We start from the raw sequence: 57,671 nt of genomic DNA on the forward strand, positions 1-57,671 counted from the left end.
AGATGTGTATAAGAGACAGCCCACAGGAGTGGTTTGACCGGCAACAGAGTATCTACAGGATCAGTAACCGCGGTCGAAATCCACTTCGCCACGCAATGCCTCACCCGCCTGATACGCACGCAAATTGTCGACAAACAGCTGGGCCATCATCGGTGGCGAGGTCGGCGCCGAGCTGTGCCCGGTCAACAGCAAGCCCCAGGCCGTCCAGAACGGATGCTTGGCCGGCAGCGGCTCCTGACGACAGACGTCAATCACCGCGCCCGCCAGATGCCCCACGCGCAAAGCCTCGACCAGATCGGCATCAACCACGGACACACCGCGCCCGGCATTGATGAATACGGCATTGGGATTGAACTGCGCAAACAGCTCGGCATCGTACACATCATGGGTGTCCGGGGTGTTGGGCAACAGGTTGATCACGTAATCCACCTGCCCCACCAGGCGCGGCAAGTCGCTCAGCACACCCACTTCCTTGAACGGTGCCAGCTCGCGGGCGGTTGTGGCGATGGCATGCAACTCAACGCCAAAAGGCAGCAGAAACTGCGCCACGGTCTGGCCAATATCCCCGGCCCCGACGATCAGCACCTTACGCCCGACCAGGCTCTGGCCCATGCGGTTATCCCACTTGCGCTCGACCTGGCTGACCAGCCGGGCCATGACTTCACGCTCGTGGCCGAGCATGTAGGTCAGAACGTATTCAGCCATTACCTGACCAAAAATACCCACGGCGCGGGTCAGTCGATAATCACGCTTTAGGCCTTCGGCCAACAACGGCGTGATGCCCGCCCAGGTCGACTGCAACCACGCAGGCTTGTGGCCCTGGCGCAGCAGGGTCGCCAGCAGGTCCGGCTGGCCCAGCCACACCGGGCATTCACCGGCCATGCGCGACAGTTCCTCGGAATCGCCGCTGGACTGCAGTTGCAGATCCGGGGCGAGGCGCTGCAGCAGTTGGGTGTACAGCGGGTAATCGTGCTCGGCAATCAGGACGCGCATGTTTCTAACCTTTCCAAAACACTGCCAGCGCCCGTCGCCGAGGTTTGCCCCGTCGCGTTCGGCCAGCGCCAATCAAAATGAGTCCGTTTCAGACAGGCGCCCGGAACCGGGCACCTGGCGCCGCACTTACATCGGGTCGTTGCGACGCAACAGCTCTTCAGGCAAGTGCTCGATGTATTCGTCTTCGGCCGGCGGCATTTGCAGGTGATAGCCCTGGCTCTCGAGGTTTTCCAGAACCTTGGTGATGTCTTCGCGCGACAGCTTGCGCTCGGGCGTCAGCACCAGATCAAAGGCGTGGATCGGCTTGCCAAAAGCCAGCATCAGCGGTTCCGGCACGCGCTCCAGGGCATCGGCCTTGAGTACATACAGGTACATTTCGTTGCGTTTGGTGCTGCGGTAGATCGAGCAAATACGTTTCAAGACAGTTCTCCAGCGGTGGCCAGGCAATCGAGCAAGGCCTGGCCCATCAACTCACGGCGCCAGCCGCGCAGTGATTCCGGCAATTGATAAGGGCCATTGGGGAAGCCGCTTTTAAGCAGGGCTTCCAGGGTTTTCTTACGCAGCATCAGTTCCGGCGCAATGTTCAGGCGCTCAGCTTCAGCCTGGCCGATGGCACGCAGACGCTTGATCAGCAACGCGGCTTCAACCGGCAACGGCTCGGGCACGGCGGGCGGCCATTGTTCCGGCGGCAGACTGCCAGCACGCTTGATCAGATCAAGCAAAAACTCACCGTCCTGACGCACGGTGCGCGGGTGCATGTCTTCAATGCGCGCCAGTGCCACCAGGTTATCAGGCTGGGTTTTGGCCAGAGGCCACAATGCATGCTCGCGTATCACGCGGTTGCGCGGCAGGTCCCGGGCACGGGCTTCGTGCTCGCGCCAGGCGCAGATTTCACGCAATACCGCCAGTTGGGCCCGTGACAGCTTCCACGCCAGCTTGGCTTCGCGGTACACCTCGTAAGGATCTGTTTCGCGGCGCAGGTTGGCGACCAGTTCGGCGCCATCTTCCAGCACCCAGCGGTACTTTTCCGCCGACAGGCGCGGATGCAGCAACTTGTAGACTTCAGCCAGGTGCACGGCATCTTCGGCGGCGTAGCTGATCTGGGTTTCCGACAACGGACGCTGCAACCAGTCGGAGCGGGTCTCGCCCTTGGGCAGATCGATATCCAGGACTTCCTTGACCAGGCGCGAATAGCCCATGGAGAAGCCCAGGTTCAGATAGGCGGCTGCCAGTTGGGTGTCGAACAGTGGCACCGGCAGGCTGCCGGTCAGGCGCAGTAAAACCTCAAGGTCTTCACTGCAGGCATGCAGCACTTTGACCACCGTCTGGTTTTCCAGCAGGTCGGCCAGGGGCTGCCAGTTGTCGATGGTCAACGGGTCGATCAGGTACGCCCGCGTGCCGTCGCCAATCTGGATCAGGCCGGCAATCGGGTAAAAGGTGTCGACCCGCATAAATTCGGTGTCGAGGGCTACGAACGGCAATTGTTGCCATTCGGCGCAATGCTGGCCGAGGCTATCGTTGTCGCGAATCCAGTGAATATCGATGGCCACACGGCTCTCCCTTGAAGAATGGCGCGCAGTATATATCGCCGCCAGGGATTACCGGACATTGCCTCGTCATGTTGTGCGCGAAAAAACCTACGAAACTTCCATATAAAACCCGCATCCCTAGAGTGATTTCCTCTATAAATTGCCTGGCTCAACGCCATTGAAGATTTGTTACAACACATTATGTGACAAGCCAGTCGGGCCACTGTGAGCGGGCACGAGTAGATTTGCGCACTAAAAACCGAGGATACCCCATGAAAATGACCTGCAAACTGTCAGCACTGGCACTTTCGCTGATAGGCCTTTGCTCTTTTGCCAGTAGTGCACTGGCAAAGGGTTCTGACCTGGATGCAGTGGTGCAAAACGGCGCCAGGCACGTAATGCAAGAATACGCCGTGCCCGGCCTGGTCATCGCCGTGAGCGCTAACGGCAAGCAACACTTTTACAGCTTCGGTGTCGCGTCCAAGGCCAGTAAAGAGCCAGTGACCCCCGACACGCTGTTCGAGGTTGGCTCGGTCAGCAAACTGTTTACCGCAACCCTGGCCACTTATGCTCAGGCCCAGGGCAAGCTTTGGCTGTCCGATACCGTCGGCAAATACGAGCCGGAACTTGAAGGCACACCCTTTGGCAAGGTAACCCTGGCCCATCTGGCCACCCATACTGCAGGCGGCTTCCCTTTGCAGCTGCCGGACAGCGTGCAGGACGAGCGCCAGTTGATGGATTACCTCAAACGCTGGAAACCCGCCTACCCGATGGGCACCCAGCGCAGCTACGCCAATCCAAGCATCGGCATGCTCGGCGTGATTGCCGCCAAAAGCCTGAACCTGCCGTTCACCCAGGCAATGGAGCAACAACTGTTCCCGGCACTGGGGCTGCACAACACCTACTACACCGTGCCCGCCAGCAAAATGACGTTGTATGCCCAGGGCTACGACAAGCAGGATGCACCGGTCAGGCTTAACTCCGGCGTGCTCGGCAATGAAGCCTATGGCGTGAAAACCAGCGCCCGCGACCTGATCCACTTTACCGAGCTCAACCTGGGCCAGGGCGAAACCAGCCCGCAGATTCGCAAGGCTCTGGCTGACACGCACATCGGTTATTTCCGCGTGGGCCCCATGACGCAGGATCTGATCTGGGAACAGTACCCTTACCCTGTCGAGCTCAAATCGCTGTTGGAAGGCAACTCGAACAACATGGCCTATGAAAACAATGACGCCATCGCCCTGAATCCGCCTCTGGCCCCACAACAGGCGGTATGGGTCAACAAGACCGGCTCAACCGGCGGCTTTGGTGCCTACGCGGTGTTTGTGCCTGCCAAGCAAAAATCGATCGTCATTCTGGCCAACAAGAACTACCCCAACGACGCACGGGTCAAGTTGGCATACGAGGTGCTCAAGGCCCTGGACTAAATGTCCTTGCGCAAGATGTAGATGCTGCCCATGCCACAACCGGGCAGCACTTCGTACTGTTTGAGGATACTGAAGCCTGCCCGCTCAAATTGACCTTCAATTTCGTCCTTGTTCACCACGATACGGAGCGGGTCACAGCCCTGCTCCGCCGCACGACCAAGGGGCACAGAAAGGATCAGGCCGTCACGACTGACCCTGTGCAGCTCGCGCAAAATGGCCTGGCGATGATCGCTGTCGCGCACATGGTGGAACAACTGCATGCAAAAAATGCAGTCCACGGCGTTTTCCGAAATATCGATGGAAAACACCGAGCTTTGAAACAGCTTGATGCGCGCCAGCAGGCCGGCGGGATGGTGGGTTTGTGCGTGATCGAGCATGGCCTGCGACGAGTCGCAGGCCAGGATCACCCGATTGCCATGCTCGGCCAAAATCGGCCAGAAACGCCCGGCTCCGCAAGCCAGATCCAGGATCAGTCCAGGCTCGCCCGCAACCTTGAGCGCCCGGCGCACCAGGCGCCGCTCGCGCCACAACACGAACCTGCGGGCAAGCCCTTGGGGCTGTACTTGCAGGCAAACCTTCGCATGCTCGCGGTCAAACTGCTCGGCGAGCTCATGCTCTATAGGGGTGGAAGGTGGCTGCGATGACATGGGCCCGCGAACTCTTGTGTTTGATGATGATCAACGCAGAGATTATCGGGGCACCAGTGAAAAAATTGTCACAAAACCATGAAAACAGGCGGGTCACGCCTGCTGCAAATACCAGCGCCAGTCCTGCTCGCCCACTTCGCCCATGAATTGACGGTATTCCGCGTTTTTCACGGCCAGGTAGACCTTGAGAAACTCCGGACCGAAGGCTTCTTTTGCCCACTCCGAAGCCTGCAACGCCCGCAAGGTGGTCAGCCAGTCGGTCGGCAACCGCTCGCTGGCCTGGGCATAGCCATTGCCTTCGACCGGCGCACCCGGGTCGAGTTGCTCGCGAATGCCACGATGGATTCCTGCCAGAATAGCTGCCGCGGCCAGGTACGGATTGGCATCGGCACCACATATGCGGTGTTCGATATGCCGTGAAAACGCCGGACCACCGGGCACCCGCAGGCTCACCGTACGGTTGTCCACGCCCCAGGTAGCGGCCAGCGGCGCATAACTGTTGCTCTGGAATCGGCGGTAGGAGTTGGCATTGGGGCAAAACATCAACAGTGAATCGAGCAAAGTGCTGAGCATTCCGCCCACCGCCTGCCTGAGTAACGGCGTACCGTCCGCTGCCTCGCTGGCAAACAGGTTGTTGCCGTCCTTGTCGGCCAGGCTCACATGCATGTGCATGCCGGTACCGGCCAGATCATCGAAAGGCTTGGCCATAAAGCAGGCAACCATCCCGTGCTTGTGCGCCACGCCTTTGACCAGGCGCTTGTAGCGCACCGCTTCGTCCATTGCCTGCAGCGCGTCACTGCGATGCTCCAGGGTAATTTCCACCTGCCCCGGCGCATATTCGGAAATCGCCGTGCGTGCAGGTATCCCCTGGAGCTTGCAAGCGCTGTACAAGTCGGCCAGAAACGGCTCGATCTGTTCCAGCTCGCGCAAGCCGTAAACCTGGGTCGCCCGCGGGCGCTGGCCATCAGCATCACGGGCCGGTTGCGGGCGACCGTTGCTGTCGCGCTGCTGATCGAGCAGATAAAACTCCAGCTCCGCCGCCATCACCGGGTAATAGCCATCGGCCTTGAGGCCATCGATAACCTTGGCCAGCAAGTGCCGGGGGTCGGCCACTGTGGCGGGCATGCCCTGTTGGGGATGCATGCTGACCTGTACTGCCGCCGTGGGAATCAGGCGCCACGGCATGGGCTGCAAACTGCCGCTGACGGGATAGGCACGGCAGTCGATATCGCCCACATCCCACACCAGGCCGGTGTTTTCCACATCATCGCCGTTAATGCTCAAGCCCAGAATCGTGCTCGGCAGCGGCCGACCGCTCTCGTAGACCGCCAGCAACTCGTCGCGGTGCAGCAACTTGCCGCGAGGCACGCCGTTATTGTCGATGATGAACAGTTCGAACATCTCGATGTGGGGATGTAATTCCAGAAAATCCAGGGCTTGTTGCAGCGGGGCAAACGCGGTTGCAGCACTCATGGCAATACTCATCGGTTCGTATCAGACAGGCGCCGGGGCGCACATATTCAGGATTTGACGGCACGATGAAGATCCGGCGGGCGGGCATGACGGCAGTGAAACAGGGCCCAGAAGGCCTGCCAGGGGCACTGAATGCTGCTCATACCTGCAACCGTTGCCAAAAAGGGAACCCAGCCTCACACGCCCGGGTGGGTTGTTTAAATGCAGGGATTTATACCTTTGGTTACATCGGCGCTAAACAATCAAGCCTCTGTGGGAGCGGGCTCTGTGAACGTTTCAATCCCCGGCAAGGTCGCATGCAGTGTCTATCCTGCTTGATCCACCCTACTGCTTCGAGGAGCCCGCACCATGACCAGAACGGTTGCCGATTTCATCACCGAAACCCTGCAGCAAGCCGGCGTAAAGCGTGTATTTGGCGTGGTGGGTGATTCCCTCAATGGCTTTACCGACGCCTTGCGTCGCCAGGAGCAGATTGAGTGGATCCATATGCGCAACGAGGAGTCCGCCGCATTCGCCGCCGGGGCCGAAGCCCATTTGACCGGCGAGCTGGCGGTTTGCGCCGGCAGCTGTGGCCCCGGCAACCTGCACTTGATCAATGGCCTGTTCGACGCCCATCGCAGCGGAGTACCGGTGCTGGCACTGGCCGCTCACATCCCCGGCAGCGAAATCGGTATCGACTATTTTCAGGCCACCCACCCCGAAAGCCTGTTCAAGGAATGCAGCCACTACGTTGAACTGGTGTCCCGCCCTGAGCAGCTGCCGCAGATTTTGCATCGGGCCATGCGCACAGCCATCGCCAAACGCGGAGTGGCGGTGGTAGTGATTCCGGGGGATGTGGCGCTGCAAGCGACCGAGGCCAAGGTGGCGCAATGGCTCAAGCCTGCCCAGCCGCTGGTCTGTCCCGCCCCGCCCGATATCGACCGGCTGGCGTCGTTTCTCAATGACGGCAAGAAAGTCACACTGCTGTGCGGCGCAGGCTGCGCCGGTGCCCATAGCGAAATCCTGGCCCTGGCCGAGCGGTTGAACGCGCCCATCGTGCATGCCCTGCGCGGCAAGGAACATGTCGAATACGACAACCCCTATGACGTCGGCATGACCGGCCTGATCGGCTTCGCCTCGGGTTACAAGGCGATGATGAACTGCGACACCCTGCTGATGCTGGGCACCAACTTTCCTTATCGCCAGTTCTATCCCGAGCACAGTTATATCGCACAGATCGACCTGCGCCCCGAAGCCCTGGGCAATCGCTGCCCGCTGCAACTGGGGCTGCTCGGTGATGTGAAGCTGACACTTGAGGCAGTATTGCCCAAGGTGATGCAAAACCCCGACCGCGACCACCTCGACCAGGCGCTGGACGATTACAAAAAAGCCCGGGAAGACCTCGACGCCCTGGCGGAAAGTGGCCCTGGCAGCTCTATCATCCACCCCCAGTACCTCAACCGGCTGGTCAGTGAGCTGGCGGCAGAGGATGCGATTTTTACCTGCGACGTTGGCACCCCCACTGCGTGGGCAGCCCGCTATTTGAAAATGAACGGCAAACGGCGCCTGATCGGCTCGTTCAACCACGGCTCGATGGCCAATGCCATGCTGCAGGCCATCGGCGCACAGGCGACATACCCGGATCGCCAGGTTATCTCAATGTCCGGCGACGGTGGTTTCACCATGATGATGGGTGACTTCCTCACCCTCAGCCAGGTGGGCTTGCCGGTCAAGGTCATCGTGCTCAACAACGGCACCCTGGGTTTTGTCGAAATGGAAATGAAGGCAGCGGGCTTCCCGGATGTGGGTTGCGACCTGAAAAATCCGGACTTTGCGGCAATGGCCCAGGCCATGGGGGTTAAAGGGATTCGCGTGGAGCATCCATCCGAACTGGAAGCGGCGCTGCGCGAAGCCTTCGCCCATGACGGCCCGGTGCTGGTGGATGTGGTCAGCGCCCGTCAGGAGCTGGTCATGCCGCCGACCAAGACGTTCGAACAGGCCAAGGGCTTCAGCCTGTTTATGCTCAAGACCGTGATGGACGGCCGCGCCCGGGAGCTGATCGACCTGGCCAAAGTCAACTTGTGGCGCTGATTAACTCTCCAATAACCGCAGTACTTTGTGGGAGCGGGCTTGCTCGCGATGAAATTGACGCGGTTTACCTGACAGACCGCGCCGCATGCATCGCGAGCAAGCCCGCTCCCACAGGGAGACCTTGACCGGAAACAGAGTTTCTACACGATTGAAAACCGCTACAGCTTGCGATCACGAGCAGCTCTCGCCTAATATACGTTCCATATACATTTCATATTGGAACGCTGATGGGCATCGTCAAGATATCCGAGCAGATGCACGAAAACCTGCGGGTCGCCAGCAACGCGCTGAGCCGCTCGATCAATGCACAAGCCGAGCACTGGATGCGGATCGGCATGCTGTCCGAACTGCACCCCAACCTTGATCACAACCAGATCTGCCGCCTGCTGGTGCGGGCCGAGCAGGCTGGCGGCCTGGACTTGAATGTGGCACTGCAAGACACCCCCCTCGCAACCGGAGCACATTCATGAAGGCCAGCGTCGTTATCAACACCCCGGCGCAAATCGCCCAGTCCAAGGTCGCGGGCAAGCTGGCCGCCGAAGTGCTGGCCATGATCGGCGAGCACGTCAAGGCCGGGGTCACCACCGACCAGCTCGACCGGATCTGCCACGATTACATCGTCAACGTGCAAAAGGCCATCCCCGGCAACGTGGGCTATCACGGTTTCCCCAAAACCGTATGTGCTTCGGTCAATGAAGTGGTATGTCACGGCATCCCGTCCAACCGCGTGCTGCGCGACGGCGATATCGTCAATATCGATATCGCCGTGGTCAAGGATGGCTGGTTCGGCGATACCAGCCGCATGTACTTTGTCGGCGAGCCAAGCCCCGCAGCCCGGCATCTGGTGAAAACCACCTACGACGCCATGTGTGCCGGGATCCGCATGGTCCGCCCGGGCGCAACCCTGGGCGATATCGGCCACGCCATCCAGACCCTGGCCGAGAAAGAAGGCTTCAGTGTGGTACGCGAGTATTGCGGCCACGGCATCGGCAAGGTCTATCACGACGAACCGCAGGTGCTGCACTACGGTTATCCGGGCCAGGGCATGAAGCTCAAGACCGGCATGATTTTCACCATCGAACCGATGCTTAACGCTGGCAAGCGCCATGTGAAGACGCTGCCTGACCACTGGACTGTCGTGACCAGGGATGGCTCGCTGTCGGCCCAGTGGGAGCATATGGTGGCCGTGACTGACGACGGCTTTGAGGTGCTGAGCCCGTGGCCGGACACCCTGGCCGAGTACCCCGCCATTGTTTGACGGGCACTACACAGGGACGGCGCCATGACTGTTGAAAGCTACGACCAACTGGCGATCTTCGCGGTAGTTGCCCAGGAGCGCAGCTTTACCCGCGCCGCCGCCCGCCTGGGCATGTCGCAACCGGCCCTGAGCCGGGCCATGCGCCAGCTCGAGGAACGCCTGGGGGTGCGCCTGCTGGCGCGCACTACCCGCAGCGTTGCCCCGACCCAGGCGGGCGAGCACCTGCTGCAGGTGATCGCCCCACGCTTCGACGAGATCAACAGCGAGCTGGCGCTGCTCAGCAAGTTCCGTGACCGGCCAGCGGGCAAATTGCGCATCACCGCAGGGGAACATGCGGCGATTGCGGTGCTGCAGCCGGTGCTGGCGCGGCTGCTGCCCGACCACCCGGACTTGAGCATCGAGATTATCGTCGACTACGGCCTGACCGATATCGTCGCCGAGGGCTTCGATGCTGGCGTGCGCCTGGGCGAACAGGTGGCCAAGGACATGATTGCCATGCGCATCGGGCCCGATATGCGCATGGCGGTGATCGGCTCCCCCGCTTACTTCAGCCACTACCCCAAGCCGGTGATCCCGGCCGATCTCATGGCGCACAACTGCATCACCCTGCGCATGCCTACCCACGGCGGCCTGTTTATGTGGGAATTCGAAAAAAACGGCCAGGCACTCAACGTGCGGATCGAAGGCCAACTGGTGTTCAACAACATTGCCATGCGCCTGGAATCAGTCCTGCAGGGGCTGGGCCTGGCCTATATGCCGGAAGACGTGGTACGGCCCTATATCGAGCAGGGCCGCCTGATCCGTGTGCTGGAGGACTGGTGCGAACCCTACTCCGGCTACCACCTCTACTACCCGAGCCGACGCCAGTCCTCCCCGGCCTTCACCCTGCTGCGCGAAGCCTTGCGTTACCCAGGCTGAGGAGGTGCCAGCTCACGGCTTTGCCCGTCCACCCCGCAGCCAGCATGGCAGGGCTCTGAAACTTAACGGCTCTGGTATTGCTCATCCGTCACTTTCTCCATCCAGGTCACGCTCTTACCGTCCACGCTGCCGGTGACGGCCAGATGAGTCATGGCACCGTCCGCTGCGGCGCCGTGCCAGTGTTTGACGCCCGGTGGGCAAACCACCACATCGCCGGGGTGGATTTGCTGCACCGGATTGCCCCACTCCTGGGTCAGTCCCACGCCGGACACCACCACCAGCCGCTGCCCGGCCGGGTGAGTGTGCCAGGCGGAGCGGGAGCCCGGCGCAAAGGTGACGTAGGCACCCGAAGCGTTGATTTCCTCGCTGGCGGCAAACAGCGGATCGACCCGTACCTGCCCGGTAAAGTAGTCCTCGGGACCCGCTGTCGAGGCCTGGTCGGCGCTGCGGGTGATCTGCTGCGCCCGGGCCTTGTCGTCAACGGCTGACGATCCGGCGGCACCCGCCAGGGGGGCCGCAACACACATGGCAAGTGTCCACAGTGTCCGCTTCATGCAAACCTCCCGGAATCAGAGTGTTCTGGCATAGAAATCAGCCAGCTGGTTAATGGCAGTGTCCACATATTCAGGCACCCAGTAGGTCTGGATATGGGTCGCACCATCGATCTTGAACAGTGTCTTGTCCTGGGTGCCCGTGGCCCTGGCGAAGGCCTGCTCGGTCATATACAGGGTGTCGGCCTTGCTGCCGGCAATCATCAGCAACGGTTTGTTGAGCAATTCGAGCTGGTTGGTGGCGTCGAAACTCATCAGGTCCATCAGGCTGCTGAGGGTGTATTTGAAGGTCGAGTTGGGGTGGGAGTGGGTTTTGCCGTAATACTCGAAACCTTCGCGATACAGATCAAAGGGCAGCTTGGCGATCTGCTCGTCGGTGAGTTTGACATCGCCGGTGTAGATTACTTCGCCACCTGCCGCTTCCTGGGCACGGGCAGCGGAGGCCTGCTGCAGACGCTCCTGGAGGGTGTCCAGTTGCGAATCCATAAAGCCATTACGGCGTACCAGACCTGAATTGAACATGCTCACGGTGGCAATCGACTGGAAGCGCTTGTCGCTCTGCCCGGCCTTCAGGGCATAGCCACCGCCGCCGCAGATGCCCAGCAGGCCCATGCGCTCGGGGTCGACCCCAGGGTAACTGGCAATAAAATCGGCCATGCCGTGGATGTCTTCAACACGGTTGGCAGGCTTGTCCACGTTGCGCGGCTGACCGCCGCTGGCGCCCTGGTAGGCGGCGTCGGCGGTGATGGTGATATAGCCCCTGTCCGCCAGGCGCTGGGCATACAGGCCCGCCACCTGTTCCTTGACCCCGCCGTTGGGGTGCGCGACGACAATGGCGGGGTATTTCTTGCCCGCATCGTAATTGGCGGGGGTGTACACATTGGCGGCGATGTCCAGGCCATTGAGCTGGTAGGTGACCGGGTGGATATTGACTTTGCCTGGCTCGTTGCGAGTGATCGCACCCGCGTAGGTCAGGGTGAACAGGTTGGTCTTGTAGTCCCCCGCCTCCGCGGCGGACATGCCGACCATTGCGGCCATAAACGTGGCTTTAAGCACCGTAAACGTCACAGGAATCTCCCTTTCAAGTTAAAACTTCTGTAGGAAACGGCCACCAGAGGTGTGCGCGTATTCAATACAGAAGTAACTTAGCGCGTAGGAATTCATTGATAAACGCGGCTTTATTGATAGCACTTATACCAATTACGCATAAATCCACCGACTGGTGATTGGCACCCGCCGTCGGCCGCAAGCGGGCGATAGCCGCAGCTCAGCAATTATTCTTGTTTACGGGTGTGACAGAGCGCTCACCCCTACCTACTCTGCTAGTGACCTGCGCACCGCCAGGTTCTGGAGTCCAAACCTCTATTCAAGTTTTTTTGCGCTTATCGAACATGCCCATGACCGACAGCTTTAAACCATCACGCCCATTGCCCGTAAACCTGCGCGGCCTGATCCTCTGCATTGTTCTGGCGTCAGTCCTGGCGACCCTGTGCAACAGCCTTGTGGTGGCCTATCGCGTACAACGCGACGCCCTGATCCATTCGACCCTGGAGTCCAATGCTGCCTATGCGGCAAAAGTTGCCTCCAGCATTGGTGAGTTCTTGCGCGCAGCCCACAACAACCTGAACTACAGCGCCAAAATCCTCGGCAAGCACTGGGACGATCCCCAGGTGCTGCATGAAGAAGCCTTGAGGCTGGAGGCACAGGATCAGTATTTCAACTCCGTCGAAATCCTCGATGCCAACGGCAAAGTCCTGGCCTCGAATCCGCCACAGGCGCAGATTGTCGGTTCCAACGTCCCGGCCAGCGGTATCAGGCAAGTACTCCAAGAGCGCCGGGCACTGGTCAGCTCGACCTATGTATCCCGCCAGGGCAACTTGATCGTATTCGTATCAGAACCTGTTTTCAGCAAGGCCGGTGTGTTTCTCGGCGCCGTGGTCGGGTCTATTTACCTGCTTGATCAAAGTGCCTTGCACACCGTCATCAGCAGCCACTTTCATCACGAAGGCACTTTTGCGTTTGTGGCCGACAGCAATCGTCGACTGCTCTACCACCCCAATCCTGCGCGTATCTCTGAAGTGCTTGGTGAAAACCTTGCGGTTGATGCGGCCCTGGGCGGCGAACGCGGTTCGATGGAAATAAGGAATTCCGAAGGCGTCGAAATGCTGGCAGGTTACAGCCAGGTCCCGGACTCAAATTGGGCGGTAGTGGTGCAACAACCCAGGGAGCATAGTCAGGCGACCTTGCGCCGGCTTATGCACGACATGATCATGGGCATGATTCCGGCCGGGCTTCTGGGGATGGTACTGGTATTCGTCGGCACAACGCTGATCGCCCGGCCCCTGCGCCTGCTGTCTGCCGCGGCGCAACAGTTGTCCGCGCCGCAGACTACGGAGTTGCTGCAACGTATCAACGCCTGGTACCACGATGCTTCGGCCATCCGCCAGGCCATGCTGGCGGGCGTGCAACTGCTGCAGCAAAAGCTTGGCCGCCTCAGCCACGAGGCGCAAAGTGACCCTCTCACCGGCCTGGCCAATCGCCGGGCCATGGAAGAACTACTGAGCGTGCTGGAGCAGACCCAGCAGCCCTACACGGTACTGGCACTGGATATTGATCATTTCAAGCGGGTCAATGACACATTCGGGCATGACGCTGGCGACGTTGCACTCAAGCAGGTTGCCGAAATCCTCAAGCAAAACTCACGGGCAAACAACCTGGCATGTCGCAGCGGCGGGGAGGAATTTTCGCTGCTGCTACCGGATACCACGCAAGAAACGGCCAGAGCCATCGCCGAACGCATACGCCAAAGCATCGCAGACGCTCGCATACCGCAAGTCGGCAACCTGACAATCTCCATAGGTGTTGCCAGCAAGGCCGGCGCGCCAATGACACCGCAGCAAGTACTAAAACTGGCCGACGAACGCCTTTACCGTGCCAAGGAAAGCGGGCGCAACCGGGTGGTGTCTGCCTGAGGGGAAATGGGCACCGCATTTATCGACGCCCACGAAAAAGCCCCTGAAATGTTCAACCATTTCAGGGGCTTCGTCTTGTTCAATAATGGCGGAGAGATAGGGATTCGAACCCTAGGTACTGTCGCCAGTACAACGGATTTCGAATCCGTCCCATTCGGCCACTCTGGCATCTCTCCAACGGCGCGAATAATAGCGCGGTTTTTGATTATGGCAAAGCCTTTTTTCAAAAAAACCGCGCTGTATCAGTTGCTTGCGCGCCTTTACTGCTTAAAGTGGGACGCCGAGGCGGTTTGCAACTTCTTCGTAGGCTTCGATTACGTCGCCCAGACCCTGACGGAAGCGGTCCTTGTCCATTTTCTTGCCGGTAGCCTTGTCCCACAGACGGCAGCCGTCCGGGCTGAATTCGTCACCCAGGACGATGGAGCCGTCGTGGAATACGCCGAACTCAAGTTTGAAGTCGACCAGCAGCAAGCCAGCGTCATCGAACAGCTTGTTCAGTACGTCGTTGACCTTGAGCGACAGTTCTTTCATGCGAACCAGTTGCTCGGCAGTGCCCCAACCGAAAGCCACGACGTGGGATTCGTTGATGAACGGGTCGCCCTTGGCGTCGTCCTTGAGGAACAGTTCGAAGGTGTACGGGTTGAGCTTCATGCCCTCTTCCACACCCAGACGCTTGACCAGGCTGCCCGCTGCGTAGTTACGCACAACGCACTCGACCGGGATCATGTCGAGTTTCTTCACCAGGCACTCGTTGTCACCCAGCAGTTTGTCGAATTGGGTCGGCACGCCGGCTTCTTCGAGTTTCTGCATGATGAAGGCGTTGAACTTGTTGTTCACCATGCCCTTGCGATCAAGTTGTTCGATACGCTTGCCGTCGAACGCCGAAGTGTCGTTGCGAAACAGCAGGATCAAGCGGTTTTCGTCGTCGGTCTTGTAAACCGATTTCGCTTTACCGCGATAGAGTTCTTCACGTTTTTCCATGATGGGCTCCGCATGCTAAGTAGGTGGGCTAGGCGATTGTGCGCCAGTCGAGCCCTGAATCTTGATCGGCCAGTTGCAGCCAGTCCGGGTCGCACCCTAGGGTGTCGACAAAACATTGCCGGGCCAGCTGCGGCAGGTTGTTCTTGCTGCTGAGGTGGGCCAGTACCAGGTGTTGCAGGTCTTGCCAGCCCAACTCGGCCACCAGGCTTGCGGCCTGGTGGTTGTTCAAATGTCCTTCCTGGCCCCCTACCCGGCGCTTGAGAAACGCAGGGTAGTGACCACGGGCAAGCAGGTCCCGACAGTGGTTGGCTTCAATCATCAGCGCATCCAGGTCGCGATAGCTGTCCAGCACGCCAGCACAATACGAACCCAGGTCGGTCAGCAAGCCGAACCGCCGCTTGCCGTCACTGAATACATACTGGGTGGGCTCCTGGGCATCATGGGCGACCAGGGTCACACTGATATTCAAGGCTCCGATTTGCAGCGTCTGGCCACCCGCCACGTAACCGGCGGCCTCCAGAGGCTTGCGCATCCCGCGCTGGGTACCACGACTCATGTACACCGGCAAATTGTAGCGCCGCGACAGCAAACCCACGCCATGCACATGGTCGGCATGTTCGTGGGTGACCAGAATCGCGCTCAGCTGGTGAGCGCTGATGCCCAGCCTGGCGAGACGACGCTCGGTTTCTCGCAACGAGAAACCGCAATCGACCAGTACATAGGTGCTGTCGCTGGCTATCAGCGTGCCATTCCCTTGGCTACCACTGCCGAGAACGGCAAAACGCATACAATCAGCCCAGGTTGTCTTGGATAACGCCCAGCACCTTGCGCGCCACTTCTGGCGAGGCAACGGTGTTGATGTTTTCTTCGACGGTCACTTGCACGCTTTCACCCACCTTGCTCAGGCGAACCTGATAGCGCTGGGCACGGGCTTCAACTTCTTCCTTGTCCGGCTTGCTGCCAAAGAGACCGGAGAAGAAACCAGGTTTCTCGTCCTTCTTCTCGGCTTTTTCGGCGAGGTTGATGTAGTACAGGCCCAACGTGCGGTTGATGTCTTCAACGCGCCATTCGCCCTGTTCAAGTGCACGACCTACGCTAGACCAGGCACGGTCGAGGTCTTCGGTCAGGGTCAGCACCGGGTTGCCGCTGCCGTCTTCGTTCAGGCTCACACGCGCAGGGGTGTCGAAATCACGGGCAGCCAGCAGCGAAACCGAACCGCCCTTCTCGGCGTTGCGGCTCATGCTGATCAGCATTTCATCAACCAGGGCTGCATCCAGACCGGTGTTGACCGAGCGGTTGCCAAAGTCGACGTTGGCACTGCTACCGGCCGGGCGGTTGGCACTGACCACGTAGATTTCGCTGGTATTGCGCTGCACACCCGGCTCGATGCGTACCCGCAGGCGGGTTTCGCTGTCGGAGGCCAGGCCGCTGCTGCCCACATGGCGGGCGATCGGAGCGGAAAGCTCGTCAGCACGCTGCCAGCTCGTGGTGAACTCGCCGGTTTGCGGGCGCTGTTCGTCGATGCGGAAGCCATTGTCCTGGAAGAACTGCATCGCTACCGGCCAGACTTCTGACGGCGAACGCTGCGCCATGACCCAGCGGCTGTCGCCACTTTTCTGCAGGCTGAAATCGCTGGCACTGGCGGCTACAGCCAACGGCTGTGGACGCGGTACTTCAAACTCGCCCTTGACGTTGTCGTCGGGCACATTGCTGGGGATCGGCAACAGCGGCACAAGGCGCTTGTCAGTCTGGACACCCGGCGGCAACTGCATTGGAGCGGTTTGACGCGCCTCCAGGTAGTCGCTGCCACGGTCGCGGAAGTAACCCTCTTGACCCCACAGCCAACCGCAGCCGCTGGTGCTGGAAATAATCACGGCTAGTGCGGAAAGTCCGGCCAATCGCTTCATGCGTAGTGCTTCCTCAATTAAACCAAGACACCGGACTGGCGCATTGCCTGACGCAGTGGTTCGTGGCAAGGCTCGCTGAGCCAGGTGAGTGGCAGACGGATACCGTCCGACATCATGCCCATCTCATGCAGCGCCCATTTCACGGGGATAGGGTTGGATTCGATAAACAGGGTTTTATTGAGCGGCATCAGCTTTTCGTGCAGCGCGCGGGCAGTGTCGGCATCGCCACGCATCGCAGCAGCGCACAGGTCGCTCATGTCACGCGGAGCAACGTTGGCGGTTACCGAGATATTGCCCTTGCCGCCGAGCAGGATCAGCTCGACTGCGGTGGCGTCGTCGCCGGAGTACACCAGGAAGTCGCTGCTCACCCCTGCCAGAATGGCCGGTACGCGCGTCAGGTCGCCGGTGGCTTCCTTGATACCGATGATGTTCGGCACGGTGGAAAGACGAATGACGGTAGCCGGCAGCATGTCGCAGGCGGTACGGCCCGGAACGTTGTACAGGATCTGCGGGATATCGACCGCTTCGGCGATCGCCTTGAAGTGCTGGTACAGGCCTTCCTGGGTCGGCTTGTTGTAATACGGTGTCACCAGCAGACATGCATCGGCGCCAGCGGCCTTTGCATTGGTGGTGAGTTCGATCGCTTCACGCGTCGAGTTGGCGCCCGTGCCGGCAATCACCGGAATGCGCCCTGCAACCTGCTTGACGACATGACGAATCACTTCAATGTGTTCGTTCACATCCAGAGTTGCCGATTCACCTGTAGTGCCAACGGCAACAATGGCGTTGGTGCCCTCTTGCAGGTGAAAGTCCACCAGTTTGCTCAGAGCGTCCCAATCAAGACGACCTTGTGCATCCATAGGTGTGACCAGTGCCACCATACTGCCCGCAATCATGCAACCGCTCCTGCCGGAAAAAGAGAGCCGTAATGGTACTGGCGCCATGACCCTTGCACAAGCAACAGCGCGCCCGATGAGCATTCCCCTTCGCGTTGCTTTTCGCTACCCTTCAGCCTTTGATTGGTACTGATGTGTGCGCAAGTCTGTTTCACAGGCCCTCAGCAAGCGCCAAAAGCCCCGCCCAAACGCCACCGAGCACGTTTTGCAGAGCCTGCAAACCGCCTGGAACGCAGTATTGACGGGCTTCTGACGCTCAAGTGTTACCTGATACTCAACTTGCCTCCCATCGACCGTACTGACCGCTCATCGTTTTAGGAAGGTTGAATGTCCACCCCCACAGTTCGCGAACAATTCCTTGTCATCAGTGCCCTTGGCGCCAACCCAATGGAGCTGACTAACGTGCTGTGCCGCGCCAGCCATGAAAATCGCTGCGCTGTCGTGACCTCGCGCCTGACTCGCCACGGCGAATGCAGTGCCCTGGTCCTGGAAGTTACCGGTAGCTGGGACGCCCTGGCACGCCTTGAAGCTGGCTTGCCTGCGCTGGCCAAAAAGCACGCGTTCAGCGTCAATGTAGTACGCAGTGCGGCCCTTGAAACCCGCCCGCAGGCGCTGCCGTACGTGGCCTATGTCAGCTCGGCCTACCGCTCGGACATCATCAACGAGCTGTGCCAGTTCTTCATGGACCACAACGTCGAGCTGGAAAACCTGACGTGCGATACCTATCAGGCGCCACAAACCGGCGGCACCATGCTCAACGCCACCTTCACCGTGACCTTGCCGGCCGGCGTGCAAATCAGCTGGCTGCGTGATCAGTTCCTCGACTTCGCCGACGCGCTGAACCTGGACGCACTGATCGAACCTTGGCGCCCACAGAACCCGATGTAAGGAAACCGACTCAATGGCTGTTGCAATTGACCAACCCGTAGACGATTTCCAGATCCCGGCGACGAGTGAAAAAACCGTCAGCCTGTCGCAGCTCAAGGGCAAGCAGGTAGTGATCTACTTCTATCCCAAGGACAGCACGCCGGGCTGCACCACTGAGGGCCAGGGTTTTCGCGACCATTACGCCGAGTTCCAGGCGGCCAATACCGAAGTGTTTGGTGTGTCCCGCGACAGCCTCAAGTCCCATGAGAACTTCAAGGCCAAGCAGGGTTTTCCGTTTGAGTTGCTGAGCGACAAGGACGAAGCCCTTTGCCAGCTGTTTGACGTGATCAAGCTGAAAAAGCTGTACGGCAAGGAGTACCTTGGCGTGGATCGCAGCACCTTCCTGATCGACAAGGACGGCGTGTTGCGTCACCAATGGCGCGGCGTGAAAGTGCCAGGCCATGTCGAGGCAGTGCTGGAGCAGGCCAAGGCGCTGAATAACGGCTAAGCAAAACTCTGTGGGAGCGGGCTTGCTCGCGATTCAGGCGACGCGGTTTGTCAGGCAAACCGCATAGACCTATCGCGAGCAAGCCCGCTCCCACATGAGTCACAGCGTATTACTGACGCACCAACCGCACATTCTGGAACTCGACCGCTTCGGTGCTGCGGTACGGGTTGATATCCAGCCCACCACGGCGCACATAGCGCGCATACACGGTCAACTTCTCGGGCTTGAGCAAACGCTGCAGGTCGAGAAAGATCCGCTCCACACACTGCTCATGAAAATCCGAATGCTGGCGAAAGCTCACCAGGTACGCCAGCAAACTGGCGTGATCCAGCGCCGCCCCACGGTACTCGACCACCACCGTGCCCCAGTCCGGCTGACTGGTGACCGGGCAGTTGGATTTGAGCAAGTGGCTGTAGACGCTTTCTTCAACCACCTGGGAATCGTCGCACTTGAGCAATTCAGGACGCGGCTGCGCGTAATCACTGACCGTGATATCCAGGTCATCAATGCACACACCCGGCAATACGGCTACGCCATCAGCCTGAACTTCATCCAGACTGCGTACGCGCACGCTGACAGGCTTGCCGGATGCGGCCGACAAATCTGCACGCAATGTAGCCTCAAGGCTCGGGGTATCGGCAAATACCGTCTGGTTCAGCGAGTTGAGATACAGCTTGAACGACTTGGACTCGACGATATTCGGCGAATCGGCGGCAAAGCAAAACTCGCCAATGGCCACCACCGGTTTGCCCGATGGCAACAACCAGGACAGCTCGAAGCAGGTCCAGAAATCCACGCCGACATAAGGCAGCGTTTCGGCGCTCAGCCCCAGCTCGGCCCATTTCGCCGCGCGCGGGATCGGGAACAGCAAGGACGGGGTATAAGTGCTGATGTATTCACTGGACTTGCCCAGCGGGGAATGTTCGGCGGCGGGATGCATGACAAAAACCTGGCTAGAAAAACCCGGTAATTCTATCGGGTTTAAGCCAGGCTTTCAGCGTTCACCGACAATCAGGACGTTTTAAGGCGCAACTTTCACCTTGCCGACCATGCCAGCCTGATAGTGACCCGGCACATTACAGGCAAATTCCAGGTTGTCGGCGCGGGTGAAGGTCCAGGTCAACTCCGCGGTTTTACCCGGCTCGACCAGCACGCTGTTGGGGTCATCGTGCTTCATGCCCGGCATATTCATGGCGCCGTGGCCCATTGCCGAGTGATCCATGCCGTCATGCCCCATACCGGTCGGGGTAAGCATGCCGCTTTGCTGCATTTCGAGCATTTCTTTCTGATGTGCCGCGTGCATCGCGGCATTGCCCAGGTTGAACTCGTGCAATAACTGCCCTTTGTTGACCAGGACAAAACGCACCGTTTCACCGGCTTTCACATCCAGCGACTTTGGCGTGAAGGCAATATCAGTCATGTCGATTTCAACCGTGCGCGTGGCGCTGGCGGCAGGTGCGGGCTGACCAAAATCAAAATGCCCGGCAGGCGATGCCATTACCGGCAGGCTCAAGGCCAAAAAACAGCCAGCAAGCGACAAACGGATACGTGCGGTCATACTTACTCCCAGAAACAAAAATGTCAGGCTTGGCACTACTTTAAAGTCTCGGCACTGGCATTCAACTGACTGCAAGATTACAACTTTGTCAGCTTGACCCTGCATAACCTGCACCAAGGTATAAGGCTGAGGTTAATTTTTATGATGAGTCGACCATGAAACTGCTGATAGTCGAAGACCAGGTCAAAACCGGACAGTACTTGCGCCAGGGCCTGAGCGAGGCCGGGTTCACCACCGAACTGGCGGCCGACGGTATTACCGGGCAACACCTGGCCCTGACCGGGGATTACTCGCTGCTGATTCTCGACGTCATGCTGCCCGGCCGTGATGGCTGGCAAATCCTGCAAGCGGTGCGTAGCGCCGGACTGAGCATGCCGGTGCTGTTTTTGACCGCACGGGATGCGGTCGCTGACCGCGTCCACGGCCTGGAGCTAGGGGCCGATGATTATCTGGTCAAGCCGTTCGCCTTTTCCGAGCTGCTGGCACGGGTTCGCAGCCTGTTGCGCCGCGGCAGCAACACTCCCCAGGAGACCAGCCTGCAACTGGCCGACCTGCGCCTGGATCTGATCCGCCGCCGTGTTGAGCGCAACGGCCAGCGCATCGACCTTACCGCCAAGGAATTCGCCCTGCTGGAGCTGCTGCTACGCCGTCAGGGAGAAGTGCTGCCCAAGTCCTTGATTGCTTCACAGGTATGGGACATGAACTTTGACAGCGACACCAACGTCATCGAAGTGGCGATTCGCCGCCTGCGCCTGAAAATCGACGACAACCATGAGCAGAAGCTGATCCACACCGTGCGCGGCATGGGTTATGTGCTTGAAGAGCGCAGCAGTTGATGCGCCGCCTGTCGTTGAGCAGCCGCCTGGCGCTGCTGTTTGCCGGTTGTACCGCCGTGGTATCGCTGTTTGCCGGGGTGCTGTTCGGGCGCGCCAGCGAGGTGCATTTTGTCGAGCTCGACCAGCAACTGATGGAAAGTCGCCTCGCCGTACTACGCAGTACGCTGCAAGGGGCTGACACCCTTGAACGCTTCACCCTGCGCCTGCCCGCCCTGATGCAGGATCTGGCCCACCAGCCGGACCTGGCGATACGGGTGCGCGGCCCGGACGGGCATCTATGGTTTGACAGCTCACCGCGCCTGCCACTGGAGCTTGAGACCCGCCCGGGCCTGGGCAGCCTGCAAATAAACGGCACCGATTACCGTGTTCTGGTACCGCAGACCGACAGCCCCGATGCGCCGCATCTGACCCTGTTGCTGGATATCACCCACCACCAGCACTTCCTGCAGCGCATGCAGAGATTGATCTGGATGACTGTAGGCCTGTCGGCACTGGCCACGGCGATTCTCGGTGCGTGGGCAGCCCGCAGCGGCTTGCGCCCTCTGCGCCGCATGAGCGCGATCGCAGCCAGCGTTTCGGCCGACTCGCTTAACGCCCGCCTGCCCCAGGAACAAATGCCCGCTGAACTGGCAGAGCTGGCCACGGCTTTTAACGCCATGCTTGCGCGACTGGACGATTCATTCCAGCGATTGTCGGCATTCTCCGCCGACATCGCACATGAACTGCGTACGCCATTGTCCAACCTGCTGACCCACACCCAGGTCACCCTGACCCGCCCCCGGGGCATTGAAGAATACCGCGAGGCACTGCATAGCAACCTTGAAGAGCTGCAATGGATGGCGCAACTGGTCAACGACATGCTCTATCTGGCCAAGGCCGATCACGGCTTGCTTACGCCTCGGCGCGAAGCCCTGGATCTGGGTCAGGAAGTGGAGGCATTACTGGAGTTTTATGCGCTGCTGGCCGAAGACTCGCACATTGAACTGACCCGCGAAGGCAATGCACTTCTTGCAGGCGACCGCAGCATGCTGCGCCGCGCCCTTTCCAACCTGCTGGATAACGCCTTGCGCTATACGCCGGCGGGTGGCGCGATCAAAGTGCTGATTGAGGCTTTGCCGGGCACTGCGCGCATCAGCATCGAGAACACGGGCACGGGAATCCCTGCAGAACTGCTGCCACGCCTGTTTGACCGGTTTTACCGGGCAGATCCGGCACGCCGTGAAGGCAGCAGTGAGCATGCGGGGCTGGGGCTGGCGATCACCCAGTCGATCATTCGTGCCCATGGCGGGCAGATCTGCTGTGAGTCGCAGGAGGGGGTAACGCGGTTTGTCGTGGAGCTGCCAGCAAAGCTGCCCTCACCCCAGCCCTCTCCCGGAGGGAGAGGGAGCTGATTTGTGGCGCTGCGCAGAACTGCTTTTGCCTTTAGTCCCCTCTCCCTCCGGGAGAGGGTTAGGGTGAGGGGCTTTTGCTCTTCAACTATCAGGAATACCGCAACGCATGGGCCGGTTGAATCTTCGCTGCCCGATACGCCGGATACAGCGTAGCCAGAAAGCTCAGTACAAAGCCCGCACCGCAGATCAGCGCCACATCGCCGCCCTGCAGCTCGGATGGCAGGTTGCTGACAAAATACACGTCGGAACTGAAGATATGCTGCCCGGTCACCCGCTCCATCCAGCCCACCAGCTCACTGACATTCAACGCCGCAATCACCCCCAGCACGCCACCGATCAAGGTGCCGACAATACCGATCACCGTGCCCTGCACCATAAAGATGGCCATGATCTGCCGCGGCGTGGCACCGATGGTGCGCAAGATCGCGATGTCGGCGCCCTTGTCGTTCACCACCATGATCAGCGTGGCGATGATATTGAACGCTGCCACGGCCACGATCATCAGCAACAACAGACCGATCATGGTTTTTTCCATTTTCATGGCGCTGAACAGGCTGCCCTGGGTGTGAGTCCAGTCGTCAGCCTTGTAACCATCCCCCAGGCCGGCCGCCACTTGCTGTGAAACCTGCGGTGCCGCGTACAGATCCTTGACCGCCAGACGCACGCTTTGTACCTGGTTCGGCTCCCAGTGTTGAATGGCTGCAGCATCAGCCATATGGATCAGGCCCATGGTGCCATCCAGTTCAGCACCAACCTTGAAGATACCCACCACATTCAACCGCTGCAGGCGCGGAGTAATGCCACCAGGCGCGGTGCTGGCCTCGGGGACGATCAGGGTGATCTTGTCACCCACGCCCAGACGGAAGCGCCGCGCAACAATATCGCCCAGCACCACACCGTATTCGTCGGGTTTCAAGTCCTGGAGGCTGCCCTGCACGATGTGCTGGGTCACGATCGAGACCTTGCCTTCCTGCTCCGGATCGATGCCGCTGATCTGGATCGGCTGCATCGAGCCTTTATAGGACAGCATGCCGTCCAGCTCGGTGAACGGCACGGCTGCCGTGACCTCGGGGTTTTTCATCGCCGCGTCAGCCACCGGGCGCCAGTCATCGATGGGCTTGACGCCCACGATGGTCGCGTGGGGCACCATGCCGAGGATGCGGTTACTCATTTCACGCTGGAAGCCGTTCATCACCGACAACACCACGATCATCGCCAGCACGCCGAGGGCGAGGCCGATCATCGAGGTCATGGAGATAAACGAAACAAAACGATTGCGGCGCTTGGCGCGGGTATAGCGCGTGCCGATAAAAATCGATAACGGTCTGAACATTCGCGGGCACCGTATAAAAATTGAAGACCTGACGCCCGCTTGCAGGCGTCAGATGCTGGCCAGTCAGATCGTGGTCAGACGACCTTCCTGAAGGTGCAACACGCGATCCATCTGGCGGGCCAGGTTCATGTCGTGGGTTACCACCAGGAACGCAGTGCGCATTGACGTGCTGAGCTCCAGCATCAGGTCCTGAATGCCCTGGGCCGTGTGCGAGTCGAGGTTGCCGGTGGGCTCATCGAGCATCACCAGCCCCGGCTTGTTGACCAGCGCCCGGGCAATCGCCACACGCTGGCGCTCACCACCCGACAGCTCGGCCGGCTTGTGCTCCAGGCGATGACCCAGGCCCACCCGCGTCAGCAGGGCCGTGGCCCGTTCACGGGCTTCGGGGATCGCCGTCTTGCCGATCAACAGCGGCATGCAGACGTTTTCCAGGGCGGTGAACTCGGGCAACAAGTGGTGAAATTGATACACGAAACCCAGCGAGCGGTTGCGCAACAGGCCACGGGCCTTTTCGCCCAGGGCCGATAGCTCTTCACCCGCCAGCCAGACACTGCCACTGGTCGGGGTATCAAGCCCGCCGAGCAGGTTGAGCAAGGTACTTTTGCCCGAACCCGAAGTCCCGACGATCGCCACCCGCTCACCAGGGTGCAACTCAAGCTGCAGCCCCGACAGCACCACCACGGATTCCGGGCCTTCCTCGTAGGACTTGCCCAGGTCGCGGCAACTCAACACTGCTTGTTCTTTCATGCCCAACTCACTCATAACGAAGCGCCTGCGCAGGCTGGGTGCGCGCAGCACGCCAGGCCGGGTACAAGGTCGCGAGGAAACTCAGAACCAATGCCGCACCGCACACCATCAACACGTCCTGTGCCTGCAACTGCGAGGGCAGGTAGTCGATGAAATACACGTCGGCATTGAGAAACTTGTGCCCGATCAAGCCTTCAAGGGCCGAGATCGCAGCGCTGACATTGAGCGCAGCAAGCATCCCGACCACCGCGCCGATGGCCGTCCCGACCACACCGATAACGGTGCCCTGAACCATAAAGGTGGCCATGATGGTGCCCGGCGTCGCCCCCAGGGTACGCAGGATGGCGATGTCGCCTTTCTTGTCATTGACCACCATCACCAGCGTGGAAATGATGTTGAACGCGGCCACGGCCACAATCAGCAGCAACAGCAGGCCAATCATGGCTTTTTCCATGCGGATGGCCTGGTACAGATTGCCGTGGGTACGGGTCCAGTCACGGGCGTAATACTGGCTCTCGCCCAGCTGCTGGGCGATTTCCCAGGCAGTGCGCGGCGCTTCGAACAGGTCATCGAACTTCAGCCGCAGGCCCTGTACCTGGTCAGGTTTCCAGCGCTGCAAACGTGCCAGGTCCTGCAGGTTGGTGATGCCCAGGTAGCCGTCGATCTCACCGGCACCGAGATGAAAAATGCCCTGCACGGTAAAACGCTTCATGCGCGGGAACATGCCGGCCGGTGTCACCGTGACTTCCGGCGCAACGAAGGTCAGCTTGTCGCCGACGCTCACACCCAGCTTTTTCGCGGCCTTGTCGCCAATGATGATGCCGAAGCTGCCCGGGGTCAGCGAGTCGAGCTGGCCCTGCTGCATAAACTGGTCAATGATCGAGACATTGCGCTCCTGCGCCGGGTCGATGGCATTGAGCAGGACTTTCTGCACGTTGCCATCATTGGTCAGCAAGCCCTGCATCTGGGTAAACGGCGCAACCGCCTCCACCTTGGGGTTCTGCTTGACCTTGGCCGCCAGGCTTTGCCAGTCACTGATCGGCTGATCGCCGACGATGGTCGCGTGGGGCACCATGCCCAGCACGCGGGTGCGCATCTCATGATCGAAGCCGTTCATCACCGATAACACGACAATCATCACGACCACGCCAAGGGCGAGCCCGATCATCGAGGTCAGGGAAATAAACGACACAAAATGATTGCGACGCTTTGCACGGGTATAACGCGTGCCGATAAATAAAGAGAGAGGTCTGAACATGTCGGGGCTTGTTCGAGGGAAAAGAAGACGTCCTTGTGGCGGGGCCTGATAAGCAGCTTTACACTCAGACCACAGCCGCCATCATGGGTTCGCCATGTCGACATTAGATGAAGCAGATCGCCGCGAATACTACCGTATCGAGGATATGATCGCACTGGAAATAACCCCGCTGTCGGCCCTCGAAGCCGCGAGCAGTGAAGTGTTGCAGGATGAGTCACCGCTGTTCAATTTGCTCAGCGAATTGCACCTGAGCGAATTCGAGTCCCAGCACTTGCTGCGCCAGATCAGCGAACGCGACCGCACCCTTTCCAGCTACCTTAAAACCCTGAACAAACGTGTCGAACTGCTGAGCCAGATCGTTGCGCAAACGGTGCTGGGCCAGATCGGTGAACTGCAGCCGGTCATGCTGTCCGAAGGCGGTATCGAGTTCCATCACCCGCACCCCTGCCCGGCGGGCAGCCACCTTTCAGTCAAGCTGGTATTGATGCCCCAGGCCCTGGGCCTGTTGCTGCGTGCCCGCGTGGTCGATTGCCAGGCGCACGCTGGCGACTACCGCATCAACACCGAATTTGAATCCCTGACCGATACACAGCGCCAGTTGCTGGCGCGCTACATTTTGCAAAAACAGGCACAGGCGCGCCGCCTGGCCCGCGAACAACAAACATCCGCGCCCGAGTAAGCACCGGGCCGTGATCACTCTGTACAAGGAGCAAATGTGACCCTGATTTATGGCCATCGCGGCGCCAAAGGCGAAGCACCGGAAAACACCCTTGCCAGCTTTGAGCAATGCCTCAAGCATGGCGTACGGCGCTGTGAGCTCGACCTGCACCTGTCGAAGGACGGTGAGCTGATGGTCATCCACGACCCGACCCTCAAGCGCACCACGGATCGGCGCGGCAAGGTTATCGAGCACACGGCTGCCGACCTGGTGACCTATGACGCGCGCAAGGGTGGCCCGGGCTGGATGCAGCCGTGCCCGATCCCGCGCCTTGAGGAGCTGTTTGAAAAGTGCGACTTCGAGCACTGGCAACTGGAGGTCAAGAGCGCCTCGCGCACCCGCGCAGCAACCACCGTGCTGGCAATCCGCGAAATGGCGGTACGTCACGGGCTGATGGACAAGGTCACGGTCACGTCAAGCTCGCGTGAGGTGCTCAAGGCTGCGCTGGAGTTGACGCCAGACCTGTCCCGCGGCCTGGTGGCCGAATACGCCTGGCTCGACCCGATCAAGGTCGCCCAGAGTTATGGCTGCGAGATGCTGGCATTGAACTGGACACTGTGCACGCCTGAACGCCTGGAGAAGGCCCAGCGTCAGGGTTTGCATGTGTCGGTATGGACAGTCAACGAACCTGCGCTGATGCGCAGGCTCGCCGACTTCGGCGTAGATAGCCTGATTACAGACTTTCCCGGTTTGGCCACTGCCACCCTCGGGAATAGCTGAAATCGGTCTCCCCGGCCGGCTCAGGCCACCGGCCGGAGCCGCTCAAAAAAGCCGGTTGAGGCCATCGTAGGCCGCTACCCGATAGGCTTCGGCCATGGTCGGGTAGTTGAACGTGGTGTTGACGAAGTATTTCAGGGTATTGAGCTCGCCCGGCTGGTTCATGATCGCCTGGCCGATGTGCACGATCTCTGATGCCTGATAACCGAAGCAGTGAACGCCCAGCACTTCAAGGGTTTCACGGTGGAACAGGATTTTCAGCATGCCCTGCGGCTCGCCGGCAATCTGTGCACGCGCCATGCTCTTGAAAAACGCCTTGCCCACTTCGTACGGCACCTTGGCCTGGGTCAACTCCTGCTCGTTCTTGCCGATCGAGCTGATCTCCGGAATGGTGTAGATGCCGGTCGGCACGTCATTGACGAAGCGCCAGCTGCCGTTATCAACGATGCTGCCCGCTGCCGAACGCCCCTGGTCGTGGGCGGCACTGGCCAGGCTTGGCCAGCCGATTACATCACCTGCGGCAAAAATGTTCGGCACGGTGGTGCGGTAGTTTTCATCAACCGTGATCTGGCCACGGCCATTGGCCTTGATGCCGATGTTTTCCAGACCCAGCAGATCGGTGTTGCCGGTACGGCCATTGCACCAGAGCAAGGCGTCGGCCTTGATCTTCTTGCCGGACTTGAGATGCAGGATCACGCCGTTTTCGACGCCTTCTACCCGCTCGTACTCTTCGTTGTGGCGTACGGTGATGTTGTTGTTGCTGAAGTGGTAGCTCAGCGCTTGCGAGATCTCGGAATCGAGGAAGCTCAACAGTTGCTCGCGGTTATCCACCAGCTCAATCAACACCCCCAGACCACTGAAGATCGACGCGTATTCGCAGCCGATCACGCCTGCCCCGTAAACAATCAGCTTACGCGGGGTGTGGCCCAGACTGAGGATGGTGTCGCTATCGTAGATACGCGAGTGGGTGAAATCGATATCAGCCGGGCGATAAGGACGCGAGCCGGTGGCGATAATGATTTGCTTGGCCATCAGGGTTTCGACAACGCCGTTGGTGCACACCACTTCGATGGTTTGCTCGTCGGTGAAGCTGCCGGTGCCGAAGAACAGGTCGACGCGATTACGTGCGTAGTAACCGGTGCGCGAAGCCACTTGCTTGGAAATAACCTTCTCGGCACTTTTCAGTACGTCCGGGAACGAGAACCAGCGCGGCTCACCAATGGCCCGAAACATCGGATTGGTGTTGAACTGCATGATCTGGCGAACCGAGTGACGCAAGGCTTTGGACGGGATCGTGCCCAAGTGCGTGCAGTTGCCGCCAACCTGACGCCGGCTATCCACCATTGCCACCTTGCGCCCTGCTTTTGCGGCGTTCATTGCCGCACCTTCTCCTGCCGGGCCGGAACCCAGTACCACTACGTCGTAGTTGTAGACAGCCATGCGTACTCCTCAGAACAGGCCGTGGCACCGCTTTGGGCACCTACGGCTAAATCATGTCGCGGCCAGCGCCATGAAGGATCAAAACGTGGGGCACAGTCTATAGAAGCCTGAACGCCGCGAACATTAACCCTTGGTCTGGTCGTTGGCTATTTTTGTGTTCACTACATCTCATCGCGCGCGAGAGCCTGCCTAGCAGCTGCCGCACACTTAGCAAAACTGGCATAACCTCTAACAACCCATCGATCAGAGCCATCCACCATGCGCCAGTTGTTGATCGTATTGTTGCTGCTTTACTCCACCACCGGCCTGGCCGATGAGTCCGCTCGGCTAAAAGAAGCCAACTTTCCCGCCCAATGGCGCGATGGCACGCAACTCATGGAACGCAAAGGCCAGATCGTGCTGACCTACCTCTGGGCCGATATCTATGCCGCAGCCCTTTTCACCCAGCCAGGCATCCAACCGCAACAGGCCTTTGACGAACAGCGCGAGCTGCGCCTTGAGCTGTTTTATCTGCGCGATCTGGAGCACAGCGATATCACCCGGGCCTCGGCCACCATCCTCAAGCGCCAGCAACCGGCAGCCACCCTGGCTCGCCTCGACGCCCCGCTAAAACAACTTCAGGCCAGTTTTGGCGATATCAAACGCGGCGATCGCTACGCCCTGGACTACAACCCGCAACGCGGGCTGAAGCTGGAGCGCAATGGTCAGGTCATTTTCACCAGCCAGAATCATCAACTGGCCAAAATCTACCTGGGCATCTGGCTCGCACCCGAAGGTCTGCCCGACCCACTGCGCCTGAGCCTGCTTGCGCAAAGGCCCTAGCCCGGCTGTGTAGCGCCAACAAATGTTGCCTACACACTTTGTTACACATATGGTTACAAAACTGTTTTGCGCAATGGCGCAGGTCATTGCCTGGCAGTGTGGACGAGTAAAAACACGGATAACGCATAAAAACAGATAAGAGCGGGTGATTTCTGATGGCCTCCAGTACGGGCAAAGGCAAGGCGATTTTTCGCGTTGTCAGCGGTAACTTCCTAGAGATGTTCGACTTTATGGTCTTTGGCTTTTACGCCACGGCCATTGCCAAAACCTTCTTCCCAACCGATAGCGCTTTTGCCTCACTGATGCTCGCCCTGGCCACCTTCGGTGCCGGTTTTCTCGCGCGCCCGCTGGGTGCGATTTTTCTCGGTGCCTATATTGACCGCCACGGCCGTCGCAAGGGCCTGATCATTACCCTGGCCCTGATGGCCATGGGTACCGTACTCATCGCCTGCGTGCCGGGCTACGCCACCCTGGGTGTTGCCGCACCCCTGCTGGTGTTGCTCGGGCGCTTGCTGCAAGGTTTTTCGGCAGGCGTGGAACTGGGCGGGGTGTCGGTGTACCTGGCAGAAATCGCCACACCGGGCCGCAAGGGTTTCTTCGTCAGCTGGCAGTCGGCTAGCCAGCAGGCTGCCGTGGTGTTCGCAGGGTTGCTGGGGGTTGGTCTCAACCATTGGCTAAGCCCTGAAGAAATGGGTGAATGGGGCTGGCGGATTCCGTTTCTGCTGGGTTGCATGATCGTGCCGGTGATCTTTGTGATCCGCCGCTCGATGGAAGAAACTCCTGAGTTCGAAGCCCGCAAACATCACCCTACCCTGCGTGAAATCCTTCGCTCAGTCGGTCAGAACTTTGGCTTGGTGCTGGGTGGCATGGCCCTGGTGGTGATGACTACCGTGTCGTTCTATCTGATCACTGCCTATACCCCGACCTTCGGCAAGGCCGAGCTGCATCTGTCGGACTTCGATGCCTTGCTGGTCACAGTGTGCATTGGCCTGTCGAACTTTTTCTGGCTGCCGGTCATGGGCTCGCTGTCGGACAAGATCGGGCGTAAACCGCTGCTGCTGGGTGCGACCATCCTGGCGATCCTGACCGCCTACCCGGCGTTGTCCTGGCTGGTGGCCAACCCGAGCTTCAGTCATCTGCTGATTGTCGAACTGTGGCTGTCGTTCCTGTATGGCTCGTACAACGGCGCGATGGTGGTTGCCCTGACCGAAATCATGCCAGTTGAAGTGCGCACCACCGGTTTTTCCCTGGCCTACAGCCTGGCGACCGCCACTTTCGGTGGCTTTACTCCGGCGGCTTGCACTTACCTGATTCATGCCCTGGACAACAAGGCCGCCCCCGGTCTGTGGCTGACCGGGGCGGCGATACTGGGCCTGATTGCGACCGTGGTGTTGTTCCGTGGCAATCAGCATCAGTTGCGTACGGCGCAATCGGCGGTAGCGGGTAATGCCTGACCCCTGTGGGAGCGGGCTTGCCCGCGATGCCAGCAACGCGGTCTGACTGAACAACCGCGCAGATCCCATCGCGAGCAAGCCCGCTCCCACAGGTTTCCCGCACAAACAAAAACGCCCCGACAAGTCGGGGCGTTTTCAGTTGCGGCGGTTGCTTAGCGCGGGAACGCTGGCGGGTTGACCCCGGCCATGTCTTCCATCACGCGTACTACCTGGCAGCTGTAACCGAATTCGTTGTCGTACCACACGTACAGCACAACGCGGTTGTCATTGCAGATCGTCGCTTCAGCATCCACCACACCGGCGTGACGCGAACCCACGAAGTCAGTGGACACCACTTCCTGGGAGCTGACGAAGTCGATTTGCTTGTGCAGATCGGAGTGCAGAGCCATGTGACGCAGGTACTCGTTCATTTCTTCACGGGTAGCCGGCTTCTCAAGGTTCAGGTTGAGGATGGCCATCGACACGTTCGGCGTCGGCACACGGATCGCGTTACCGGTCAGCTTGCCGGCCAGCTCAGGCAATGCCTTGGCAGCAGCGGTAGCAGCACCGGTCTCGGTGATAACCATGTTCAGCGCGGCGCTACGACCACGGCGGTCGCCCTTGTGGAAGTTATCGATCAGGTTCTGGTCGTTGGTGTACGAGTGAACCGTTTCAACGTGACCATTGACGATGCCGAACTTGTCGTTGACAGCCTTGAGCACCGGCACGATGGCGTTGGTGGTGCAGGATGCCGCCGAAACGATCTTGTCGTCTGCGGTGATTTCGCCGTGGTTGATGCCGTGAACAATGTTCTTCAGCTTGCCCTTGCCCGGAGCGGTCAGGACCACGCGATCGATACCAGGGCACTGCAAGTGCTGGCCCAGGCCATCGGCATCACGCCATACACCGGTGTTGTCCACCAGCAGGGCGTTCTGGATACCGTACTGGGTGTAGTCCACTTCGGTAGGGTTTTTCGCGTAGATAACCTGAATCAGGTTGCCGTTGGCGGTGATGGTGTTGTTGGCTTCATCGACCACGATGGTGCCATCAAACGGGCCATGCACCGAGTCACGACGCAGCAGGCTGGCACGCTTGACCAGATCGTTGTCGGCGCCTTTGCGCACAACGATGGCACGCAGACGCAGACCGTCGCCACCACCGGTTTTTTCAATCAGGATGCGCGCCAGCAGACGGCCGATACGACCGAAGCCGTACAGCACAACGTCAGTACCTTTACGTGCAGAAGCGTTTTGCTGACCCACAACATCGGCCAGTTCTTCGCGCACAAACTGCTCAGCCGTGCGGCCATTGCCTTCGGCCTTGAACTTCACGGCCAGCTTGCCCAGGTCTACCGAAGCAGCGCCGAGCTTGAGCTCGCTCATTGCCTTGAGCAACGGGAAAGTTTCGTGCACGGACAATTCGATATCATCGGACTGACGATGGCGAGCAAAGCGGTGAGCCTTGAGAATCGCAATGACTGAACGGTTGATCAGGCTGCGGCCATAGATCGAGCTAACCACATTGTTATTGCGGTAAAGCTGACCGATAAGCGGAATCATCGCTTCTGCGAGTGCTTCACGGTCGATCCATTCACCAAGACACTGGTCGGGCTTCTGAGTCACGGGAACCTTCCACATGTAGGGGCTGAAAAAAGGGGCTACATTATGCCGCTGCGCCCATGCAGGGGCAATGCACGCCTGTCATACGCCGTTACTGAAACGATTAAGCATCAACAAATATAGGCGAAAAATTTTATAACAACTGCCATTTCATCAGTCTGCTGCCCTTGCACAGCCCCTTTGGCACCCCCATGTCAGTGTTATGCGCTGATTTGCGCCGCTGTTAAAGGCTGCAACTGACAGCCAGCCCCTTGGCCCGTTACAATCGCCAACTTTGTCGCAACGCTTGGAGCTCAACCTTCCGTGCCCGTCCTGCGTCTACCGAAACTCCCTGCCACGGCAGGTAAACAGCACTGGAGCAATCTGCCCGGTGCCGCCCTGAGCCTCGCGATTGCCGAGGCTGCCAGCGCCGCCAGGCGCTTCACCCTGCTCCTGACCGCTGACAGCCAAAGCGCCGAGCGTCTTGAGCAGGAACTGAGATTCTTTGCCCCTGACTTGCCGGTACTGCATTTTCCCGACTGGGAAACCCTGCCTTACGATCTGTTCTCGCCGCACCAGGACATCATCTCCCAGCGTATCGCCAGCCTGTACCGGCTGCCGGAACTGAGTCATGGTGTTTTGGTAGTGCCGGTGACCACCGCCCTACATCGCCTGGCCCCGACCAAGTTCCTGCTCGGCAGCAGCCTGGTGCTGGACATCGGCCAGAAGCTGGATGTGGAGCAAATGCGTACCCGGCTTGAGGCCAGTGGCTATCGCTGCGTCGATACGGTGTATGAACATGGCGAGTTCGCCGTGCGCGGCGCGTTGATCGACCTGTTCCCGATGGGCAGCAAACTGCCTTACCGGATCGACCTGTTCGACGACGAAATCGAGACCCTGCGCACCTTCGACCCCGAGACCCAGCGCTCGATCGACAAGGTTGAGTCGGTGCGCCTGCTGCCGGCACGTGAGTTCCCGCTGCAAAAAGACGCGGTGACCCGGTTCAAGGCGCGCTTTCGCGAGCGTTTTGATGTCGACTTCCGTCGCTGCCCGATCTTTCAGGACTTGAGCAGCGGCATTACCCCCGCGGGTATCGAGTACTACCTGCCGCTGTTTTTCGATGAAACCTCGACCCTGTTCGACTATTTGCCGGCTGACACGCAAGTATTCTCGCTGCCAGGCATCGAGCAGGCCGCCGAGAATTTCTGGTCTGACGTACGCAACCGCTACGAAGAGCGCCGTATCGATCCGTCGCGACCACTGTTACCGCCTGCCGAGCTGTTCCTGCCGGTTGAAGACTGCTTCGCCCGCCTGAAAAACTGGCCGCGGGTGGTCGCCAGCCAGGATGACATCGACACCGGCAGCAGCCGTGAACGCTTCCCGGCGCAACCGCTGCCCAACCTGGCCATCGAAGCCAAGGCCAACCAGCCATTGGCGGCTTTGTCCGGTTTCCTTGAGCAGTTTGATGGCCGCGTGCTGTTTACCGCCGAATCGGCCGGTCGCCGCGAAGTACTGCTCGAACTGCTGGAACGCTTGAAGCTGCGCCCCAAAACAGTCGACAGCTGGCCGGACTTCGTCGCCAGCAAACACCGCCTGGCGATTACTATCGCCCCGCTGGATGAAGGCCTGCTGCTGGAGGATCCGGCGCTGGCGCTGATCGCCGAAAGCCCGTTGTTCGGCCAGCGCGTGATGCAGCGCCGGCGCCGGGAAAAACGCGCCGATGCCAACAACGATGCGGTGATCAAGAACCTCACCGAGTTGCGCGAAGGCGCACCCGTTGTGCATATCGACCACGGCGTAGGTCGCTATCAGGGCCTGGCCACACTTGAAGTCGACAATCAGGTGGCCGAGTTCCTGACCCTGGAATACGCCGAAGGCGCCAAGCTCTATGTGCCGGTGGCCAACCTGCACCTGATCGCCCGCTATACCGGCAGCGATGATGAACTGGCGCCGCTGCACCGCCTGGGCTCGGAAACCTGGCAAAAGGCCAAGCGCAAGGCCGCCGAACAAGTGCGTGACGTGGCTGCCGAGCTGCTCGACATCTACGCTCGTCGTGCAGCCCGCGAAGGTTATGCATTTGCCGATCCGAAAGCGGATTACGCAACCTTCAGTGCCGGCTTCCCGTTCGAAGAAACCCCGGACCAGCAAACCACCATCGAAGCCGTACGCGCCGACATGCTGTCGCCCAAGCCCATGGATCGTCTGGTGTGTGGCGACGTGGGCTTCGGCAAGACCGAAGTGGCCATGCGCGCGGCCTTTATTGCTGTGCATGGCGGCCGTCAGGTGGCCATTTTGGTGCCCACCACCCTGCTCGCCCAGCAGCACTACAACAGCTTCCGCGACCGTTTTGCCGACTGGCCGGTAACGGTCGAGGTGATGAGCCGCTTCAAGTCGGCCAAAGAGATCAACCAGGCAGTCGCCGACCTGGCCGAAGGCAAGATCGATATTGTCATCGGCACCCACAAGCTGCTGCAGGACGATGTCAAAATCAAAAACCTGGGCCTGGTGATCATCGATGAAGAACACCGCTTCGGCGTGCGCCAGAAAGAACAGCTCAAGGCCTTGCGCAGTGAAGTCGACATCCTGACCCTCACCGCCACGCCGATCCCGCGTACGCTGAACATGGCCGTGTCAGGCATGCGCGACCTGTCGATCATCGCCACGCCGCCGGCGCGCCGGCTGTCGGTGCGCACCTTCGTGATGGAACAGAACAAAAGCACCGTCAAAGAGGCGTTGCTGCGTGAGTTGCTGCGCGGCGGGCAGGTCTACTACCTGCACAACGACGTTAAAACCATCGAAAAATGTGCGGCCGAACTGGCCGAGCTGGTGCCTGAAGCACGGATCGGTATCGGTCACGGGCAAATGCGCGAACGCGAACTCGAACAGGTGATGAGTGACTTCTATCACAAGCGCTTCAACGTCCTGATCGCCTCGACCATCATCGAGACCGGGATCGACGTGCCGAGCGCCAACACCATCATCATCGAGCGCGCCGACAAGTTCGGCCTGGCACAGTTGCACCAGTTGCGCGGCCGCGTCGGACGCAGTCACCACCAGGCCTATGCCTACCTGCTGACGCCACCGCGCCAGCAGATTACCGGGGACGCGCAAAAACGCCTGGAAGCCATCGCCAACACCCAGGACCTGGGTGCCGGCTTTGTCCTGGCCACCAACGACCTTGAAATCCGTGGCGCGGGCGAGTTACTGGGGGATGGTCAAAGCGGCCAGATTCAGGCGGTTGGTTTTACCCTGTACATGGAAATGCTCGAACGTGCGGTCAAGTCGATCCGCAAGGGCGAGCAACCCAACCTCGACCAGCCGCTGGGCGGCGGCCCGGAAATCAACCTGCGGGTACCTGCGCTGATTCCCGAGTCGTATCTGCCGGATGTGCATGCGCGACTGATCCTCTACAAGCGTATTGCCTCGGCAACCGATGAAGAGGGCCTCAAGGACTTGCAGGTCGAGATGATCGACCGCTTCGGCCTGCTCCCCGAGCCGACCAAGAACCTGGTACGCATCACCCTGCTCAAATTGCAGGCCGAGCAACTAGGCATCAAAAAAGTCGACGCCGGCCCGCAGGGCGGGCGCATCGAGTTTGCCGCCGACACCCCGGTTGACCCGATGGTGCTGATCAAATTGATCCAGGGCCAACCCAACCGCTACAAATTCGAAGGCGCGACCCTGTTCAAATTCATGGTACCCATGGAGCGCCCGGAAGAACGCTTCAATACCATTGAAGCGCTGTTCGAGCGCCTGACGCCGAAGTCTTCCTGAATGAAAAACCCATGCCCCTGAACCCCACCGACCGACTGACCCAGCCGCTGGCACCAAGCTGGGTCAGTCGCTTCAAGGAACAAAGCCTTGAGCGTGGCCGCCGCTACGCCAAGGAAAATCGGGTCAGGATCGCCCAGATCGGCGACAAGCTGATTACTGCCAGCTGTCAGGGCTCTGGCGAAAACATCTACCGACAGACCATTCAGTTGCGCGAGTCGGCCAAAAGCACCTTGCTGCTGGTCAGCGCCCACTGTACCTGCCCGGTGCGGGTTAATTGCAAGCACACCGCAGCCGTCTTACTGAAGATTGAAGAAACCTTGAACTACCCCGCCGCTGCTCAGGATGCCGAGCTTCTGGAAAAACTCCAGGCCGTACTCGACTCACGTCGCCCCAACAATCTGCCAGAACAGCTGGTCGAGGACGTCCAGCCAGTACCGCGACTGTGGCTGGCCAGTGCCGAATTCAGCGCTTTCGAGCCGCGCAACGGCAAAATGCAACGCTATATCCAGCACCGCGCCGCCCTGTCGTTCAACTACCTGGACCAGTACGTGAGCGGGCAAAAAAACGCTGACATTCTGCTGCGCCAGGAACAGCAAACCCTGCGCATCAAGCGCAAGCCCGAGGTCGAAAACCTTTACCGCGAACAACTGCGCAGCCTGGGCTTTAAAATTGCCACGCGCCAGAGCAAGGCACTACCGGAAAGCGCCGGCGAGCTGTTTGAGCTGGTCAATGACAGTGCCTGGCTGAATTTCACTCTCAACCAGTTGCAAGGCCTGGCCGAAAAGAGCTGGGAGTTGCAGATCGATGAAGGTTTCGGCTTTGACCTGACCCCGGTAGAAGACTGGTATGCCACTGTCGACGAAGCCCCGGAGCGCGACTGGTTTGACCTGGAGCTGGGAATTATCGTCAACGGCCAGCACCTGAGCCTGCTGCCGATACTGCTCAACCTGATGCGCTCCCACAGCGACATCCTCAACCCGGAAAAACTCGCCCGGCGCAGGGACGACGAACTGATCCTGGTGAATATTCCGGCCAACCCTGCCAGCGGCCATGGTCCGCTGCAGGTTGCGCTGCCGTACGGGCGGCTGAAACCGGTACTGGCCACTCTGGACGAGTTTTATCTGGGCGAGCCGGACGCCACTTCTCTGCGGATCAAAAGTGCTGACGCGCCGCGGCTCAACGCCCTGGATGCACTCCCCCTGCGCTGGGAAGGCGGTGAGCAGATTCGCGGCTTCGCCCAGCGCCTGCGAGATATCAAGAACTTCAGCGTCGAAGCCCCCGAAGGGCTCAATGCCAACCTGCGCCCCTATCAGCTCGAAGGCCTGAGCTGGATGCAGTCATTGCGTCAGCTGGAAGTGGGCGGCGTGCTGGCCGATGACATGGGCCTGGGCAAAACCCTGCAGACCCTGGCGCATATCTTGTGCGAAAAAAATGCCGGCCGCCTTGATCGCCCGGCCATGATTGTGATGCCCACCAGCCTGATCCCCAACTGGCTCGACGAAGCGGCGCACTTTACGCCGCAGCTCAAGGTACTGGCGCTGTATGGTGCCACGCGCAAAAAATATTTCGCGCACCTCAACGACTACGACGTGATCCTGACCACCTACGCCTTGCTGCCCAAGGACATCGAGCATCTGGCAAAACTGCCGCTGCACCTGCTGGTGCTGGACGAAGCACAGTACATCAAGAACCCCGGCAGCAAGGCCACCCAGGCCGCCTGCGAGCTGGTTGCCCGCCAGCGCCTGTGCCTGAGTGGTACCCCGCTGGAGAACCACCTGGGTGAGCTGTGGTCACTGTTCCACTTCCTGCTGCCCGGCTGGCTGGGCGACGTCAAGACTTTCAATCGCGACTACCGGGTGCCCATTGAACGCCAGGGCAGCAACGAGCGCCTGCAGCATCTCAATGCGCGAATCAAACCGTTTCTGCTGCGCCGCACCAAGGAGCAGGTCGCTACCGAACTGCCGCCCAAGACCGAAATCATCCACTGGGTGGACCTCAACGAAGCCCAGCGCGACGTGTACGAAACCATGCGCCTGGCGATGGACAAAAAAGTCCGCGACGAAATCACCCGCAAGGGCGTGGGACGCAGCCAGATAATTATCCTCGAAGCGCTGCTCAAACTGCGCCAGGTATGTTGCGACCTGCGCTTGGTCAGCGACACCCCGCCGAAAAAAGGCAGCACCTCGGGCAAGCTCGACAGCCTGATGCTGATGCTCGAAGAGCTGTTTGCCGAAGGCCGACGCATCCTGCTGTTTTCCCAGTTCACTTCGATGCTGGGGCTGATCGAGGCCGAGCTGAAAAAGCGCAAGGTGCCCTACGCCATCCTCACCGGGCAAACCCGGGACCGACGTACACCGGTCAAGGACTTCCAGAGCGGCAAGCTGCAGATTTTTCTGATTAGCCTCAAGGCGGGTGGTGTAGGCCTGAACCTTACCGAGGCCGACACGGTGATTCACTACGACCCTTGGTGGAACCCGGCGGCAGAAAACCAGGCCACTGACCGCGCCTATCGTATAGGCCAGGAAAAACCGGTGTTTGTGTACAAAATGATTGCCCGCGGCACTGTGGAAGAAAAAATCCAGCATTTGCAGCAGGAAAAGTCAGATTTGGCGGCAGGCGTACTGGACGGACGCGTCGCTGGGGACTGGAAACTGCAGGATGACGACATCGACGCATTGTTTGCGCCGTTGCCGCCTAAAACTGAAAAGCGCTGAAAATTGACGCAACTTGCGGCTTGATTCTGTAGCAGCTGCCGAGCTCCGCGAGGCTGCGTTCGGCGGCTGCTACGGACTTGATTAGCCCGCCAGCACCCGCGCCAACGTCGCTTTTACCTTGCCCATACCCTCATGCAGCGCCTGCTCGATTTCGGCCATGGTGATAATCGCTGTCGACTTGCCCGCTGCCGGGTTGACCACCAGCGCCAGGCACGCGTAATCCAGTTCCAGCTCGCGGGCCAGTGCCGCTTCCGGCATGCCGGTCATGCCCACGATGTCGCAACCGTCACGTTCAAGACGGGCGATTTCTGCCACGGTCTCAAGACGCGGGCCCTGAGTAGCGGCATAAACACCATGACTGCTGTAGGAGCAGCCCTCGGCCGCCAATGCGCCAATCAATTGCTCGCGCAACGATTCGGTGTAGGGATAGCTAAAGTCGATATGGGTCACCTGCTCCAGATCACCGGCAAAAAAAGTATGCTCGCGGCCACTGGTGTAGTCGATCAACTGATGAGGCACACAAAAATGCCCGGTGCCCATCGCCATATGAATCCCGCCCACGGCATTTACCGCGAGAATCGCTTCGGCCCCGGCCTGCTTCAGCGCCCACAGGTTGGCGCGGTAGTTGACCTGATGCGGAGGCACCCGGTGCGGATGGCCGTGACGGGCCAGGAACAACACTTCGCGGCCGCCAAACTCACCGATCTGGATATCTGCCGAGGTCGGCCCGTAGGGCGTGTCCAGCGCCAGCGCGCGGCTGATGGTCAACCCTTCCAGCTGGGTAAGGCCCGTACCGCCGATAATTGCGTAAACCGTCATTGAGGCAGATCCCTTAATCAATTAATTGAGCATCTTTGAGTGCGCCCATCGCCACCAGCCAGCGCGGGCTCTGGCGATAATCGGTACTGGCCCAGGCCTGGCCACGCATGCGCGCAATCCGTGGCGATGGCGTAACTTTCAAGCGCTGCGCAGCACTGAGTGCCAGCTCTGCCGCGGCGCGGTCGTTGCATACCAGGCCCATGTCGCAACCGGCCGACAAGGCGGCCTCGATACGACTGGCGGCATCACCCACCACATGAGCACCAGCCATCGACAGGTCGTCACTGAAAATAACACCATCAAATTGCAGTTCACCGCGCAGGATGTCCTGCAGCCAGCGCCGGGAAAAACCTGCGGGTTGGCTGTCGACTTGCGGATAGATCACATGGGCCGGCATGACCGCCGCCAGTTGCTTGCTCAAACGGGCAAACGGCACCAGGTCATGGGCACGGATCTGCTCCAGGCTGCGCTCATCCGTAGGGATGGCTACATGAGAGTCAGCTTCAGCCCACCCGTGCCCCGGAAAGTGCTTACCGGTGGCAGCCATGCCCGCGTCGTTCATCCCGCGAATGAATGCCCCGGCCAATACAGCGGCGCGCTCGGGGTCACCCTCGAACGAGCGGCTGCCGACCACAGCACTGCGCTGATAGTCCAGGTCCAGAACCGGGGCAAAGCTCAAGTCCAGCCCCACCGCCAGCACTTCAGTGGCCATGATCCAGCCACATTGCTCGGCCAGGTACTCGGCATTGGGGTTGTCGGCAATGGCGCGCATGGCAGGCAGGCGCACAAAGCCCTGACGCAGGCGCTGCACGCGGCCACCTTCCTGATCGACCGCCAGCAGCAGGTCCGGTCGTATGGCCCGAATAGAAGCACTCAACTCACGCACCTGGCGCGGGTGCTCGATATTGCGTGCAAAGATGATCAATCCGCCCACTTCAGGCTGGCGCAGCAATTGCCGGTCTTCAGCCGTCAGCCAGGTACCGGCGACGTCCACCATCAAGGAGCCTTGCAAGGCAGAACTCATGGGAAATCCTTTAGAAAGAGAGAGCGCTTGTTAACCGGTCCGGATACGCAGGCACGGGCCTGCGCACCGCACTCCAGAGAGGCGGCGGCGAATTGGCAGACGGGAACAAGACAGGGCTGGGCATGACAGCTAGCTTAGCGGATCAAAGCTGCCGCGCCCACCCGCAGCGGGTCAAACCTTGACGCTGACCGGTGCAGTTTTACTGCGAGGACGCATCTGCGCACTGGCCATGGCCGGATCGCTGACGCCGCTCTGGGCACGCATGCCGGCGGCGAGAAACGGCACCATCAGGCGCATCACCTGCTCGATCGAGGTGTTAACGCCAAAATCGGTCTCGGCAATGGCACGCAGCGCCTTGATCCCCGACATGCTGAAGGCCGCCGCGCCGAGCATGAAATGCACGCGCCAGAACAGCTCGATGGGCGGGATCTGCGGAGCCGCTTCATTGACCAGCAGCATATAGCGGCGGAACACCTTGCCGTACATGTCTTCAAGATAGCGGCGCAAGTGGCCCTGGCTCTGGCTGAAGGCCAGACCCAGCAAACGCATGAAGATCGACAGGTCGTTGCCACTGCGTGGCTGAATCACCAGCGCCTGCTCGACCAGCATCTCCAGCAACTCCTCAAGAGTCGGGCGATTCTCCGGCTTGCCCTGACGGCGCTCCAGCTCACGGTCCAGGTTGGCGCAGAAAGGCCCCAGGAAGCGTGAGAACACCGCCTGGATCAGCGCTTTCTTTGAACCAAAATGGTAATTGACCGCCGCCAGATTGACCCCGGCCTTGCTGGTAATCAGCCGCAATGAAGTTTCAGCAAACCCTTTTTCCGCGAACAGCTGCTCGGCAGCATCAAGGATACGTTCAACGGTTTCCGACTGGGCCATGACTACTCCGCCTGACAAACATTTAAACACTTGTTTGAAACATACGTTTCAGCCAGTCAAAAGTCAAGATGACCTATTCGTTTTGCGACCGGTCGGTTTCGCATTTAACCACAGCCTCGGCCAGCCCGGCCCCAACTGATAAGGTACGGACCACAGCGCTTATCGACGACCGTCCAGCGGACTGCCGGAAATGGATGATTGCCAATACGCCTTCACTGTATATAATCCCAGTCACTGTATAAAAAGACAGAGCGATCATCATGTTAAAACTGACGCCACGCCAAGCTGAGATCCTGGCTTTCATCAAGCGATGCCTGGATGACAACGGATACCCGCCCACCCGTGCCGAGATCGCACAGGAACTGGGCTTCAAGTCACCCAACGCTGCCGAAGAGCACCTCAAGGCCCTGGCCCGCAAGGGTGCCATCGAGATGACCCCTGGCGCTTCACGAGGCATTCGCATTCCCGGCTTCGAAGCCAAGGCTGACGAATCCACCCTGCCCATTATCGGCCGGGTTGCTGCCGGTGCGCCGATCCTGGCGCAGGAACACGTTGAAGAGTCCTGCAACATCAACCCGACCTTCTTCCATCCGCGAGCTGATTACTTGCTGCGCGTACAGGGCATGAGCATGAAGGACGTCGGCATCTTCGATGGCGACCTGCTGGCTGTGCATACCTGCCGCGAAGCGCGCAACGGCCAGATCGTGGTAGCCCGCATCGACGACGAAGTGACCGTAAAACGCTTCAAGCGTGAAGGCAGCAAAGTCTGGCTTATCGCTGAAAATCCGGATTTTGCCCCTATTGAAGTCAATCTCAAGGAGCAGGAACTGGTTATTGAAGGCCTGAGCGTCGGCGTTATTCGCCGCTAATAGGAGGCGTCATGCAGTTCCCCCACACACCGCTGCCCGCACAACTGACCCTGTTCGAGGCGTTCATGGCACAGCCCATGGCCCCTGCGATCAAGGACGTGCTCGAATCACCCTGGAGCGCCGAACCTGAAGTCTTCAGTGAGCTGTCGCTACGCGGTGCTGCCGGAAACTGCCTGAACCTGCTTGCCCCCATGCTGCGCGAACTGAGCGAGCAGCAAAACGCCCGCTGGTTGACCCTTATCGCACCACCGGCCAGCCTGACCCAAAGCTGGCTGCGCGATGCAGGGCTGAACCGCGAGCGAATTTTGCTGCTGCAGCCCAATGGCAATAAAAGCGCGTTGCAGCTCACCTGCGAAGCGCTACGCCTGGGCCGCAGCCACACCGTTGTCAGCTGGATCAACCCGCTGAACAGCGCTGCACGCCAACAGTTGATCAGCGCAGCCCGCACCGGTCACGGGCAAAGCCTGAATATTCGCCTGGGCTAAACAAGCAACGCTGCCACAGGGCCAGTGCAGAATGCACTTGCCTGGCTGCGGCACAGGGTTGCGGGGCGATTAATGAAGAATGCGCGGCCCGTCGTCTTTTTCCAGCTCGCCTTCTGCCAGCCGACCCGCCATTTGCACGCCGACGCTGAGCATGGCCTTGGCCACCTCTACGTGCTGACCCTGAAGAAAAGCCTTGGCATCTTCAGAAAAATTCAGCGTGACCAAAGACCCTTCGTCCTCAGCACGGCGCAACTCGATGCGGCCGTCTGGCAACTCGACAATTTCTAGAAAGGACGTTGGCATATAAATTTGTTCTCCACGAAAGCGTGGGAGTATATCAGCCATCCTATGGGAAATTCCCAGGATCTGTGCGCTTTGTACTACAGACTGATGAATGACTGTACCGTTTCGCTTATGACCCTCAGCACTCATTGAGTCCATCACGGAACCGAATGGCCAGCGCCTTGAGATTCTGGCGCCACTCTTCCATGGTTTCGCGGCTTAGCTCATGTGGCGCCTCGTCCTCCAGGCTGACCGTATCGATCAAAGGCTGGAATACATCTGCCTTGACCTTTTTCGGCGCCTGCAGCGGCTGATACAGCGCTGCATGGGTGGCCATCAGCTGCGCCAGCCAGGTTTGCGGCGCGCAAGCCAGCTCGACCAGCTCTGCCAGTTCAGGGATGGCTTTCTCGTCCAGCACCTGCCGGGTGAGCAACAACTCAACCCGTGGTGCGCTGGCTTGTGACAGGCGATAAAAGACTGCAATTTCATGACACAGGCCTAGCAAGGCACCATATAAATGGAATACCGCCGCCTCGCGCTCGGCCTGAACCAGCGCCTGGGCATTCATGGCCCGACCTTCGCTCGCCTTGTTCATGGCCTCCAGGGCCAGACCGGCGAAATAGATCTTCTGATTGGTGCGGGTATAGAGTTCGTGAGCCATGCGGGCGCTCCACAGCGGATGGGTAAAGGCAGGTCGTGCAGTCTCAGGGATCAGGGCGTGCTGGCGCAAGGCCCACGCTCCCTAACGTCACGTGTGGGAGCGGGCTTGCTCGCGATGCAGGCGCTGAGGTGTTCCAGTCATACCGTGTCGATGCCATCGCGAGCAAGCCCGCTCCCACAAAAAGTGCTCCAGCGGCGACAACCACGCCCGGAACCGGCAAAAAAAAACCGCGCAAGGCATGCAGCCCTTGCGCGGTTTTTTATTCAGCTATCAGCTCGGATCAGGCGTCTTTGTCTTTACGCTTGTCTTCAACCTTCCAGCTCTTGCCATCGTAGAACGCACGCCAGCCAGTCGGCTTGCCATCCACTTCGGTCTGTACGTACTGCTCTTTGGTTTTGCGACTGTAGCGAATCACCGCCGGGCGACCATCCGGGTCTTTCTTCGGTGCTTCACACAGGAAATGGTACTTGGGATCGATCTCGTCCTTGTGCGGAATGATTTCAATCACCAGCGGCGCTCGGGTCTCGCGGTTCTTGGGGAACTGGCTGGCCGCCAGGAACAACCCCGAAGCGCCGTCACGCAGGATATACGTGTCGTTGACCTTCTCGCACTTGAGCTCCGGCATCTTCACCGGATCCATTTTCGGCGGCGCCGCTTCACCGCTTTTCAGCAGTTTGCGGGTGTTTTTGCATTCGGCATTGGTACAGCCGAAGAACTTGCCGAAACGACCGGTTTTGAGCTGCATCTCGCTGCCGCACTTGTCGCATTCAAGGCTCGGCCCTTCGTAGCCCTTGATCCGGTAGTTGCCTTCCTCGATCTCGTAGCCAACGCAATCCGGGTTGTTACCGCAGATATGCAGTTTGTGCTTCTCGTCCAGCAGGTAAGCGTCCATGGCCGTGCTGCAAATCGGGCAACGGTGCTTGCCCAGCAGTACCAGCGACTCGGATTCACCTTCGTCGTCGGCGGCAATTTCATCGCCCGGCACCAGGTTGACCGTGGCCTTGCAGCGTTCTTTCGGCGGCAGACTGTAGCCCGAGCAACCCAGGAATACGCCGGTCGATGCCGTACGAATCTGCATCGGACGACCACATTCCTTGCACGGAATATCTGTCATGACTGGCTGGTTGGCGCGCATACCACCTTCCGGCGCAGCAGCAACTTCAAGCTTCTTCTTGAAGTCGCCGTAGAACTCGTCCAGGACGTTTTTCCAGTCGCGCTCACCTTGCGCAACGTCATCGAGGTTCTCTTCCATGCCGGCGGTAAAACCGTAGTCCATCAGGTCGGAGAAGCTTTCAGACAGGCGCTCGGTAACGATATCGCCCATTTTTTCGGAGTAGAAACGGCGGTTGTGCAACGCCACGTACCCCCGATCCTGAATGGTCGAGATGATCGCTGCATAGGTCGAAGGACGACCGATGCCACGCTTTTCCATCTCTTTTACCAGGCTGGCCTCGGAGTAACGCGCAGGTGGCTTGGTGAAGTGCTGGCTCGGATCAAGCTCGATCAACTTGAGCTTATCGCCCTGGGCCATGTCCGGCAGCACATCGTCGTCGCCCGGCTTGGCAATTTGCGGCATCACACGGGTGTAACCGTCGAATTTGAGGATGCGACCTTTAGCACGCAGCTCAAAATCACCGGCCGCCACAGTGACGGTGGTCGACAGGTATTTGGCCGGCAGCATCTGGCATGCCACGAATTGGCGCCAGATCAGCTCGTAAAGGCGCTCAGCGTCGCGCTCCATGCCCGTCAGCTTGCTCGGGTGCATGTTGACGTCGGAAGGACGAATCGCTTCGTGAGCCTCCTGTGCGCCTTCCTTGCTGCTGTACACGTTGGCTGCCGGCGGCAGGTAGTCCGCGCCGAACTCGCCTTCAATGTAGGTGCGTGCCATTTCGACCGCATCGGCCGACAGGTTGGTGGAGTCGGTACGCATGTACGTGATGTAGCCCGCTTCATACAAGCGCTGGGCCATCATCATGGTTTTCTTCACCCCGTAGCCCAGGCGATTGCTCGCTGCCTGCTGCAGGGTGGACGTGATAAACGGCGCCGACGGCTTGCTGCTGGTCGGTTTGTCTTCACGCTTGACGATGCTGTAGCTGGAAGCCTTGAGCTTCTCCAGGGCAGCCATGGCCTGGGTTTCGTTCAGCGGCTTGAACGCCTCGCCTTTTTCGCGGGCAACGTCGAAGCGCACCTTGGCACCCTTGGCGGTGCCAAGGTCGGCGTGAATTTCCCAGTATTCTTCGGGGTTGAACGCACGAATTTCGCGCTCACGCTCCACCACCAGCTTCACCGCCACCGATTGCACACGGCCTGCCGACAGGCCACGGGCAACCTTGGCCCACAGCAGCGGCGAAACCATGTAACCCACTACACGGTCGAGAAAACGGCGTGCCTGCTGAGCGTTGACCCGGTTGATATCCAGTTCACCCGGCTTGGAAAAAGCTTCCTGAATCGCCTTTTTGGTGATTTCGTTGAACACCACGCGCTTGTAGCGGCTGTCATCACCCCCGATGGCTTCGCGCAGGTGCCAGGCAATGGCTTCCCCCTCGCGATCCAAGTCGGTTGCGAGATAGATGGTGTCAGCATCCTTGGCGAGCCGGCGCAGCTCTTCGATGACCTTTTCCTTGCCCGGGAGGATCTCGTACTTGGCTTTCCAGCCATGTTCCGGATCGACGCCCATGCGCGAGATCAGCTGCTTTTGAGCTTTCTCTTTTGGCGACAGGGCCGGCGCCTCGCCGGCCGCAGCCTTACCACGCTTGGCAGCAGGTTCTTTGCTGGCGCTAGCCGAACCGCTGGTGGGCAGGTCTCGGATATGGCCGATACTCGACTTCACCACGTACTCGTTACCCAAGTACTTGTTGATGGTCTTGGCCTTAGCCGGGGATTCCACAATGACCAGCGATTTGCCCATGGATCAGAAAATTCCTGAATTCTAGAAGTGAAAGGCGGTTCGCGCCTGACGCGGCACCGCTATATATAGTGGCTACAAGGTGAGGTCAAGCACAGGGTTCTGCGCGACCATGCCTTATGGCCGGGAAAAAACGCTGGGTTCGGCCTGAATCAGGGCAAAGCGCGGGACCTGTTCGCCCTCGACAATGACTGACTCCAGGAACATGCTCAGCGGGCGCACCCAAAAGCCGTAATCGCCATACAGGGCTTGGTAGAACACTACATCCTCTTCGGTTTCGGAGTGGCGAGCCACACTGAATACCCGATATTGAGGGCCTTTGTAATGTTGATAGAGCCCGGGTTGTAGCGGCATGTTGCGGCCCCTCTGCAAAATAAAAAAATAAAAACGCTTAAAAACAAAAACCGGGGCACAAGGCCCCGGCTTCCATCATCGCAACGCTTAGACGCGTTCGAAGACGGTGGAAATGCCCTGGCCAAGACCAATGCACATGGTGGACAACCCGAAGGTGCCGCCATTTTGCTTCATTACATTGAGCAAAGTGCCAGAGATACGAGCGCCCGAACATCCAAACGGGTGACCCAGAGCGATGGCACCGCCGTGCAGGTTAACCTTCTCATTCATCTTGTCGAGCACTTTCAAATCTTTCAGCACTGGCAGGGCCTGTGCAGCGAAAGCTTCGTTAAGCTCGATGAAGTCGATATCAGCCATATTCAAGCCCGCACGCTTCAACGCTTTTTGCGTAGCCGGTACTGGACCATAGCCCATGATCGCAGGATCCACACCGGCAACGGCCATGGAGCGGATAACGGCCAAAGGCTCCAGGCCCAGGTCTTTTGCACGCTGAGCCGACATCACGATCATGCACGAAGCACCATCGGTGATCTGCGACGACGTGCCCGCAGTCACTGTACCGCCTTTAGGGTTGAAAGCAGGTTTCAACGCCGCCAGGCTTTCCAGGGTGGTATCTGGACGAATAGTTTCATCGTAGTCGAAAATCTTCAGGAAGCCGTTTTCGTCATATCCCTGCATCGGGATGATTTCGTCTTTGAACTTGCCTTCAATCGTCGCCTTGTGCGCCAACTGGTGCGAGCGCACTGCAAATGCGTCCTGCTGTTCGCGGGTGATGCCGTGCATCTTGCCCAGCATTTCAGCGGTCAAACCCATCATGCCCGAGGCTTTCGCCGCGTACAGCGACATGTGCGGGTTAGGGTCAACGCCGTGCATCATGCTCACGTGGCCCATATGCTCGACGCCGCCAACCACGAAAACGTCACCGTTGCCGGTCATGATCGCTTGCGCAGCCGTGTGCAGGGCACTCATGGACGAGCCGCACAGGCGGCTTACGGTCTGTGCAGCGCTGGTGTGCGGGATCTGGGTCATCAGCGACGCCATGCGCGCGATGTTCCAGCCCTGCTCCAGGGTCTGGTTCACACAGCCCCAGATCACGTCTTCCACTTCGCTCGGGTCAACCTTGTTGTTGCGCTCCAGCACTTTGCTGATCAAGTGCGCAGACATGTCTTCAGCACGGGTGTTGCGGTGCATGCCACCCTTGGAGCGGCCCATCGGGGTGCGACCGAAGTCTACAATCACCACGTCTCTAGGATTCAAGCTCATAATTTCACTCTCACTCTAATGGGGCGCTTAACCGAAGAAGCTCTGGCCGTTCTTGGCCATCTCACGCAGCTTCGCAGTCGGGTGGTACAGCGCGCCCAGTTCAGCGTACTGATCGGCCAGGGCCACGAACTCTGCAACACCGATCGAATCGATGTAGCGCAGTGCGCCGCCACGGAACAGCGGGAAGCCAATACCGTAGACCAGACCCATATCGGCCTCGGCTGCGGTTTCAACGATGCCGTCTTCCAGGCAGCGTACGGTTTCCAGACACAACGGAATCATCATCCAGTTGATGATGTCCTCGTCGGTCACGTCGCGCTGCTCGTAAACAATTGGCTTGAGCACTTCAAGTACGCTGGAATCAACGACTTTCTTCTGCTTGCCCTTTTTGTCAGCCTCGTAGGCATAGAAGCCTTTGCCGTTTTTCTGACCCAGGCGCTTGGCCTCGTACAGAGCGTCGATCGCCGAGCGGCGGTCGTCTTTCATGCGATCCGGGAAGCCTTCAGCCATCACGTCGCGACCGTGGTGGCCGGTGTCGATGCCGACCACGTCCATCAGGTACGCCGGGCCCATTGGCCAGCCGAATTTTTCCATTACTTTGTCGATGCGCACAAAGTCGACACCGGCACTGACCAGACGGGCAAAACCGCCGAAGTACGGGAACAATACGCGGTTGACCAAAAAGCCCGGGCAGTCGTTGACCACGATCGGGTTCTTGCCCATTTTCTTGGCGTAGGCAACGGTGGTGGCAACAGCCAGGTCGCTGGACTTCTCGCCACGAATCACTTCAACCAGCGGCATCATGTGCACCGGGTTGAAGAAGTGCATGCCGACGAAATTTTCCGGACGCTTGAGGGCCTTGGCCAGCAGGCTGATGGAAATGGTCGAAGTGTTGGAAGCCAGGATGGCGTCTTCGCGAACATGGTTTTCCACTTCCGCCAGTACCGCTTGCTTGACCTTCGGGTTCTCGACTACCGCTTCGACCACCAGGTCGACGTTGCCGAAATCGCCGTAGGACAGAGTAGGACGAATACCGTTCAGTACTTCGGCCATTTTCGCCGGAGTCATGCGACCTTTATCAACGCGACCCACCAGCAACTTGGCGGCTTCAGCCAGCCCTTGCTCGATGCCGTGTTCGTTGATGTCCTTCATCAGGATCGGCGTGCCTTTGGAGGCCGACTGATAGGCAATACCGCCACCCATGATGCCTGCACCCAGAACGGCGGCCTGCTTCACGTCTTTGGCGATTTTGTCGTAGATCTTGGCTTTTTTCTTCAGTTCCTGATCGTTCAGGAACAGGCCGATCAGACAGTTTGAAGCGGAGGTCTTGGCCAGTTTGGCAAAACCTGCAGCTTCCACTTCCAGCGCCTTGTCACGACCGAAGTTCGCGGCTTTCTGGATGGTCTTGATCGCTTCAACCGGGGCCGGGTAGTTCGGGCCGGCCTGGCCAGCCACGAAACCTTTGGCGGTTTCGAACGCCATCATTTGTTCGATTGCGTTGAGCTTGAGCTTTTCCAGCTTCGGCTGACGCTTGGCCTTGTAGTCCAGCTCACCACTGATGGCGCGCTTGATCAGGTCCAGGGCAGCTGCGCCCAGCTTGTCAGCGGTGACCACAGCATCAACGGCACCTACTTTCAAAGCGTCTTCTGCGCGGTTTTCCTTGCCGGAGGCAATCCATTCAACCGCGTTATCAACGCCGATCAGGCGTGGCAGACGCACGGTGCCGCCAAAGCCCGGGTAGATACCCAGCTTGACTTCCGGCAGGCCGATCTTGGCGCTGTCAGCCATGATCCGGAAGTCGGCTGCCAGGCACATTTCCAGACCGCCGCCCAACGCGATGCCATTGATGGCAGCGACGGTAGGTACGTTGAGGTCTTCGAAATCGCTGAAGATTCTGTTGGCTTCCAGGTTGCCGGCAATCAGCTCGGCATCCGGCAATTTGAAGTTTTCAACGAATTCGGTGATGTCGGCGCCGACGATAAACACGTCTTTACCGCTGGAAACGATGACACCCTTGACCGAAGCATCTGCCTTGATCGCATCTACTGCCTGACGCAATTCGTTCAGGGTTAGACGGTTGAACTTGTTGACGGACTCACCCTTGAGGTCGAACTTGAGTTCGACGATGCCACTTTCAAGAGCCGTAACCGTGATGGCTTTACCTTCGTAAATCATCAACTGATCTCCAGGATATGGAAGCTGAACAGTACACGTCAGAAGCTAGCGTCTGGCTGTCACTGACCTTTGCGTCAATGCTGTTGCCAATCCGCCAGGCACACCCGCCAACGCGATAATCGGGATTGAACAAGCATCGTCTGACACGACAAACACTCAATTCATACGCCCGTTTGATTTGGGTGTCGACACCTTCACGGAAAAGCGATCGATTGTCAATTGTCCAAAACAATGATGACAAAACGACCCGGCAGTCAGTTTAGACACCTGCGCTATGAGCGCCCGAAACCATTGCGGCGCCTTGCAGGTGAAAAGTGTGGGAGCGGGCTTGCTCGGGATTCAGACGCCGCGGTTTGTCTGCCACACCCTGCCGATTCCATCGCGGGCAAGCCCGCCCCCACAAGGGTCATGCCAGCGCCTTGAGCACCTCGTCAATGGCCTTGAGCACCTGGGCCTCGCCCTTCTCGCCCCAGACCAGCACAATCATTTGTTTATCGGCCTCAACCTTGTAGACATTGGCTGGCAGCTTGCGAAACTGCGCCAGCAGGCGCTCGTCCTCGCATTCTTCCTGCCAGCGATTGAGCCATTTTCCCGGTGCCGATTGCCAATAGCACCAAACATCAGGTTTAGTACTGCGGCGCGGACGGTGGTACTGCGCGCAGGAACCGGGCGGTTGCGGCTCAAGCCAGTGCGGCCACTCCTGAGGCGCCAGCTGCATGGACAACCCCATGCGCCGCGCCTCCATGCGCAGGTCCATCCGACCACTTTGCCCCCGGGACGGGCGCAACCACGCCAGGGGACTCAGAACCAGTGCCAGGATTGACACCACTATCCATACCGTCATATCTGTACTCTCACTGCTTGATAAACGCATGACCCAGACTTGAACCAAGGCTCTGGAAAAGGGCCATACTCATAATTAATCGCCATCTACAGGAGCACCCCACATGCCCTACGAACATATCCTGGTCGCCGTCGACCTGACCGACGAATGTGACCCCGTGATCAACCGCGCCAGTGAAAGCGCCAAGGCCAACGGCGCCAAATTGTCACTGATCCATATCGTCGAACCGATGGCGATGGCGTTCGGCGGCGATGTGCCAATGGATCTCTCGCAATTGCAGCAGCAACAGTTCGACCAGGCCAAGGAACGCCTTGAACGCCTGATCGCCAAATACCCGCAGCTGCACAAGGACTACTGCCACCTGAACTACGGCCAGCCGCGCCAGGAAATCCATGCCCTGGCCAAAGCGCAAAACTGCGACCTGATCGTGGTTGGCAGCCACGGCCGCCACGGCCTCGCCCTGCTGCTGGGCTCGACCGCCAACGACGTACTGCATGGTGCACCGTGCGACGTGCTGGCGGTCAGCCTGAAAAAACCTGACTGAGTTTATCTGCAGCAACCACAAAAAAGCCCGGCCCCTTATAAAAGGGCCGGGCTTTTTCAGTTCAGCACGGGGTCAATCAGGCATCCAGCTCGGCCCAGCGCTCGACCAGCTGCTCAAGCTCGGCTTGCAATGTTTCAAGCTTGGCAATCACTTCCGCGGTTTTGGCCGCAGGCAGTTGATAGAAACCAGCGTCAGCCATTTCTGCTTCAACCGCAGCAATGGCCTGTTCCTTGGCGTCGATATCGGCCGGCAGGGCTTCCAGCTCACGCTGCAGCTTGTAGCTGAGTTTCTTTTTCGCCGCAGGAGCAGGCTGAGCGGCCACAGGTGCCGGTGCAGCCTCGACCACGGCCGAGTTGAGGTCGGCTTTGCCCGACTTGCTCTCGGTCACGCCCAGCAGGCGCGGTGAACCGCCCTGGCGCAGCCAGTCCTGATAACCGCCCACGTACTCGCGAACCTTGCCTTCGCCCTGGAAAACCAGGGTGCTGGTCACCACGTTATCGAGGAATGCCCGATCGTGACTGACCATCAGCACTGTGCCCTTGAAGGTCAGCAGTACCTCTTCAAGCAGCTCCAGGGTTTCAACGTCGAGGTCGTTGGTCGGCTCATCGAGCACCAGCAGGTTGGCCGGCTTGCTGAACAGCTTGGCCAGCAACAGACGCGCACGCTCACCACCCGACAGCGCCTTGACCGGCGTGCGGGCACGCTGAGGGCTGAACAGGAAGTCACCCAGGTAGCTGAGCACGTGACGGCTCTGGCCGTCGATATCGATAAAGTCGCGGCCTTCGGCCACGTTGTCGATCACGGTTTTTTCCAGATCCAGCTGATGGCGCAGCTGATCGAAGTAAGCCACGTCGATACGCGTGCCCTCTTCAACCGTACCTTCAGTTGGCACCAGACCGCCCAGCATCAGCTTGAGCAGCGTGGTTTTACCGGTACCGTTGGCACCCAGCAGACCGATACGGTCGCCGCGCTGCAGCACCATCGAGAAGTCCTTGAGCAGGAACGGACCACCCGGGTGAGCAAAGCTGACGTTTTCCAGCACCATCACTTGCTTGCCGGACTTGTCTGCCGTGTCCAGCTGGATATTCGCCTTGCCGGTACGCTCGCGACGTTCGCTGCGCTCTACGCGCAGTTCTTTCAGGGCGCGCACGCGGCCTTCGTTACGGGTGCGGCGGGCCTTGATGCCCTGGCGGATCCAGACTTCTTCCTGAGCCAGACGCTTGTCGAACAGCGCATTGGCGGTTTCTTCCGCGGCCAGGGTAGCTTCCTTGTGCACCAGGAAACTGGCGTAGTCGCCATTCCAGTCGATCAGGCCGCCACGGTCCAGCTCCAGAATCCGGGTGGCCAGGTTCTGCAGGAATGAACGGTCATGGGTAATAAACAGAACCGCGCCCTGGAAGTCCTTGAGGGCCTCTTCCAGCCACGCGATTGCGCCGATATCCAGGTGGTTGGTCGGTTCGTCGAGCAGCAGCAGGTCCGGTTCGGAAACCAGAGCCTGTGCAAGCAGGACGCGACGACGCCAGCCGCCGGACAATTCGGCCAGGGTTTTGTCGGCGGGCAATTGCAGGCGGCTCAGGGTGCTGTCCACCAATTGCTGCAAGCGCCAGCCATCACGGGCTTCGAGGTCTTGCTGGACGTGCATCAGCTTGTCCAGGTCAGCATCGGTGACGATGTTCTGGCTCAAGTGATGGTACTGGGCCAGTAACTCGCCAACACCGTCCAGGCCTTCGGCCACAACGTCGAATACAGTCCGCTCGTCGGCAACCGGCAACTCTTGCGGCAATTCGCCAATCTTGAGGCCGGGCGCGCGCCAAACAGAGCCGTCATCGGGTTTTTGATCACCTTTAACCAGCTTCATCATGCTGGACTTGCCGGTACCGTTGCGGCCGATGATGCACACCCGCTCTCCACGGGCGATCTGCCAGGACACCTTGTCCAACAACGGCATAGAGCCGAAAGCAAGGGACACATCGCTGAATTTGAGCAGGGTCATGAGCTTCTCCAAAAACTGGGCGCGCATTCTACCTGATTTGAACCCCCGGGCGGCCGGGTATTTCTTGTACGGTGCCGTCTTGCCTTCATTTAGTGCCAAGTTGCTATGGTTGGCCGCCAAGACGTTCACGCGTCGCTGGCAAAAGGCTAAGCTACGAAATAATCAGTGCAGGTTCGGCCTGCGCTCGTCACGTTTTTTATCAGTACGGAAGCCTCATGCGCAGTCGTCTCTTCAACTTTTTATCCTGCCTGCTTCTCACCAGCTGCGCCGTGCAAGCCGCCCATGGCGCAGACCTGACCCAACAACGCCAGCTCTACGACCAGGCCAAGCGCGCCTTGGCCAAAGGCGATTCCGGCCCTTACTTTCAAAATTCCGCAGCCTTGCGCAGCTACCCGCTTACGCCGTATCTGGCCTATGACGAGTTGACCGCACGCCTGAAGTCCGCAAGCAACACAGAAATCGAACAGTTTCTCGCCGCACATGGCGACCTGCCGCAAGCCAACTGGATGAAACTGCGCTGGCTGCGCTGGCTGGCAGACCGTGGCGACTGGGCCACTTTCGCAAAGTACTACGACCCCAAGCTCAACTTCACCGAGCTGGACTGCCTCAACGGCCAATATGAGTTGCAACACAACCGCAAGGCCGAGGGTTATGCCAGCGCAGAAAAACTCTGGATGGTCGGCAAGGCGCAACCGGCCGCCTGCGATGCCCTGTTCAGCCAATGGGCCGCGGCAGGCCAGCTGACCGAGCAAAAACGCTGGCAGCGGGTCAAACTGGCCGCTGAAGCACGTAATTACGCCCTGGCCACGCAACTCGCCAACGGCCTCAATACGCTTGGCCCACAAGCCCGGCTGATGATTGACGTGGCGCAAAAACCCGACATGCTCAGCCAGCCGTCACGTTTTGCCCCGGCCAGCGAGGCCATGTCTGACGCCGTAGGCCTGGGCCTGCGCCGCCTGGCACGTCAGGACCCGGAAAAAGCCGCGTCCCTGCTCGACACCTACGCCACCAACATGCATTTTTCCCGCGATGAAAAAGTCGCCATCGCCCGGGAAATCGGCCTGACGTTCGCCCGCCGCTACGACAGCCGCGGCCTGGACATCATGACCCAGTACGACCCCGAACTGCGGGACAATACCGTCACCGAGTGGCGCCTGCGTCTGCTGCTGCGTCTGGGCCGCTGGGAAGATGCCTACCAGCTCACCCGCAAACTCCCACAAGACTTGGCAACCACCAGCCGCTGGCGCTACTGGCAGGCCCGCAGCCTTGAACTGGCCGAACCCAAAAACCCGCAAGCTCAGGTCCTGTTCAAAAAAGTCGCCAACGAACGTGATTTCTACGGGTTCCTGGCCGCTGACCGGGCGCAAACCCCTTATCAACTCAACAACCGGCCGCTGGTGCTCAGCCCGCAACTGATCAAAAAAGTGCGCAATACGCCAGGCGTGCAGCGCGCACTTGAATTCCATGACCGCGGCCAGGTGGTCGATGGTCGTCGTGAGTGGTATTACGTCAGTCGCCTGTTCAGCCGTGACGAAATGGTCGCCCAGGCCAAGCTGGCTTACGACCTCAAGTGGTATTTCCCGGCTATCCGCACCATCAGCCAGGCCCAGTACTGGGATGACCTGGACATTCGCTTCCCGATGGCCCACCGCGATACTCTGGTGCGCGAAGCCAAACTCCGCGGCTTGCACTCCAGCTGGGTATTCGCCATCACCCGTCAGGAAAGTGCCTTTATGGATGACGCCCGCTCCGGCGTTGGCGCCAGCGGCCTGATGCAGTTGATGCCCGCCACCGCCAAAGAGACCGCACGAAAATTCAGCATCCCGCTGGCCTCGCCGCAGCAAGTGCTGAACCCCGACAAGAACATCCAGCTGGGTGCCGCTTACCTGAGCCAGGTGCATGGCCAGTTCAACGGCAACCGGGTGCTGGCTTCAGCGGCTTACAACGCCGGGCCGGGACGTGTGCGCCAGTGGCTCAAGGGTGCCAACCACCTGGGCTTCGACGTGTGGATCGAGAGCATCCCGTTCGACGAAACCCGCCAGTACGTGCAGAACGTGTTGTCTTATTCGGTGATCTACGGGCAAAAGCTCAATGCGCCACAGCCTGTAGTGGACTGGCATGAGCGCTATTTTGATGATCAGTGACAGGTAGCCTGTAGCAGCTGCCGAAGGAACGAGGCAGCTGCTACAGGGCTTGGCTACTCCAGGATTGTTACCGGCATGCCGACTTCCAGAACGCCATTACCCTCGTTAACCAGGTTCTGACCGAACATGGTGCCGTTTTCCTGCTTGCGGTAGGTCATCAGGGTCGCCAGCGGTTCGCGCTGTTCATCACGCACCCCTGTATGCGGATCAACAGTAGTGAGGATGCAGCGCGAGCAGGACTTGACCACGCGGAACTCGACATCGCCGATGCGGATACGCTTCCAGCCGTCTTCGGCAAAGGCTTCGCTGCCTTCGATCACCAGGTTGGGGCGAAAGCGCAGCATGTCCATCGGCCGGCCGATCTTGTGCGAAATATCATCCAGCGATGCCTGGCCAATCAGCAAAAGCGGATAACCATCGGCGAACGCAACCTGGTCATCATCCCGGCCGTAGCCCGACTCCGTGGTGCGCGCCCTTTGCAGTGGTACATGCACCAGCCGCACCGGCTTTTCTACAAAGCGGCTTAGCCAGTCAGCAGCAGCATCCCCTGCATCCGGTACACGCAAGGTGTCGCGCCATATCGTCACGCCACGCAGGTCGGTGTCGGCATCCGGCACTGCGACCTCCAGTGCCTCGAACCCTTCGGCATTCAAGGTCAAGCCACCGGCGACATTCCACAGCGCAGACAGCTGACTCATTTTGGGGTCGGCACGCTGGGTCAGAAACCGCCCGCTGGCTTCATCCACCAACATCCAGCGTCGATCGCCCACCAGCCCCAGCTTGTCCAGCGTGGCCAGAGGCAAGCTTTCACCCTTGCCGGATTTAAGTGGAAAACGATAAAGCGCGCTTAGACGCAGCATGACTCAGCTCCCTGCGGGGTTAAAAAAGCCACAGTATACGAGCCGATCACTGATGCAAAGGTGCGGGACTTCATGCAGGTTGTTGGTCCAGTATCAGGCGCTGACGTACGACATCCACCAGCTTGTCCGGCTGGAATTTGGACAGAAAATTGTCGCACCCGACCTTTTTCACCATCGACTCGTTAAAGCTGCCGGACAACGAGGTATGCAACACCACATACAGCGCGCGCAAAC

The 57,671-nt window shown here is 59.4% G+C and carries 50 protein-coding genes, 1 tRNA gene and 1 pseudogene (1 of these 52 running past the window's edge); 20 read left to right on the forward strand and 32 right to left on the reverse strand.

Features of this window, described 5'->3' with window-relative positions; translation table 11 throughout:
• Nucleotides 1–60: 60 nt before the first annotated feature.
• The 3 genes from QN377_RS05200 to rnd all read right to left on the reverse strand — a co-directional run bounded on the left by QN377_RS05200 (nucleotide 61) and on the right by rnd (nucleotide 2,543).
• A complete protein-coding gene (locus QN377_RS05200) occupies nucleotides 61–993 on the reverse strand; it encodes a D-2-hydroxyacid dehydrogenase (protein ID WP_095002173.1) in 933 nt (310 codons plus the stop codon).
• 126 nt (nucleotides 994–1,119) lie between these two features.
• Nucleotides 1,120–1,413: a YcgL domain-containing protein gene (locus tag QN377_RS05205; protein WP_095002174.1), complete on the reverse strand. Its 294-nt coding sequence runs from the start codon at nucleotides 1,411–1,413 to the stop codon at nucleotides 1,120–1,122.
• On the reverse strand, nucleotides 1,410–2,543 hold the full coding sequence (gene rnd / locus QN377_RS05210) for a ribonuclease D (protein ID WP_095019346.1): 1,134 nt from the start codon (nucleotides 2,541–2,543) through the stop codon (nucleotides 1,410–1,412). The genes QN377_RS05205 and rnd overlap by 4 nt, the downstream gene beginning before the upstream one ends.
• Nucleotides 2,544–2,794: 251 nt before the next feature.
• Between rnd and ampC the strand changes: the two genes are divergently transcribed.
• Complete coding sequence (ampC, locus tag QN377_RS05215; RefSeq protein ID WP_095019347.1) at nucleotides 2,795–3,949, forward strand: class C beta-lactamase; 1,155 nt, start codon at nucleotides 2,795–2,797, stop codon at nucleotides 3,947–3,949.
• Here ampC and QN377_RS05220 read toward each other — a convergent pair.
• Entirely contained in the window at nucleotides 3,946–4,596 is a 651-nt protein-coding gene (locus QN377_RS05220) for a class I SAM-dependent methyltransferase (RefSeq protein WP_095019348.1), read from the reverse strand. The two genes, ampC and QN377_RS05220, sit on opposite strands and share 4 nt — an antisense overlap.
• Nucleotides 4,597–4,689: 93 nt before the next feature.
• A complete protein-coding gene (locus QN377_RS05225) occupies nucleotides 4,690–6,069 on the reverse strand; it encodes a glutamine synthetase family protein (protein WP_095002178.1) in 1,380 nt (459 codons plus the stop codon).
• Between the two features lie 348 nt (nucleotides 6,070–6,417).
• On the opposite strand from QN377_RS05225, the gene poxB reads away from it, so the two are divergent.
• From poxB to QN377_RS05245, 4 genes are all read left to right on the forward strand, one after another.
• Nucleotides 6,418–8,139 carry a ubiquinone-dependent pyruvate dehydrogenase gene (gene poxB / locus QN377_RS05230; protein ID WP_095002179.1) on the forward strand — a complete coding sequence of 574 codons (1,722 nt, stop codon included), beginning with the start codon at nucleotides 6,418–6,420 and terminating at the stop codon, nucleotides 8,137–8,139.
• Between the two features lie 227 nt (nucleotides 8,140–8,366).
• Nucleotides 8,367–8,609 (forward strand): ParD-like family protein, encoded by a 243-nt coding sequence (locus tag QN377_RS05235; protein WP_016780087.1) that lies wholly within the window; start codon nucleotides 8,367–8,369, stop codon nucleotides 8,607–8,609.
• A complete protein-coding gene (gene map / locus QN377_RS05240; protein WP_095019350.1) occupies nucleotides 8,606–9,397 on the forward strand; it encodes a type I methionyl aminopeptidase in 792 nt (263 codons plus the stop codon). Before QN377_RS05235 ends, map begins: the two co-directional genes overlap by 4 nt.
• A gap of 24 nt (nucleotides 9,398–9,421) precedes the next feature.
• Complete coding sequence (locus QN377_RS05245) at nucleotides 9,422–10,315, forward strand: LysR family transcriptional regulator (RefSeq protein WP_095019351.1); 894 nt, start codon at nucleotides 9,422–9,424, stop codon at nucleotides 10,313–10,315.
• A gap of 65 nt (nucleotides 10,316–10,380) precedes the next feature.
• Here the strand turns inward: QN377_RS05245 and QN377_RS05250 are convergent.
• Nucleotides 10,381–10,869, reverse strand: a pseudogene (locus tag QN377_RS05250) (cupin domain-containing protein); the annotation flags it as partial.
• 15 nt (nucleotides 10,870–10,884) lie between these two features.
• Nucleotides 10,885–11,934 (reverse strand): alpha/beta hydrolase, encoded by a 1,050-nt coding sequence (locus QN377_RS05255; RefSeq protein ID WP_322213276.1) that lies wholly within the window; start codon nucleotides 11,932–11,934, stop codon nucleotides 10,885–10,887.
• Nucleotides 11,935–12,263: 329 nt separating this feature from the next.
• Here QN377_RS05255 and QN377_RS05260 point away from each other — a divergent pair, with 329 nt between their 5' ends.
• Entirely contained in the window at nucleotides 12,264–13,838 is a 1,575-nt protein-coding gene (locus QN377_RS05260; RefSeq protein ID WP_322213277.1) for a sensor domain-containing diguanylate cyclase, read from the forward strand.
• A gap of 86 nt (nucleotides 13,839–13,924) precedes the next feature.
• On the opposite strand, the gene QN377_RS05265 is transcribed toward QN377_RS05260, so the two are convergent.
• From QN377_RS05265 to dapA, 5 genes are all read right to left on the reverse strand, one after another.
• Nucleotides 13,925–14,014 (reverse strand) — tRNA-Ser (locus QN377_RS05265).
• A 91-nt stretch (nucleotides 14,015–14,105) separates the two neighbouring features.
• The gene (gene purC, locus QN377_RS05270; RefSeq protein ID WP_019410660.1) at nucleotides 14,106–14,819 is read right to left on the reverse strand and encodes a phosphoribosylaminoimidazolesuccinocarboxamide synthase; all 714 of its coding nucleotides are present in this window, start codon (nucleotides 14,817–14,819) and stop codon (nucleotides 14,106–14,108) included.
• Between the two features lie 28 nt (nucleotides 14,820–14,847).
• Nucleotides 14,848–15,606, reverse strand: a complete 759-nt coding sequence (locus QN377_RS05275; protein WP_095002187.1) for an MBL fold metallo-hydrolase — start codon at nucleotides 15,604–15,606, stop codon at nucleotides 14,848–14,850.
• A gap of 4 nt (nucleotides 15,607–15,610) precedes the next feature.
• A complete protein-coding gene (gene bamC / locus QN377_RS05280; RefSeq protein WP_095002188.1) occupies nucleotides 15,611–16,726 on the reverse strand; it encodes an outer membrane protein assembly factor BamC in 1,116 nt (371 codons plus the stop codon).
• Between the two features lie 17 nt (nucleotides 16,727–16,743).
• Entirely contained in the window at nucleotides 16,744–17,622 is an 879-nt protein-coding gene (dapA, locus tag QN377_RS05285; protein WP_095002189.1) for a 4-hydroxy-tetrahydrodipicolinate synthase, read from the reverse strand.
• 327 nt (nucleotides 17,623–17,949) lie between these two features.
• On the opposite strand from dapA, the gene QN377_RS05290 reads away from it, so the two are divergent.
• Both QN377_RS05290 and QN377_RS05295 read left to right on the forward strand, forming a co-directional pair.
• Nucleotides 17,950–18,510 carry a glycine cleavage system protein R gene (locus QN377_RS05290; RefSeq protein WP_016780071.1) on the forward strand — a complete coding sequence of 187 codons (561 nt, stop codon included), beginning with the start codon at nucleotides 17,950–17,952 and terminating at the stop codon, nucleotides 18,508–18,510.
• A 13-nt stretch (nucleotides 18,511–18,523) separates the two neighbouring features.
• The gene (locus QN377_RS05295; protein ID WP_095002190.1) at nucleotides 18,524–18,997 is read left to right on the forward strand and encodes a peroxiredoxin; all 474 of its coding nucleotides are present in this window, start codon (nucleotides 18,524–18,526) and stop codon (nucleotides 18,995–18,997) included.
• Between the two features lie 109 nt (nucleotides 18,998–19,106).
• Here the strand turns inward: QN377_RS05295 and queF are convergent, their stop codons facing one another.
• Both queF and QN377_RS05305 read right to left on the reverse strand, forming a co-directional pair.
• Nucleotides 19,107–19,937, reverse strand: a complete 831-nt coding sequence (gene queF / locus QN377_RS05300) for an NADPH-dependent 7-cyano-7-deazaguanine reductase QueF (protein ID WP_095019361.1) — start codon at nucleotides 19,935–19,937, stop codon at nucleotides 19,107–19,109.
• Between the two features lie 81 nt (nucleotides 19,938–20,018).
• The gene (locus QN377_RS05305; protein WP_095019362.1) at nucleotides 20,019–20,555 is read right to left on the reverse strand and encodes a cupredoxin domain-containing protein; all 537 of its coding nucleotides are present in this window, start codon (nucleotides 20,553–20,555) and stop codon (nucleotides 20,019–20,021) included.
• A gap of 155 nt (nucleotides 20,556–20,710) precedes the next feature.
• Between QN377_RS05305 and QN377_RS05310 the strand changes: the two genes are divergently transcribed.
• Entirely contained in the window at nucleotides 20,711–21,391 is a 681-nt protein-coding gene (locus tag QN377_RS05310) for a heavy metal response regulator transcription factor (RefSeq protein ID WP_095002193.1), read from the forward strand.
• A complete protein-coding gene (locus QN377_RS05315; protein WP_095019363.1) occupies nucleotides 21,391–22,782 on the forward strand; it encodes a heavy metal sensor histidine kinase in 1,392 nt (463 codons plus the stop codon). Before QN377_RS05310 ends, QN377_RS05315 begins: the two co-directional genes overlap by 1 nt.
• A gap of 88 nt (nucleotides 22,783–22,870) precedes the next feature.
• On the opposite strand, the gene QN377_RS05320 is transcribed toward QN377_RS05315, so the two are convergent.
• From QN377_RS05320 to QN377_RS05330, 3 genes are all read right to left on the reverse strand, one after another.
• The gene (locus QN377_RS05320; protein WP_095002195.1) at nucleotides 22,871–24,115 is read right to left on the reverse strand and encodes a lipoprotein-releasing ABC transporter permease subunit; all 1,245 of its coding nucleotides are present in this window, start codon (nucleotides 24,113–24,115) and stop codon (nucleotides 22,871–22,873) included.
• Between the two features lie 63 nt (nucleotides 24,116–24,178).
• Complete coding sequence (lolD, locus tag QN377_RS05325; protein ID WP_165446489.1) at nucleotides 24,179–24,862, reverse strand: lipoprotein-releasing ABC transporter ATP-binding protein LolD; 684 nt, start codon at nucleotides 24,860–24,862, stop codon at nucleotides 24,179–24,181.
• Between the two features lie 7 nt (nucleotides 24,863–24,869).
• A complete protein-coding gene (locus QN377_RS05330) occupies nucleotides 24,870–26,120 on the reverse strand; it encodes a lipoprotein-releasing ABC transporter permease subunit (RefSeq protein WP_095019364.1) in 1,251 nt (416 codons plus the stop codon).
• Nucleotides 26,121–26,214: 94 nt separating this feature from the next.
• On the opposite strand from QN377_RS05330, the gene QN377_RS05335 reads away from it, so the two are divergent.
• Together QN377_RS05335 and QN377_RS05340 are read left to right on the forward strand one after the other, a co-directional pair.
• Complete coding sequence (locus QN377_RS05335; RefSeq protein ID WP_095002198.1) at nucleotides 26,215–26,799, forward strand: PilZ domain-containing protein; 585 nt, start codon at nucleotides 26,215–26,217, stop codon at nucleotides 26,797–26,799.
• A gap of 36 nt (nucleotides 26,800–26,835) precedes the next feature.
• Nucleotides 26,836–27,558 carry a glycerophosphodiester phosphodiesterase gene (locus QN377_RS05340; protein ID WP_095002199.1) on the forward strand — a complete coding sequence of 241 codons (723 nt, stop codon included), beginning with the start codon at nucleotides 26,836–26,838 and terminating at the stop codon, nucleotides 27,556–27,558.
• 42 nt (nucleotides 27,559–27,600) lie between these two features.
• On the opposite strand, the gene sthA is transcribed toward QN377_RS05340, so the two are convergent.
• Entirely contained in the window at nucleotides 27,601–28,995 is a 1,395-nt protein-coding gene (gene sthA / locus QN377_RS05345; protein ID WP_095002200.1) for a Si-specific NAD(P)(+) transhydrogenase, read from the reverse strand.
• A gap of 258 nt (nucleotides 28,996–29,253) precedes the next feature.
• Here sthA and QN377_RS05350 point away from each other — a divergent pair, with 258 nt between their 5' ends.
• Entirely contained in the window at nucleotides 29,254–29,817 is a 564-nt protein-coding gene (locus QN377_RS05350) for a chalcone isomerase family protein (protein WP_095019365.1), read from the forward strand.
• Nucleotides 29,818–29,972: 155 nt separating this feature from the next.
• Entirely contained in the window at nucleotides 29,973–31,271 is a 1,299-nt protein-coding gene (locus QN377_RS05355; protein ID WP_095002202.1) for an MFS transporter, read from the forward strand.
• 152 nt (nucleotides 31,272–31,423) lie between these two features.
• Here QN377_RS05355 and QN377_RS05360 read toward each other — a convergent pair whose 3' ends face one another.
• Nucleotides 31,424–32,887 carry a glyceraldehyde-3-phosphate dehydrogenase gene (locus QN377_RS05360; RefSeq protein ID WP_083369829.1) on the reverse strand — a complete coding sequence of 488 codons (1,464 nt, stop codon included), beginning with the start codon at nucleotides 32,885–32,887 and terminating at the stop codon, nucleotides 31,424–31,426.
• Nucleotides 32,888–33,172: 285 nt separating this feature from the next.
• Between QN377_RS05360 and mfd the strand changes: the two genes are divergently transcribed.
• Nucleotides 33,173–36,622, forward strand: a complete 3,450-nt coding sequence (gene mfd, locus QN377_RS05365) for a transcription-repair coupling factor (protein ID WP_095019366.1) — start codon at nucleotides 33,173–33,175, stop codon at nucleotides 36,620–36,622.
• An 11-nt stretch (nucleotides 36,623–36,633) separates the two neighbouring features.
• Nucleotides 36,634–39,336, forward strand: a complete 2,703-nt coding sequence (locus QN377_RS05370) for a DEAD/DEAH box helicase (RefSeq protein ID WP_095019367.1) — start codon at nucleotides 36,634–36,636, stop codon at nucleotides 39,334–39,336.
• Between the two features lie 81 nt (nucleotides 39,337–39,417).
• Here QN377_RS05370 and QN377_RS05375 read toward each other — a convergent pair whose 3' ends face one another.
• From QN377_RS05375 to QN377_RS05385, 3 genes are all read right to left on the reverse strand, one after another.
• Nucleotides 39,418–40,155 (reverse strand): S-methyl-5'-thioinosine phosphorylase, encoded by a 738-nt coding sequence (locus tag QN377_RS05375; protein ID WP_095002206.1) that lies wholly within the window; start codon nucleotides 40,153–40,155, stop codon nucleotides 39,418–39,420.
• Between the two features lie 13 nt (nucleotides 40,156–40,168).
• Nucleotides 40,169–41,167, reverse strand: a complete 999-nt coding sequence (gene nagZ, locus QN377_RS05380) for a beta-N-acetylhexosaminidase (protein WP_169916728.1) — start codon at nucleotides 41,165–41,167, stop codon at nucleotides 40,169–40,171.
• 183 nt (nucleotides 41,168–41,350) lie between these two features.
• A complete protein-coding gene (locus QN377_RS05385; RefSeq protein WP_095002208.1) occupies nucleotides 41,351–42,058 on the reverse strand; it encodes a TetR/AcrR family transcriptional regulator in 708 nt (235 codons plus the stop codon).
• A 260-nt stretch (nucleotides 42,059–42,318) separates the two neighbouring features.
• Here QN377_RS05385 and lexA point away from each other — a divergent pair, with 260 nt between their 5' ends.
• Both lexA and sulA read left to right on the forward strand, forming a co-directional pair.
• Entirely contained in the window at nucleotides 42,319–42,927 is a 609-nt protein-coding gene (gene lexA / locus QN377_RS05390; RefSeq protein ID WP_029611310.1) for a transcriptional repressor LexA, read from the forward strand.
• Between the two features lie 11 nt (nucleotides 42,928–42,938).
• Complete coding sequence (gene sulA / locus QN377_RS05395; protein WP_095002210.1) at nucleotides 42,939–43,412, forward strand: SOS-induced cell division inhibitor SulA; 474 nt, start codon at nucleotides 42,939–42,941, stop codon at nucleotides 43,410–43,412.
• A 69-nt stretch (nucleotides 43,413–43,481) separates the two neighbouring features.
• Here sulA and QN377_RS05400 read toward each other — a convergent pair whose 3' ends face one another.
• The 7 genes from QN377_RS05400 to QN377_RS05430 form a co-directional block, all read right to left on the reverse strand.
• Entirely contained in the window at nucleotides 43,482–43,715 is a 234-nt protein-coding gene (locus tag QN377_RS05400; RefSeq protein WP_003446620.1) for a hypothetical protein, read from the reverse strand.
• Nucleotides 43,716–43,833: 118 nt separating this feature from the next.
• The gene (locus tag QN377_RS05405; protein WP_095019368.1) at nucleotides 43,834–44,355 is read right to left on the reverse strand and encodes a DUF6586 family protein; all 522 of its coding nucleotides are present in this window, start codon (nucleotides 44,353–44,355) and stop codon (nucleotides 43,834–43,836) included.
• A 280-nt stretch (nucleotides 44,356–44,635) separates the two neighbouring features.
• Nucleotides 44,636–47,263, reverse strand: a complete 2,628-nt coding sequence (gene topA, locus QN377_RS05410; protein ID WP_095019369.1) for a type I DNA topoisomerase — start codon at nucleotides 47,261–47,263, stop codon at nucleotides 44,636–44,638.
• A gap of 114 nt (nucleotides 47,264–47,377) precedes the next feature.
• Nucleotides 47,378–47,614: a DUF1653 domain-containing protein gene (locus tag QN377_RS05415; RefSeq protein ID WP_095002213.1), complete on the reverse strand. Its 237-nt coding sequence runs from the start codon at nucleotides 47,612–47,614 to the stop codon at nucleotides 47,378–47,380.
• An 87-nt stretch (nucleotides 47,615–47,701) separates the two neighbouring features.
• A complete protein-coding gene (gene fadA / locus QN377_RS05420) occupies nucleotides 47,702–48,877 on the reverse strand; it encodes an acetyl-CoA C-acyltransferase FadA (protein WP_095002214.1) in 1,176 nt (391 codons plus the stop codon).
• 27 nt (nucleotides 48,878–48,904) lie between these two features.
• A complete protein-coding gene (gene fadB, locus QN377_RS05425) occupies nucleotides 48,905–51,052 on the reverse strand; it encodes a fatty acid oxidation complex subunit alpha FadB (RefSeq protein WP_322213279.1) in 2,148 nt (715 codons plus the stop codon).
• Nucleotides 51,053–51,458: 406 nt separating this feature from the next.
• Complete coding sequence (locus QN377_RS05430; protein ID WP_088379313.1) at nucleotides 51,459–51,896, reverse strand: hypothetical protein; 438 nt, start codon at nucleotides 51,894–51,896, stop codon at nucleotides 51,459–51,461.
• Between the two features lie 103 nt (nucleotides 51,897–51,999).
• Between QN377_RS05430 and QN377_RS05435 the strand changes: the two genes are divergently transcribed.
• The gene (locus QN377_RS05435; protein WP_016780044.1) at nucleotides 52,000–52,440 is read left to right on the forward strand and encodes a universal stress protein; all 441 of its coding nucleotides are present in this window, start codon (nucleotides 52,000–52,002) and stop codon (nucleotides 52,438–52,440) included.
• Between the two features lie 76 nt (nucleotides 52,441–52,516).
• Here the strand turns inward: QN377_RS05435 and QN377_RS05440 are convergent, their stop codons facing one another.
• Nucleotides 52,517–54,433 (reverse strand): ATP-binding cassette domain-containing protein, encoded by a 1,917-nt coding sequence (locus QN377_RS05440; RefSeq protein WP_016780043.1) that lies wholly within the window; start codon nucleotides 54,431–54,433, stop codon nucleotides 52,517–52,519.
• Between the two features lie 215 nt (nucleotides 54,434–54,648).
• Between QN377_RS05440 and QN377_RS05445 the strand changes: the two genes are divergently transcribed.
• Nucleotides 54,649–56,577: a transglycosylase SLT domain-containing protein gene (locus QN377_RS05445; protein ID WP_095019371.1), complete on the forward strand. Its 1,929-nt coding sequence runs from the start codon at nucleotides 54,649–54,651 to the stop codon at nucleotides 56,575–56,577.
• Nucleotides 56,578–56,630: 53 nt separating this feature from the next.
• Here QN377_RS05445 and QN377_RS05450 read toward each other — a convergent pair whose 3' ends face one another.
• On the reverse strand, nucleotides 56,631–57,437 hold the full coding sequence (locus tag QN377_RS05450; RefSeq protein WP_095002217.1) for an MOSC domain-containing protein: 807 nt from the start codon (nucleotides 57,435–57,437) through the stop codon (nucleotides 56,631–56,633).
• A 70-nt stretch (nucleotides 57,438–57,507) separates the two neighbouring features.
• Nucleotides 57,508–57,671, reverse strand: partial view of a chemotaxis protein CheV gene (locus QN377_RS05455; RefSeq protein ID WP_095019373.1) — the end only. It continues 772 nt past the right edge of the window; only the last 164 of its 936 coding nucleotides appear in the window; its start codon lies beyond the right edge, outside the window; it ends in the stop codon at nucleotides 57,508–57,510.

This window comes from Pseudomonas sp. CCC4.1, from assembly GCF_035019225.1.
Taxonomy (GTDB): domain Bacteria; phylum Pseudomonadota; class Gammaproteobacteria; order Pseudomonadales; family Pseudomonadaceae; genus Aquipseudomonas; species Aquipseudomonas bubulae.

Bases quoted from the DNA above. Each gene is read 5' to 3' on its own strand.
- QN377_RS05235 (WP_016780087.1), top strand. From the start codon at position 8,367: ATGGGCATCGTCAAGATATCCGAGCAGATGCACGAAAACCTGCGGGTC.
- QN377_RS05440 (WP_016780043.1), bottom strand. From the start codon at position 54,433: ATGACCCTGCTCAAATTCAGCGATGTGTCCCTTGCTTTCGGCTCTATG.
- QN377_RS05405 (WP_095019368.1), bottom strand. From the start codon at position 44,355: ATGGCTCACGAACTCTATACCCGCACCAATCAGAAGATCTATTTCGCC.
- QN377_RS05415 (WP_095002213.1), bottom strand. From the start codon at position 47,614: ATGCCGCTACAACCCGGGCTCTATCAACATTACAAAGGCCCTCAATAT.
- sulA (WP_095002210.1), top strand. From the start codon at position 42,939: ATGCAGTTCCCCCACACACCGCTGCCCGCACAACTGACCCTGTTCGAG.
- QN377_RS05220 (WP_095019348.1), bottom strand. From the start codon at position 4,596: ATGTCATCGCAGCCACCTTCCACCCCTATAGAGCATGAGCTCGCCGAG.
- QN377_RS05430 (WP_088379313.1), bottom strand. From the start codon at position 51,896: ATGACGGTATGGATAGTGGTGTCAATCCTGGCACTGGTTCTGAGTCCC.
- lolD (WP_165446489.1), bottom strand. From the start codon at position 24,862: ATGAAAGAACAAGCAGTGTTGAGTTGCCGCGACCTGGGCAAGTCCTAC.
- QN377_RS05275 (WP_095002187.1), bottom strand. From the start codon at position 15,606: ATGCGTTTTGCCGTTCTCGGCAGTGGTAGCCAAGGGAATGGCACGCTG.
- QN377_RS05355 (WP_095002202.1), top strand. From the start codon at position 29,973: ATGGCCTCCAGTACGGGCAAAGGCAAGGCGATTTTTCGCGTTGTCAGC.
- QN377_RS05385 (WP_095002208.1), bottom strand. From the start codon at position 42,058: ATGGCCCAGTCGGAAACCGTTGAACGTATCCTTGATGCTGCCGAGCAG.
- sthA (WP_095002200.1), bottom strand. From the start codon at position 28,995: ATGGCTGTCTACAACTACGACGTAGTGGTACTGGGTTCCGGCCCGGCA.
- ampC (WP_095019347.1), top strand. From the start codon at position 2,795: ATGAAAATGACCTGCAAACTGTCAGCACTGGCACTTTCGCTGATAGGC.
- QN377_RS05450 (WP_095002217.1), bottom strand. From the start codon at position 57,437: ATGCTGCGTCTAAGCGCGCTTTATCGTTTTCCACTTAAATCCGGCAAG.
- QN377_RS05290 (WP_016780071.1), top strand. From the start codon at position 17,950: ATGTCCACCCCCACAGTTCGCGAACAATTCCTTGTCATCAGTGCCCTT.
- lexA (WP_029611310.1), top strand. From the start codon at position 42,319: ATGTTAAAACTGACGCCACGCCAAGCTGAGATCCTGGCTTTCATCAAG.
- queF (WP_095019361.1), bottom strand. From the start codon at position 19,937: ATGCATCCCGCCGCCGAACATTCCCCGCTGGGCAAGTCCAGTGAATAC.
- QN377_RS05375 (WP_095002206.1), bottom strand. From the start codon at position 40,155: ATGACGGTTTACGCAATTATCGGCGGTACGGGCCTTACCCAGCTGGAA.
- QN377_RS05295 (WP_095002190.1), top strand. From the start codon at position 18,524: ATGGCTGTTGCAATTGACCAACCCGTAGACGATTTCCAGATCCCGGCG.
- QN377_RS05245 (WP_095019351.1), top strand. From the start codon at position 9,422: ATGACTGTTGAAAGCTACGACCAACTGGCGATCTTCGCGGTAGTTGCC.
- QN377_RS05330 (WP_095019364.1), bottom strand. From the start codon at position 26,120: ATGTTCAGACCTCTCTCTTTATTTATCGGCACGCGTTATACCCGTGCA.
- QN377_RS05200 (WP_095002173.1), bottom strand. From the start codon at position 993: ATGCGCGTCCTGATTGCCGAGCACGATTACCCGCTGTACACCCAACTG.
- QN377_RS05260 (WP_322213277.1), top strand. From the start codon at position 12,264: ATGACCGACAGCTTTAAACCATCACGCCCATTGCCCGTAAACCTGCGC.
- fadB (WP_322213279.1), bottom strand. From the start codon at position 51,052: ATGATTTACGAAGGTAAAGCCATCACGGTTACGGCTCTTGAAAGTGGC.
- QN377_RS05305 (WP_095019362.1), bottom strand. From the start codon at position 20,555: ATGACCGCACGTATCCGTTTGTCGCTTGCTGGCTGTTTTTTGGCCTTG.
- QN377_RS05370 (WP_095019367.1), top strand. From the start codon at position 36,634: ATGCCCCTGAACCCCACCGACCGACTGACCCAGCCGCTGGCACCAAGC.
- dapA (WP_095002189.1), bottom strand. From the start codon at position 17,622: ATGATTGCGGGCAGTATGGTGGCACTGGTCACACCTATGGATGCACAA.
- poxB (WP_095002179.1), top strand. From the start codon at position 6,418: ATGACCAGAACGGTTGCCGATTTCATCACCGAAACCCTGCAGCAAGCC.
- QN377_RS05350 (WP_095019365.1), top strand. From the start codon at position 29,254: ATGCGCCAGTTGTTGATCGTATTGTTGCTGCTTTACTCCACCACCGGC.
- QN377_RS05435 (WP_016780044.1), top strand. From the start codon at position 52,000: ATGCCCTACGAACATATCCTGGTCGCCGTCGACCTGACCGACGAATGT.
- map (WP_095019350.1), top strand. From the start codon at position 8,606: ATGAAGGCCAGCGTCGTTATCAACACCCCGGCGCAAATCGCCCAGTCC.
- QN377_RS05225 (WP_095002178.1), bottom strand. From the start codon at position 6,069: ATGAGTGCTGCAACCGCGTTTGCCCCGCTGCAACAAGCCCTGGATTTT.
- QN377_RS05315 (WP_095019363.1), top strand. From the start codon at position 21,391: ATGCGCCGCCTGTCGTTGAGCAGCCGCCTGGCGCTGCTGTTTGCCGGT.
- QN377_RS05400 (WP_003446620.1), bottom strand. From the start codon at position 43,715: ATGCCAACGTCCTTTCTAGAAATTGTCGAGTTGCCAGACGGCCGCATC.
- bamC (WP_095002188.1), bottom strand. From the start codon at position 16,726: ATGAAGCGATTGGCCGGACTTTCCGCACTAGCCGTGATTATTTCCAGC.
- QN377_RS05360 (WP_083369829.1), bottom strand. From the start codon at position 32,887: ATGTGGAAGGTTCCCGTGACTCAGAAGCCCGACCAGTGTCTTGGTGAA.
- QN377_RS05445 (WP_095019371.1), top strand. From the start codon at position 54,649: ATGCGCAGTCGTCTCTTCAACTTTTTATCCTGCCTGCTTCTCACCAGC.
- topA (WP_095019369.1), bottom strand. From the start codon at position 47,263: ATGGGCAAATCGCTGGTCATTGTGGAATCCCCGGCTAAGGCCAAGACC.
- fadA (WP_095002214.1), bottom strand. From the start codon at position 48,877: ATGAGCTTGAATCCTAGAGACGTGGTGATTGTAGACTTCGGTCGCACC.
- QN377_RS05335 (WP_095002198.1), top strand. From the start codon at position 26,215: ATGTCGACATTAGATGAAGCAGATCGCCGCGAATACTACCGTATCGAG.
- QN377_RS05310 (WP_095002193.1), top strand. From the start codon at position 20,711: ATGAAACTGCTGATAGTCGAAGACCAGGTCAAAACCGGACAGTACTTG.
- QN377_RS05320 (WP_095002195.1), bottom strand. From the start codon at position 24,115: ATGTTCAGACCGTTATCGATTTTTATCGGCACGCGCTATACCCGCGCC.
- purC (WP_019410660.1), bottom strand. From the start codon at position 14,819: ATGGAAAAACGTGAAGAACTCTATCGCGGTAAAGCGAAATCGGTTTAC.